This is a genomic window from Enhygromyxa salina, assembly GCF_002994635.1.
Lineage (GTDB): Bacteria > Myxococcota_A > Polyangia > Nannocystales > Nannocystaceae > Plesiocystis > Plesiocystis salina_B.
In genome coordinates this window covers 346029-402917 of the sequence record NZ_PVNL01000135.1, presented here as the reverse complement: position 1 = coordinate 402917, position 56889 = coordinate 346029, and the positions used below count along the sequence as shown (strand labels likewise).

The 56889-nt window shown below is 67.5% G+C and carries 50 protein-coding genes and 1 pseudogene (1 of these 51 cut by a window edge); 29 read left to right on the top strand and 22 right to left on the bottom strand.

Annotation, left to right across the window (positions count from 1 at the left end; translation table 11 throughout):
- Positions 1 to 45: 45 nt before the first annotated feature.
- Entirely contained in the window at positions 46 to 819 is a 774-nt protein-coding gene (locus ENSA7_RS35920; RefSeq protein WP_106093925.1) for a HipA family kinase, read from the top strand.
- Entirely contained in the window at positions 806 to 1213 is a 408-nt protein-coding gene (locus ENSA7_RS35915; RefSeq protein ID WP_106093924.1) for a DUF3037 domain-containing protein, read from the top strand. The genes ENSA7_RS35920 and ENSA7_RS35915 overlap by 14 nt, the downstream gene beginning before the upstream one ends.
- 57 nt (positions 1214 to 1270) lie before the next feature.
- Here the strand turns inward: ENSA7_RS35915 and ENSA7_RS35910 are convergent, their stop codons facing one another.
- Positions 1271 to 2173: an AraC family transcriptional regulator gene (locus ENSA7_RS35910; RefSeq protein ID WP_106093923.1), complete on the bottom strand. Its 903-nt coding sequence runs from the start codon at positions 2171 to 2173 to the stop codon at positions 1271 to 1273.
- A 150-nt stretch (positions 2174 to 2323) separates the two neighbouring features.
- On the opposite strand from ENSA7_RS35910, the gene ENSA7_RS35905 reads away from it, so the two are divergent.
- A complete protein-coding gene (locus ENSA7_RS35905) occupies positions 2324 to 3343 on the top strand; it encodes an aldo/keto reductase (RefSeq protein WP_106093922.1) in 1020 nt (339 codons plus the stop codon).
- Positions 3344 to 3478: 135 nt separating this feature from the next.
- Here the strand turns inward: ENSA7_RS35905 and ENSA7_RS35900 are convergent, their stop codons facing one another.
- Both ENSA7_RS35900 and ENSA7_RS35895 read right to left on the bottom strand, forming a co-directional pair.
- Positions 3479 to 4261, bottom strand: a complete 783-nt coding sequence (locus ENSA7_RS35900; protein ID WP_106093921.1) for an SDR family oxidoreductase — start codon at positions 4259 to 4261, stop codon at positions 3479 to 3481.
- Positions 4258 to 4587: a nuclear transport factor 2 family protein gene (locus tag ENSA7_RS35895; protein ID WP_106093920.1), complete on the bottom strand. Its 330-nt coding sequence runs from the start codon at positions 4585 to 4587 to the stop codon at positions 4258 to 4260. The genes ENSA7_RS35900 and ENSA7_RS35895 overlap by 4 nt, the downstream gene beginning before the upstream one ends.
- Positions 4588 to 4686: 99 nt before the next feature.
- Here ENSA7_RS35895 and ENSA7_RS35890 point away from each other — a divergent pair, with 99 nt between their 5' ends.
- Positions 4687 to 5655, top strand: coding sequence for a LysR family transcriptional regulator (locus tag ENSA7_RS35890; protein WP_106093919.1), 969 nt, complete (start codon positions 4687 to 4689; stop codon positions 5653 to 5655).
- A gap of 154 nt (positions 5656 to 5809) precedes the next feature.
- Here ENSA7_RS35890 and ENSA7_RS35885 read toward each other — a convergent pair whose 3' ends face one another.
- Positions 5810 to 7633: an SBBP repeat-containing protein gene (locus ENSA7_RS35885; RefSeq protein WP_146158533.1), complete on the bottom strand. Its 1824-nt coding sequence runs from the start codon at positions 7631 to 7633 to the stop codon at positions 5810 to 5812.
- A gap of 616 nt (positions 7634 to 8249) precedes the next feature.
- Positions 8250 to 8858 (bottom strand): prolyl hydroxylase family protein, encoded by a 609-nt coding sequence (locus ENSA7_RS35870; RefSeq protein WP_106093915.1) that lies wholly within the window; start codon positions 8856 to 8858, stop codon positions 8250 to 8252.
- 92 nt (positions 8859 to 8950) lie between these two features.
- Here ENSA7_RS35870 and ENSA7_RS35865 point away from each other — a divergent pair, with 92 nt between their 5' ends.
- Entirely contained in the window at positions 8951 to 9685 is a 735-nt protein-coding gene (locus tag ENSA7_RS35865; protein WP_106093914.1) for a type 1 glutamine amidotransferase, read from the top strand.
- An 85-nt stretch (positions 9686 to 9770) separates the two neighbouring features.
- Here the strand turns inward: ENSA7_RS35865 and metK are convergent, their stop codons facing one another.
- Positions 9771 to 10910 carry a methionine adenosyltransferase gene (gene metK / locus ENSA7_RS35860; RefSeq protein ID WP_106093913.1) on the bottom strand — a complete coding sequence of 380 codons (1140 nt, stop codon included), beginning with the start codon at positions 10908 to 10910 and terminating at the stop codon, positions 9771 to 9773.
- 111 nt (positions 10911 to 11021) lie between these two features.
- Complete coding sequence (locus ENSA7_RS35855) at positions 11022 to 12191, bottom strand: hypothetical protein (protein ID WP_146158532.1); 1170 nt, start codon at positions 12189 to 12191, stop codon at positions 11022 to 11024.
- A gap of 74 nt (positions 12192 to 12265) precedes the next feature.
- Between ENSA7_RS35855 and ENSA7_RS35850 the strand changes: the two genes are divergently transcribed.
- Both ENSA7_RS35850 and ENSA7_RS35845 read left to right on the top strand, forming a co-directional pair.
- Positions 12266 to 13705: a monooxygenase gene (locus tag ENSA7_RS35850; RefSeq protein ID WP_106093911.1), complete on the top strand. Its 1440-nt coding sequence runs from the start codon at positions 12266 to 12268 to the stop codon at positions 13703 to 13705.
- Positions 13706 to 13737: 32 nt separating this feature from the next.
- Positions 13738 to 14925: a glycosyltransferase family 4 protein gene (locus ENSA7_RS35845; RefSeq protein WP_181234438.1), complete on the top strand. Its 1188-nt coding sequence runs from the start codon at positions 13738 to 13740 to the stop codon at positions 14923 to 14925.
- Here ENSA7_RS35845 and ENSA7_RS35840 read toward each other — a convergent pair.
- A complete protein-coding gene (locus ENSA7_RS35840; protein ID WP_106093909.1) occupies positions 14909 to 15487 on the bottom strand; it encodes a hypothetical protein in 579 nt (192 codons plus the stop codon). The genes ENSA7_RS35845 and ENSA7_RS35840 overlap by 17 nt on opposite strands.
- Positions 15488 to 15614: 127 nt before the next feature.
- Positions 15615 to 17978, bottom strand: a complete 2364-nt coding sequence (locus tag ENSA7_RS35835; RefSeq protein ID WP_106093908.1) for an O-antigen ligase family protein — start codon at positions 17976 to 17978, stop codon at positions 15615 to 15617.
- A 432-nt stretch (positions 17979 to 18410) separates the two neighbouring features.
- Here ENSA7_RS35835 and ENSA7_RS35830 point away from each other — a divergent pair, with 432 nt between their 5' ends.
- Both ENSA7_RS35830 and ENSA7_RS35825 read left to right on the top strand, forming a co-directional pair.
- Positions 18411 to 19763 (top strand): hypothetical protein, encoded by a 1353-nt coding sequence (locus ENSA7_RS35830; RefSeq protein ID WP_146158531.1) that lies wholly within the window; start codon positions 18411 to 18413, stop codon positions 19761 to 19763.
- The gene (locus ENSA7_RS35825) at positions 19706 to 21493 is read left to right on the top strand and encodes a tetratricopeptide repeat protein (protein ID WP_146158530.1); all 1788 of its coding nucleotides are present in this window, start codon (positions 19706 to 19708) and stop codon (positions 21491 to 21493) included. Before ENSA7_RS35830 ends, ENSA7_RS35825 begins: the two co-directional genes overlap by 58 nt.
- 109 nt (positions 21494 to 21602) lie before the next feature.
- Here the strand turns inward: ENSA7_RS35825 and ENSA7_RS35820 are convergent, their stop codons facing one another.
- Both ENSA7_RS35820 and ENSA7_RS35815 read right to left on the bottom strand, forming a co-directional pair.
- Positions 21603 to 23387 (bottom strand): phosphoenolpyruvate carboxykinase (ATP), encoded by a 1785-nt coding sequence (locus tag ENSA7_RS35820; RefSeq protein WP_181234437.1) that lies wholly within the window; start codon positions 23385 to 23387, stop codon positions 21603 to 21605.
- 139 nt (positions 23388 to 23526) lie between these two features.
- Positions 23527 to 23880 carry a VOC family protein gene (locus tag ENSA7_RS35815; protein WP_106093904.1) on the bottom strand — a complete coding sequence of 118 codons (354 nt, stop codon included), beginning with the start codon at positions 23878 to 23880 and terminating at the stop codon, positions 23527 to 23529.
- Positions 23881 to 24027: 147 nt separating this feature from the next.
- Here ENSA7_RS35815 and ENSA7_RS35810 point away from each other — a divergent pair, with 147 nt between their 5' ends.
- Positions 24028 to 24870, top strand: a complete 843-nt coding sequence (locus tag ENSA7_RS35810; protein WP_106093903.1) for a hypothetical protein — start codon at positions 24028 to 24030, stop codon at positions 24868 to 24870.
- A gap of 8 nt (positions 24871 to 24878) precedes the next feature.
- On the opposite strand, the gene ENSA7_RS35805 is transcribed toward ENSA7_RS35810, so the two are convergent.
- Positions 24879 to 25958 (bottom strand): S1C family serine protease, encoded by a 1080-nt coding sequence (locus tag ENSA7_RS35805; protein WP_146158529.1) that lies wholly within the window; start codon positions 25956 to 25958, stop codon positions 24879 to 24881.
- A 63-nt stretch (positions 25959 to 26021) separates the two neighbouring features.
- Complete coding sequence (locus tag ENSA7_RS35800) at positions 26022 to 26591, bottom strand: hypothetical protein (RefSeq protein ID WP_106093901.1); 570 nt, start codon at positions 26589 to 26591, stop codon at positions 26022 to 26024.
- Between the two features lie 234 nt (positions 26592 to 26825).
- Between ENSA7_RS35800 and ENSA7_RS35795 the strand changes: the two genes are divergently transcribed.
- The 9 genes from ENSA7_RS35795 (at position 26826) to ENSA7_RS35755 (ending at position 36586) form a co-directional block, all read left to right on the top strand.
- Positions 26826 to 27830: an AAA family ATPase gene (locus tag ENSA7_RS35795; RefSeq protein WP_106093900.1), complete on the top strand. Its 1005-nt coding sequence runs from the start codon at positions 26826 to 26828 to the stop codon at positions 27828 to 27830.
- A gap of 17 nt (positions 27831 to 27847) precedes the next feature.
- Positions 27848 to 28837 carry a DUF58 domain-containing protein gene (locus tag ENSA7_RS35790; RefSeq protein WP_244924021.1) on the top strand — a complete coding sequence of 330 codons (990 nt, stop codon included), beginning with the start codon at positions 27848 to 27850 and terminating at the stop codon, positions 28835 to 28837.
- 85 nt (positions 28838 to 28922) lie between these two features.
- Positions 28923 to 30188 carry a hypothetical protein gene (locus ENSA7_RS35785; RefSeq protein ID WP_106093898.1) on the top strand — a complete coding sequence of 422 codons (1266 nt, stop codon included), beginning with the start codon at positions 28923 to 28925 and terminating at the stop codon, positions 30186 to 30188.
- Positions 30185 to 31216, top strand: coding sequence for a VWA domain-containing protein (locus ENSA7_RS35780; protein WP_106093897.1), 1032 nt, complete (start codon positions 30185 to 30187; stop codon positions 31214 to 31216). The genes ENSA7_RS35785 and ENSA7_RS35780 overlap by 4 nt, the downstream gene beginning before the upstream one ends.
- Positions 31213 to 32448, top strand: coding sequence for a vWA domain-containing protein (locus ENSA7_RS35775; RefSeq protein ID WP_106093896.1), 1236 nt, complete (start codon positions 31213 to 31215; stop codon positions 32446 to 32448). The genes ENSA7_RS35780 and ENSA7_RS35775 overlap by 4 nt, the downstream gene beginning before the upstream one ends.
- Positions 32445 to 33320, top strand: coding sequence for a tetratricopeptide repeat protein (locus ENSA7_RS35770; protein ID WP_106093895.1), 876 nt, complete (start codon positions 32445 to 32447; stop codon positions 33318 to 33320). The genes ENSA7_RS35775 and ENSA7_RS35770 overlap by 4 nt, the downstream gene beginning before the upstream one ends.
- Complete coding sequence (locus ENSA7_RS35765; RefSeq protein ID WP_146158528.1) at positions 33317 to 35173, top strand: BatD family protein; 1857 nt, start codon at positions 33317 to 33319, stop codon at positions 35171 to 35173. Before ENSA7_RS35770 ends, ENSA7_RS35765 begins: the two co-directional genes overlap by 4 nt.
- On the top strand, positions 35170 to 36099 hold the full coding sequence (locus tag ENSA7_RS35760; RefSeq protein WP_146158527.1) for an SH3 domain-containing protein: 930 nt from the start codon (positions 35170 to 35172) through the stop codon (positions 36097 to 36099). The genes ENSA7_RS35765 and ENSA7_RS35760 overlap by 4 nt, the downstream gene beginning before the upstream one ends.
- A gap of 217 nt (positions 36100 to 36316) precedes the next feature.
- Positions 36317 to 36586, top strand: coding sequence for a hypothetical protein (locus ENSA7_RS35755; protein WP_146158526.1), 270 nt, complete (start codon positions 36317 to 36319; stop codon positions 36584 to 36586).
- Between the two features lie 22 nt (positions 36587 to 36608).
- Here the strand turns inward: ENSA7_RS35755 and ENSA7_RS42780 are convergent, their stop codons facing one another.
- Positions 36609 to 37637, bottom strand: coding sequence for a hypothetical protein (locus tag ENSA7_RS42780; protein WP_146158525.1), 1029 nt, complete (start codon positions 37635 to 37637; stop codon positions 36609 to 36611).
- Positions 37638 to 37685: 48 nt separating this feature from the next.
- On the opposite strand from ENSA7_RS42780, the gene ENSA7_RS35740 reads away from it, so the two are divergent.
- The 5 genes and pseudogenes from ENSA7_RS35740 to ENSA7_RS35715 form a co-directional block, all read left to right on the top strand.
- Positions 37686 to 38957 (top strand): class I SAM-dependent rRNA methyltransferase, encoded by a 1272-nt coding sequence (locus ENSA7_RS35740; protein ID WP_106093890.1) that lies wholly within the window; start codon positions 37686 to 37688, stop codon positions 38955 to 38957.
- Positions 38958 to 38984: 27 nt separating this feature from the next.
- Positions 38985 to 39845 (top strand): tetratricopeptide repeat protein, encoded by an 861-nt coding sequence (locus ENSA7_RS35735; RefSeq protein WP_106093889.1) that lies wholly within the window; start codon positions 38985 to 38987, stop codon positions 39843 to 39845.
- A gap of 11 nt (positions 39846 to 39856) precedes the next feature.
- On the top strand, positions 39857 to 40819 hold the full coding sequence (locus ENSA7_RS35730; protein WP_106093888.1) for a hypothetical protein: 963 nt from the start codon (positions 39857 to 39859) through the stop codon (positions 40817 to 40819).
- Between the two features lie 457 nt (positions 40820 to 41276).
- The gene (locus ENSA7_RS35720) at positions 41277 to 42662 is read left to right on the top strand and encodes an FG-GAP-like repeat-containing protein (protein ID WP_181234436.1); all 1386 of its coding nucleotides are present in this window, start codon (positions 41277 to 41279) and stop codon (positions 42660 to 42662) included.
- 78 nt (positions 42663 to 42740) lie between these two features.
- Positions 42741 to 43025: pseudogene (locus tag ENSA7_RS35715) on the top strand (formylglycine-generating enzyme family protein); the annotation flags it as partial.
- Positions 43026 to 43108: 83 nt separating this feature from the next.
- Here the strand turns inward: ENSA7_RS35715 and ENSA7_RS35710 are convergent.
- The 3 genes from ENSA7_RS35710 to ENSA7_RS35700 form a co-directional block, all read right to left on the bottom strand.
- Complete coding sequence (locus ENSA7_RS35710) at positions 43109 to 44026, bottom strand: helix-turn-helix domain-containing protein (protein WP_106093884.1); 918 nt, start codon at positions 44024 to 44026, stop codon at positions 43109 to 43111.
- Between the two features lie 9 nt (positions 44027 to 44035).
- Positions 44036 to 44998: an NAD(P)-dependent alcohol dehydrogenase gene (locus ENSA7_RS35705; RefSeq protein WP_106093883.1), complete on the bottom strand. Its 963-nt coding sequence runs from the start codon at positions 44996 to 44998 to the stop codon at positions 44036 to 44038.
- 209 nt (positions 44999 to 45207) lie between these two features.
- The gene (locus tag ENSA7_RS35700; RefSeq protein ID WP_181234434.1) at positions 45208 to 45648 is read right to left on the bottom strand and encodes an SRPBCC family protein; all 441 of its coding nucleotides are present in this window, start codon (positions 45646 to 45648) and stop codon (positions 45208 to 45210) included.
- 164 nt (positions 45649 to 45812) lie between these two features.
- Here ENSA7_RS35700 and ENSA7_RS35695 point away from each other — a divergent pair, with 164 nt between their 5' ends.
- From ENSA7_RS35695 to ENSA7_RS35685, 3 genes are read left to right on the top strand one after another with little or no spacing between them, the layout of a single operon-like run.
- Positions 45813 to 46877 (top strand): hypothetical protein, encoded by a 1065-nt coding sequence (locus ENSA7_RS35695; protein ID WP_146158524.1) that lies wholly within the window; start codon positions 45813 to 45815, stop codon positions 46875 to 46877.
- Positions 46878 to 46885: 8 nt separating this feature from the next.
- The gene (locus tag ENSA7_RS35690; RefSeq protein WP_106093880.1) at positions 46886 to 48004 is read left to right on the top strand and encodes an MYXO-CTERM sorting domain-containing protein; all 1119 of its coding nucleotides are present in this window, start codon (positions 46886 to 46888) and stop codon (positions 48002 to 48004) included.
- A 58-nt stretch (positions 48005 to 48062) separates the two neighbouring features.
- Complete coding sequence (locus ENSA7_RS35685) at positions 48063 to 48341, top strand: hypothetical protein (RefSeq protein WP_106093879.1); 279 nt, start codon at positions 48063 to 48065, stop codon at positions 48339 to 48341.
- 42 nt (positions 48342 to 48383) lie between these two features.
- Here the strand turns inward: ENSA7_RS35685 and ENSA7_RS35680 are convergent, their stop codons facing one another.
- Both ENSA7_RS35680 and ENSA7_RS35675 read right to left on the bottom strand, forming a co-directional pair.
- On the bottom strand, positions 48384 to 48788 hold the full coding sequence (locus ENSA7_RS35680; protein WP_146158523.1) for a hypothetical protein: 405 nt from the start codon (positions 48786 to 48788) through the stop codon (positions 48384 to 48386).
- A 91-nt stretch (positions 48789 to 48879) separates the two neighbouring features.
- Positions 48880 to 49248 carry a VOC family protein gene (locus ENSA7_RS35675; RefSeq protein ID WP_106093877.1) on the bottom strand — a complete coding sequence of 123 codons (369 nt, stop codon included), beginning with the start codon at positions 49246 to 49248 and terminating at the stop codon, positions 48880 to 48882.
- Positions 49249 to 49408: 160 nt separating this feature from the next.
- Here ENSA7_RS35675 and ENSA7_RS35670 point away from each other — a divergent pair, with 160 nt between their 5' ends.
- Positions 49409 to 50752: a vWA domain-containing protein gene (locus ENSA7_RS35670; protein ID WP_181234433.1), complete on the top strand. Its 1344-nt coding sequence runs from the start codon at positions 49409 to 49411 to the stop codon at positions 50750 to 50752.
- Positions 50753 to 50877: 125 nt separating this feature from the next.
- Here the strand turns inward: ENSA7_RS35670 and ENSA7_RS35665 are convergent, their stop codons facing one another.
- From ENSA7_RS35665 to ENSA7_RS45565, 3 genes are all read right to left on the bottom strand, one after another.
- The gene (locus ENSA7_RS35665) at positions 50878 to 52953 is read right to left on the bottom strand and encodes a beta-propeller domain-containing protein (RefSeq protein ID WP_181234432.1); all 2076 of its coding nucleotides are present in this window, start codon (positions 52951 to 52953) and stop codon (positions 50878 to 50880) included.
- 52 nt (positions 52954 to 53005) lie between these two features.
- Positions 53006 to 54700, bottom strand: a complete 1695-nt coding sequence (locus ENSA7_RS35660; RefSeq protein WP_146158522.1) for a glycoside hydrolase family protein — start codon at positions 54698 to 54700, stop codon at positions 53006 to 53008.
- A gap of 448 nt (positions 54701 to 55148) precedes the next feature.
- Complete coding sequence (locus ENSA7_RS45565; RefSeq protein ID WP_244924020.1) at positions 55149 to 56489, bottom strand: rhodanese-like domain-containing protein; 1341 nt, start codon at positions 56487 to 56489, stop codon at positions 55149 to 55151.
- A 374-nt stretch (positions 56490 to 56863) separates the two neighbouring features.
- On the opposite strand from ENSA7_RS45565, the gene ENSA7_RS35650 reads away from it, so the two are divergent.
- On the top strand, positions 56864 to 56889 hold the 5' portion of the coding sequence (locus ENSA7_RS35650) for an outer membrane protein assembly factor BamB family protein (protein WP_106093872.1). Its footprint extends 1333 nt past the window's final position; only the first 26 of its 1359 coding nucleotides appear in the window; the start codon lies at positions 56864 to 56866; the stop codon falls past the right edge of the window.

Genomic DNA, 56889 nt, shown 5'->3' with positions numbered 1-56889 from the left:
GCTCGACCCGAGGCGGCCACGCAGGCGCGGTATCCCGAAGGCCAGATGACGCTCCCGCTCCGCACTGCCACCCGCTACGTCACGCCGCTGCGCGAGGGCGGCTCGATGCCCGCCGTGGTCGAGGCCGACGACGATGGCCTGTATGTCCTCAAGTTTCGCGGCGCCGGCCAGGGACCGAAGGCGCTGGTGGCCGAACTGATCGCCGGCGGCCTGGCGAAGGCGCTGCAGCTGCCGATGCCGGACCTGGCGCTGATCGAACTGGATGCCGAGCTCGCCCGCACCGAAGGCGACCCGGAGATCCAGGACCTGATCAAGGCCAGCGCCGGGCTCAACCTGGCGATGGACTACCTGCCTGGCTCGGTGAACTTCGACCCGGTGGCGGAACAGCCGGATGCCGACCTCGCTTCGCGCATCGTCTGGTTCGACGCCTTCATCAGCAACGTCGACCGCACCGCGCGCAACACCAATCTGCTGATGTGGCACCGCCGCCTGTACCTGATCGACCACGGTGCATCGCTGTACTTCCACCATGGGTGGGATGGCGACACCGCCGGTGCCGCAAAGCCGTTCCCGCTGATTCGCGACCACGTGCTGCTGCGCTGGGCCACGCGCCTGGCCGACGTCGATGCAGAACTGGCGTCGCGCCTGTCCGACGACGTGATCGCCGGCATCGTGGCGGACGTGCCCGATGCCTGGCTGCAGGGGCCGGACGCGTTTGGGGATCCGGCGAACCAGCGCGCGGCCTATGTGGCCCATCTGACGCGGCGCGTGACCCAGCGCGGAGCGTTCGTGCAGGAGGCGGTCCGTGCACGGGCATGACACCTACGACTACGCGGTGATCCGCGTGGTGCCGCGCGTGGAGCGGGAGGAATTCGTCAACGTCGGCATCATCCTGTCGTGCGAGCGCGCGGGCTTTTTGGAGGCGCGCATCGAGCTCGACGAGACGCGCCTGCGCGCGCTCGACCCCACGCTGGACATCGAGTCGCTGAGTCGCCACCTGGAGACGATCCCGGCGATCTGCCGCGGTGGCGAATCCGCCGCGCCGATCGGATTGCTGGAGCCCCGTGCGCGCTTCCACTGGCTGACGGCCAAGCGCAGCTCGATCATCCAGACCTCAGCCGTGCACATGGGTCGCTGCAATGACCTGCCCGCCACGCTGGAGCACCTGATGGATCGCATGGTGCGGCCACCAAAGGCCACCGCACCGCGATGAGCGCGGTCGTCGCTGGGCGCACCAAGGGCCAAGCGAGGTGGCGCAGTCTGGACTTCATCAAGAGCCCGCCCGCGCCTCGGGGGGGCTGGCCTGCATCTCCCGCACGACCTGGGTCGGCGTCGCGCCGAACAGGCGCTTGAACTCTCGACCGAATTGCGACTGGCTCTGATAGCCGACACGGAAGGCGGCCTCACCAGCGCTGAGTCCAGCGCTCAGCATCAGCACGCGGGCCCGGTGCAGGCGAATCGTCTTGAGGTATTGGATCGGCGTCAGGGCGGTCACGTCCTTGAAGCTGCGATGGAGGGTCGAGGTGCTCATGCCGACCATGCGGGCGAGGCTCTCCACGTCGGTCGGCTGGTCGAAGTGATCTTGCAGGTGGCGCACCGCTCGAGCGACGCCACGACCGGCGCCAGCGTTCAGGGCGAGCTGGCGCAGCTGCTCGCCCTGGTCGCCCCGCAGCATGTGGAACAGAACCTCGCGCATCGCCCCGGGACCGAGGACACGCGCGCGTGTCCGGTCGATCGACGCCTTGGTCAGGCGGGTGATCGCGTCCGCCAGCTCCGGGTGGATCGGCGAGACGTAGATGCCCGGCTGCGCGTGGCGTCCGATCTGGGCGTCGGCCTCCTCCATCTCGAGCAGCAGCTGCCCGACCTCCGCCACGTCGACCTGAAGTACGAGCCCCAGGAGTGGTTTCTCGGGCGTGGCCTCGGGGATCTCCACTTCCACGGGGAGTGGCAGCGAGACCACCAGGTAGTTCATCGGGTCGTAGCGGTAGGTCACGCCGCCCACGTGGGCCCACTTGGCACCCTGGGCGACGAAGCAGATGCTGGAGCTGTAGATCATCGAGCTTCGCGCGCTCGGCTCGCTCCTGCGGAACAGCGTCAAGCCGGGCCAGTGCGTCTCGGTTAATCCCTCGACCGGGGTGTGGGCGTTCAGAAACTCGACGAAGTCCGTCGCCATTGCCAGAATCTGACCAGGTTCCGACCAAAAAAGCCACCGTGCCCGTGCCCACTGACAGGATTAGGCAAACCCTCGCCAGGATCTTCGGTGGCAGTCCCGCGGGCTGCGACCTAGGGTTCGAGCAGCCGCTATCACAAACAGGAGGACGGCATGAAGTATCGATTCTTGGGTAACACCGGTCTACGCGTCTCCGAGCTGTGCCTCGGGTGCATGACCTTTGGTCAGGGTTTCTACGGCATCGGCCAGGTCGAGCAGGACGGGGCCACCGCGCTGGTGAAGCGCGCCCTCGATGGGGGCATCAACTTCTTCGACACCGCCGACATCTACAGTCGTGGGCAGTCGGAGACGCTGCTCGGCGGGGCCCTGAAGGAACTCGGCGTGAGCCGTGACGCCGTGGTGATCGCCACCAAGGTCCGCGGGGCCATGAGCGACGACGCGGAAACGGGCACCGGCGACATGAACAACGTCGGCCTGTCCCGCAAGCACATCATCGCCGGCTGTGAAGCGAGCCTGCGACGTCTCGGCACCGACCACATCGACCTCTACCAGATCCACGGTCCCGACGACTTCACCCCGCTCGAGGAGACCATGCACGCCCTCGAGGATCTCGTGCAGCAGGGCAAGGTCCGCTACGTCGGGTGCTCCAACCTCACGGCGTGGCAGGTGGTCAAGGCCAACGACCTCGCACGATCGAGCGCCCGCTTCGTCTCGCTGCAGGCCTACTACTCGCTCCTCGGTCGCGAGCTCGAGCTCGACCTCGTGCCAATGTGCGAGGACCAGGGCCTCGGCATCATGGTCTGGTCGCCGCTGGCGGGTGGCTTCATCACGGGCAAGTACCGCCGCGACCACGCGAACCCCGAGGGCTCCCGCCGCACGATTCTCGACTTCCCGCCCATCGACAAGGAGAAGGGCTACGATCTCGTCGAGAAGCTCGACGCGCTGGCGAAGGCGAAGGACTCGACGATTCCACGGCTGGCGCTCTCGTGGGTGCTGCGGCAGCGTGGGATCTCCTCGGTGATCGTGGGGGCGAAGCGGGTCGAGCAGCTCGAGGATAACCTCGGTGCGATCGACATCGAGTGGACGGCGGAGGAGCTCGCGGGCCTCGCCGAGCTCACGGCGCCGCCGAGTCTGTATCCGTATTGGATGCAGGCGCGTCTCGCTCGGAGGTGATGCTGCTCGGGTGAGCAAGATTGCGCTCGCCGAGGGGAGGCTACCCCTCGGCGAGCGTTGAGCCGCACGTCGTGCGACCCATGCGTCGATGGATTCGTCGGACTCGCGCAGCAAGACGATCGCGCGCTCGGCCTGCTAGACCGTCGGAATTGTGCCTCCGTCGATCACGTGCTCAGAGCCCGATATCGAGCCAGCCCGCGGTGATACCAAAAACGTGATCAGGTCGGCGACCTCTTGCGGCTTGGCGGGCCGTCCGAGGGGGATGCCGCCCAGCGATCGCATGATGATCTGCTTGCCGCCCTCGTAGTCCGTGCCCGCCTGAGTGGCTACGCGCTCGGCCAGCGCGATGGCGGCGTCGGTCTCGATCCAGCCGGGCGAAACGCGCAGGACGCGAACACCTCGTGGCGTGACCTCTTTCGACAGAGCCTTGCTGTAAGTGGACAAGGCCGCCTTGGCCGCTGCGTAGGCGGTGGTCGACTCCGGCAGCGGCAGCAGGCGCTGAATGGAGCTGACGTGGATGATGACGCCCGAGCCTCGCGCCAGCATGGCGGGCAGCAACGCCCGGTCGAGGCGTACGGCAGGCATCAGATTCTGGTTCAGCTCGCGGTACCACTGCGCGTCGTCTAGCGCCGCAAAGCCCCCGCCCGGTGCGCTGGATCCGCCAACCACGTTGACCAGGATGTCCACGCCGCCCCAGCGCTCGAGCACCGCTTGCGCGACATCTGCTGCGCCCGCTGCGGTAGCGAGATCCGCAGCGACAAAGGACACGCCTTCGGTCGGCGTGGAAGGTGCCGAGCGCGCTGTGGCCATCACCTGCGCACCGGCCTCATGCAGACGTTGCACGACCGCGAAGCCCACGCCTTTGGTGCCGCCGGTGACCAGCGCCCGCAGGCCCTGCAGCTGAAGATCGAAGCTCATACGACGATCTCCAGCGATGCGATCAGCCCGCGCTCGAGGCGAAAGTAGTAGCGAAGATCGACGGGGCTGCCGGGGAAATTGCCCGCCACCCGACTGGTGACGATGTGGCAGCCATCGGTCTGCTCGAGGGCCAACGGCTCATTCGTGTAGGTGTACTTGGCCGATGCCGCCGCCTTCCACGCTCGGATGGCGTCGCGGCCGACGTGGCTGTGGCCCTCATCCGTTACGGTGGCCCGTGCGGTGAAGCACTGGGCAAGCGCTTCGGCGTTTTGTTTGTCGGCCGCAAAGTAAGCGGCGATCGGATCGGGGAGCGTCAGAGTGGTCATGTGATGGGTTCCTTGGTGGCTGAGGTGGTCAGGATGCGCCCGGAAATAAATTAGAAAATGGCCTAGAATCTTGATGGGTTATGAAGCAAACAGTACAGAATGCGCGGATCGGAATTCGCCGAACTGAAGGCCTTTGCCGCGGTGGTCGAGCGGGCGAGCTTTGCCCGCGCAGCCGAGCATCTGGGGCTCTCTCCTTCAGCGCTGAGCCAGACCATTCGCCAGCTCGAAGCCCGGCTTGGCGCGCGGCTGTTGAACCGCACCACCCGAAGCGTGGCCCCCACGGCGACCGGGGAGCAGCTCTACGGGCGCATCGCACCGCTGTTTCGGGACATCGCCGACGCGGTGTCCGAGGCCAGCGCGTCAGCGGGCCGGATGAGCGGAACACTGCGCATCAACACGCTGGGCATGGCTGCCCGACAGGTCATCGCGCCGCGGCTGGGCCGGTTTCATCATGCGCACCCGGATGTGGTGCTGGACATCGTGATCGACGACGGGTTGAGCGACATCGTCGCGGGCCGCTTTGATGCGGGCATCCGAGTGGGGGGGCGGCTGGAGAAGGACATGATCGCCGTGCGCTTGACTCCAGACGTGAAGATGATCGCCGTGGCGTCGCCCGACTACTTGGCGCGGCGCGGCACGCCGCAGTCACCCGCGGACCTGCACGACCACGCCTGCATCAACTGGCGGCTTCAGGCAGACGGCCGTGCCTATCGCTGGGAGTTCGAGAAGAAGGGCAAGCGGGTGGAGGTGGCAGCGGATGGCCCGCTGGTCACCAACAACTCGGACATCGGCGTCGCCGCGGCCCTGCAAGGGTTGGGCATCGCCTATGCGTTCGACCGTGAGCGCGTGGATGAGCATCTAAACCAGGGCCGGTTGGTACAGATCCTCTCCGACTGGTCGGTCGCGCGGCCCGGCCTCTTTCTTTATTACGCGAACCGGCGCCACCCATCACCGGCATTGAGCGGCTTCATCGACTGCATGTTGGACCGTGACCTGGCCCCACCCAAGGCCGGTTCACAACGCCCTTCGAAGCGGGCGGTCGCGGCCCGGAAACCACCACGTCGGTGACGCGCCCGGCGACCCGCCCGTTCGCCCGTCGGCGGCGCCCGTGTCGTTGGTCAGCCTCGAGCTGACCCCGGCCGAGACCAGGGTCCTCGAATGTCTGGCCGAGACGGCGACCAGTGGCGACGCTGCGGCCAGCGGATCGCGAGCCGCATGAGCCTCACGGCAGCAGGCTAGCGACGAACACGTCCGAGCCGCCGGCCGAGCTGAGGGTCGTATCTGCGACCGGTAGCGTCGAAGCAAACGTGCCCACCATCGCAACCGACCCCGAGGGCGCAACCGAGAGATCGTAGCCCTCTTCGGTCGCCGCGGTTCCGAACCGGGTGGACCAGCGGTGGGCCCCGTCATTCGCGGAATAGCTGGCGAGGAATACGTCGTATCCGCCAGCGCCGGTCAGCGCCGCACCACCAAAGTCGGCCGCAGTGCCAAAGAATGATCCGGTTGCGACCACCTCGTAGTCGTTGTCAATGGTGATCCCGCGGCCGTAGTCGAGGCCGCCGCCGCCGACCCGCCGGGACCACAGCAGGATGCCCGTCGGGCCGTAGCCGGCGAGCAGCACCTCGCTGCTGCCGGCCGCCGTGCGTGGGCCGTCGCCGAGGTTCACGGTGCCTGCGAAGGTGCCGATCATGTACGTCCTGCCCTGCGCGTCGAGGGCGACGTCCTGGGCGATGTCGATTGACGTGCTTCCGTACCTGCGCGCCCAGTCGGTGGAGCCGTTGGGCTGGAGTCGGACCGTCGCGCCATCCGAGGAGCCGGCGCTGATCATCACGCCGGTGCCAAAATCGACCGAGCCCGAGAAGTGACCAGTGATCACGGCGCCGCCGCTCGAGTCCACGGCGACGCCCGTTCCCGCGTCGGAACCGGTTCCCCCGAGCGCCCGAGACCAGCGGTGGACACCGGCGTTGTCGAGCGCCAGCACGAACATGTCGGTGGAGCCTGCGTCGGTCAGCACGGATCCGCCCAGGCTGACCGAGCCGTCGAGCCGGCCGACCACGACCAAGTTGCCCGCCGCGTCGACGGCGAGGTCTCCCGCGAGCAACGACGTAGCAGCGGCGCCATGACGTTGCGACCAGCGGTGGGTACCGGTCGAGGTGTAGCTCCCCACAAACAGGTCGCGCGTGCCTGCGCTCGCCGGCAGCGAGCCGCCGCCGAGATCGAGCGTGCCTTCGGACTCGCCCGTCACGTAGACGTTTCCGGACCCGTCGACCCCGACGCCCCGCCCGTAGTCCCAGCTATCGCCGCCGATACGTCGCGACCAGCGGTAGGAGCCGTCGGCCGCGAAGCTCACCAAGAACACGTCACTGTAGCCCTGGCGCGCCTGCGGCCCGCCGCCGAGATCGATGGTGGCGCTGTAGAACGTGCCCAGTACGTAGACATTGCCGCTCGCGTCGGTCGCCACGGCGCCGCTCGGCTCGACCGTCTCGGACTGGCTGTCGCCGATGCCTACGGCCCATCCCATGGCACAGCTGCCGCAGCCGAGCGACTCGACCTCGTTCGTGCACGTGGCGTCCCAGGCTGTCGTGCAGCAGTACGAATCCACCGCGCACACGCACGACTCGACCGACGGCAATACGCAGCCGGGGGTGGTCTCGGCGGCGCAGCAATACGCCGTATCGCACGAACCGCAGCCGAGCGATTCGACCTCGCTCACACACAGCGCGTCCCAGGCCGTCGTGCAGCAGTACGAATCGGCCGCGCACACGCACGCCTCGACGCTGGCGTCGACGCACCCGGGCGAGCTATCAGTCGTGCAGCAATCGCCGCCCGCGACCGGCGTGGGCTCGGGGCCGGCATAGGAAGCTGACTCTGGATCGGAGCCCTCGGCGGGCGCATCGAGGTCCTCGGCGGGCGCATCGAAGTCCTCGGCGGGAGCATCGAGATCCTCGGCGGGCGCATCGAAGTCCTCTGTGTCGCAGGCGAATGCGAGGCCCGCGAGGCAGATGACTAGAGATGCTGTGCTAAACGAAATTGCTTGGTTTGTCATGACCGTTCTCCGATGTGGTTGCATGTCGTTTATCACGACTATGTTGGTCACGGTCCCACCAAAATGTGCGAAATCCAGCTACTGCCGGCCTCGCGGTGGGGTGTCAACCCAACTCGACGTGTGCAACGCCAACCTCGAGACCCGGCCGCGAGTTTTCGAAGTCAATCACGAAATCACACGAGAACGCGCCCTTGGCCGCGATCGGCGCCCCGGACGCGGTGATTGGCGGTGGATGATGGCGGAACGCCTCGGGCTCTTGCCCACCATCGCACGCTCCGAGCAAAAGGAGGATCATGGCGATGAAGCCGGTTGTCACGGGTATGAACGGTGTATTCGCATGTTGCACTCGGCTCTTTCTTCTCTTCGAACATCGACGCAATCCAACTTACAGGGCTGAATGTATCAGTCGAAACCCCACAAATGGGTATCCGCGCCAGATAAATTGGCGCACATTCACCCCTAGTGGGGCACACGCCGATGGGGGTGGCGGAAGTCAAAGTCGTCGAGCGGGCCAGGACTTCATCGCAAGCGTGGCGGAATTCGAGCAGCGCGTCCGCAGCTCACGTCGCACGTGCTGTCCATGTGCTGCGGGCCTGACGAGCATCCTGCACCCAGCTCAGCCCCGACGAGGCATCGCGTACATCACGTCGGTCCGCAGCACATACTTCAGCCCACGCTCGACAATCCCCCCCTCATGATACATCCCATGCGGAAACACCAGCACCCGCCCGGTCCGGGGCACGGCGCGATCCAGCTCGCTCGTCCCGGCGCCAAAGAACAAAGTCTGACCACCCTCAAAGTCCTCGTTGAGATAGACGAGCAAGCTCAGCCGCGAGCGCTCGCTGCCGTCGGGTCGGGTGTAGTGGCCATCACGGTGAAGCGCGAACCGCTGACCGGGGGCATAGCGATAAAAGCGAAGCCGCTCGTTGAGCCCAGTCAGCGGGAACGCCTTGCCGTACATCTCCGTGTCCGGTGGCAAGACCGGCTCGAGACGCTCGAACAGCGCGGCCGCGGCCCCAGGGTCGTCGAGCATGGTGCGATCGTTGTTGCGGATCTCCGGCACGCGAAGCTCGCCACGCCCCGTGTTGATCGGAGCGTCACCAAACCCGAGCGCCTCGGCGCGGGCGATCCAGCGGGCGCACTCGTCCGCGTCAAACAGGCCGTCGACCGTGAAGCAGTGGGCGTCTCCGGCCAGCACTTGGATCTTCGGCCCATCCAATTCCATCCGCAGAGCCTAGCCGATTGAGACCTCGATCACGCACGCCAACCCACCAAGATCAACCCTACTCAGACCCCGCGTCGTGGTACATCGCTCCGGTGAGGACCGACCTACGGTTTTGCCTGCTCCAGATCCGCAACCCCGCCGACATGGTGCGAGGCCACGAGGTCGAGTGCTTCGTGGACCGGCTCGCGGTCGAGACCGAGCAGGTCCACGCCCTCGACGTGCTCAACGATCACCTCGACGCCAGCATCTACGAGCGCTTTGACGCGGTCCTGATCGGTGGGTCGGGCGAGTACTCGGTGCTCGACGATGTGGCCCCGATCCGCGCGATGCTCGACTTCCTCGGGGAGACGGCGACGCGCGGGTTCCCGGTGTTTGGGTCCTGCTTTGGGTTTCAGGCGCTCTCGCTCGCGCTTGGCGGCGAGGTCGTGCACGACGCGGGGCGGGCCGAGGTCGGCACCTACGAGGTGCAGCTCACCCCGGCTGCGAGCAGCGACGAGCTGTTCGGGCACCTGTCCAACCGGTTCGCGGCCCAGCAGGGCCACAAGGATCATGTCACGCGCCTGCCCACCTGCGCGCGGCATCTCGCGGGCAGCGAGCGCAGCCCGTTCCAGGCCGCGCGGTTTGGCGACGCCCCGGTCTGGGCGACCCAGTTTCACCCCGAGCTGACCGAGGCCGACAACCGCAAGCGCGTGCTGCACTACCGCGACCGCTACGCGAGCGAGCTCGACGCGGTCCTGGACATCCTGCGGCCGTCGGTCGAGACCCACGACTTGCTGGCCCGCTTCGCTGATGTCCTGGCTGCGCAGCCACGCCGTGTAGCCATGTAGCCCAAGTAGCCCAAGTAGCCCAAGTAAATCGGCGCTCACGGACGAGTCCGCGAGCGCCGATCGACGCGTCAGCCGCGTGAGGGATCTAGATGGATCCCTCGAGCGCCTCGACCTTACCGGTGCCTTCCCACGAGAAGCCCTCGCGGCCGAAGTGGCCGTATGCGGCGGTCTGCTTGAAGATCGGCTTGAGCAGATCCAGCTCGGCGATCAGCTTGGCCGGTCGCGCGTCGAAGTTGGCCCGGACGATCTGCGCGAGCTTCTCGTCCGACACCTTGCCGGTTCCGAAGCTCTCGACGCGAATGCTGACCGGCTCGGCCACGCCGATCGCGTAGGCGAGCTGGACCTCGCAGCGCTCGCACAGCTTGGCCGCGACGAGGTTCTTGGCGATGAAGCGCGCGTAGTAGGCCGCGCTGCGATCGACCTTGGACGGGTCCTTGCCCGAGAACGCGCCGCCGCCGTGCCGGCCCATGCCGCCGTAGGTGTCGACGATGATCTTGCGCCCGGTCAGGCCGGCGTCGCCCATTGGCCCGCCGATCACGAACCGACCCGTGGGGTTGATGTGATAGGTGGGCTTGATCAGCAGCTCGGCCGGCAGCACCGGCTTGACGACCTCTTCGATCACGAACTCGGTCAGGCGCTCGTGCGAGACCGACTCGGAGTGCTGGGTCGAGATCACCACGGTGTCGATCGCGACGGGCTTGTCGCCGTCGTACACGACCGAGACCTGGCTCTTGCCGTCGGGCCGCAAGAACGAGCTGGCGTCCTGCTTGCGGACCTGGCTGAGCCGCTCGGTCAGCTTGTGCGCCAGGTAGATCGGCAGCGGCATCAAGACCTCGGTCTCGCGGCAGGCGTAGCCGAACATCATGCCCTGGTCGCCAGCGCCCTGATCACCCTCGCTGCGATCCACACCCTGGTTGATGTCGGGGCTCTGGGCCTCGATCGCGACCAGGACGCCGCACGAGTGCCCGTCGAAGCCCATGTCCGAGCTGACGTAGCCGATCTCGGTCACGGTCTCGCGGACGATCTTGGGGATGTTGACGTAGGTCGAGGTCGTGATCTCGCCGCCGACGACGACGAAGCCAGTCTTCACCATGGTCTCGCAGGCGACCCGACAGGTTGGATCGTCCGCAATGATCGCGTCGAGGATCGCGTCGCTGACCTTGTCGCAGATCTTATCGGGGTGTCCTTCGGTGACGGACTCGCTGGTGAATAGGCTTCGTGACATGTGAAACTGCGTGCTCCTGGGGTCGATCACCGCGGATTCGGCGGTCGAGAGTGGCGCAGGATAGGGGCGGGTCGAACGGGTCGTCAACCGCCGCCCGAACGGCCAATGGGACTAGTTTGAGGCGATCTCCACGCTGACCATGATCGGGTCGATCGGGTCGATCGGGTCCGTCGCGGTGTCCAGGCGCGGGAGCTCGATGAACAGCAGCGGTGCCTGGCCGGCCTCGGCCATCGCGGAGAGCTCGCCATCGCCGCCCCACTGAAGCAGGGTCTGCGCGGCGCCAGGCTGCGCGGGTGAGCAAACCAGCTCGAGCTCGGGCAGGCAGCTGGGGTCGCGCAGCGCGAGGCCAACCCGCGGATCATCGGCGCGAACCACCAGCGTCGCGTCGACGGGCAGCACCGCGGGGAGCAGGAGCTGCTCGACGCGATCGGGTCGACGCCAGCCCGTGCAGGAGTGCTCGTGGGCGTCGCTGTGAGCTTCGTCGGGGTCGATCATGATCGTGACCCCGGCGCCGGGGTCGGGGCCCGGGTCGGGGATCGCTAGCTGCCCCGGCTCGACGCAGCTGTCGGCGGGCGGTCGGTGGCAGCGCTCGACCTCGAAGCCACCATCATCGCTGGCGAGGCACACGGTCCCCGCCTCGCAGCGGCCCTGGCCCGACCCGCAGGCTTGGCCCTCACCGAGCACCGCGCGAAGATCGAAGTCGAGCTCGAAGTCGAGTGGATCGGGCTCGCCAGGTTCGGCCGCGGCCAGCTCGAGCGCCGGGTCGTCGGCCGAGATCCCAACCGTGACCAGCAGCTCGGCGCCGGGCCCCAGATCCATGAAGGTCTGCGGGACCGGACCGTCGACGCAGCCAAGCAGGCGGTCGGGGTCGTCCTGCGCGGACACACAGCCAGGCAGCTGCACGGCGACCCGCGGCGTGTAGGCGCGACCGCGGGCGTGGATCGTGAGATCGACCCGAGCCTCGATCTCCAACCGCAGGTACACGACCGGACCACTCGCGCCGCAGCTCGACCCGAATTCGGAGCCGAGGCTCGAGACGGTCGCATCGCGCAAGCTGGAGGTGACGGTGGTCGGGGCCTTGACCAGCACGGCCGCGTCGCAGGTGTCGCCGGGCGCCACCGCGGACTCGCCGGTCTCGGCTTCGGCTTCGTCGTCGGCCTCGCTGGTGCTGGCTTCCGCAGCCTCGCCATCGGTGTCATCCCCGCCGTCGCCGCCACAGCCAGACCCACACAGCAATGTGAGGGCCGTGAGCAGGCTCGCGCGTGGGGCTCGGCGTCGCACCGGTTCGCAGTGTAGTCCACGCAGTCGCCGGCTCGGGTGACACAGTCACCGAGCTGCGGTGTTCGAGCCCCCACATGCAATCCAACACCGAATCCCGACGCGCGCCGACGCCTGCCATGTGCGGGTTGCTGGCGCTGACCCTGTGTGGCGGACCGCTGGCGGCCTGCAAGGACGACCCCGGGCTCGACGACGGGGCTGACACCGAGACCGGGCACGGCCACGGTGACGGTGACGGTGACGGTGATCCCGGTGACGGTGACGGCGATCCCGCCGCAGCCACCTACTGGCAGGAGGTCGCCCCGATCTACTACGACAGCTGCGTCAGCTGTCACCGCGAGGGCGGGATCGGCCCGTTCGAGCTCGACAACTACGCCTCCGCCGCCGCGTGGGCGCAGGCGTCGGCGATCGCCGTCGAGAACCGGGTGATGCCGCCGTGGCTGGTCACCGACGACGGCACTTGCAATAGCTGGCAGCACTCGCGCGCGCTCTCGCAGACGGAGATCGACACGATCGTCGCGTGGGTCGACGCGGGCGCGCCCGAGGGGGAGCCGCGCGATGACCTCGAGGTCCCAGCGCTGCCCGGGCTCGATGGCGCGACCGCGTTCGTGACCCCCGAGTTCACCCCCGAGCCCGAAGGTGGGTTCTTGTCCGAATTCGACGAGTACCGCTGCTTCTTGATCGATCCCGAGCTCGACCACGACCAGTTCATCACGGCCTACGAGGTGCTCCCCGGCAACGAGGCGCTGGTCCACCACGTGCTCGCGATTCCGGTCGATCCCACGCTCGACGTCGGCGGCGGCATGACCAACCTCGATGTGATCGAGGCGCTCGACGCCGAGTCGCCGGATCGTCTGGGTTGGTCCTGCTTTGGCGCCGCGGGCGACGGGGTCGAGATCGACAGCCTGCCAGTGACCTGGGCGCCGGGGCAGGGCGTCGTCGAGTTCCCGGCGGAGTCTGGCACTCGCGTGAATGCAGGGGATCTGCTCGTGGTTCAGGTCCACTACAACATGGTCGACCCCGAGTTGATCGGCCAGAGCGACAGCACCACGGTCAAGATCCGATTGGAGGACGAGGTCGCGCACGAGGGGCTGTTCGACGTGCCCGACGCGCTGCTCGGCAGCCTGTTCGAGGGCGACCCCTACATGATCCCGCCCGGCGAGGAGGCCCATGAGTTCACGTGGAGCTTCCCGGCTGACTGGTACGTCGGCTGGAACGGGTCCGAGAGTCTCGAGCTGTGGGGCTTCTTCCCGCACATGCACGCGTTCGGCACCAAGATGCGGGTCCGCGTGCTCGACGAGCAGGGCCAGGAGCTCGGGTGCGTCGGCGACGTGCAGCGCTGGGACTTCAACTGGCAGCTCTACTACTTCATGCAGCAGCCGATCGTGCTCGAGTCCGGCCACCAGATCGAGGTGACCTGCACCTACGACACGACCGACGTCGACGAGCCGATCTTGCCCGGCTGGGGCACCTACAACGAGATGTGCCTCGCGGGCGTGTACCTGGTCGCGCCGTAGTCGATCGGCTTGCGGCGTGCGAACATCGGGCCGTGAAGCCCGAGCGAGATCCGGCGGCTGGCCCACGTCGTCGCGTCGCGTTCGTGATCACCCGCAGCGACTCGATCGGGGGGGCCCAGCTGCACGTGCTCGAGCTCGCGCGGGCGCTGGGGCAGGCTGGGCATGCCGTCGCGGTGTTCGTGGGCGGCGATGGCCCGTTCATCTCGCGCCTGCGTGAAGCTGGCGTGAGCGTCTGGCCGATCGCGGATCTGGTCCGCGAGATCGATCCCGCGGCCGAGCTGCGCGCGCTGGCTCAGCTGCGCACGGCCATGCGTGCGTTCAACCCGGATCTGATCACCGCGCACAGCACCAAGGCTGGCTGGCTGGCCCGCGTGATCGGCTCGGCCATGCGGATCCCCGTGCTGTTCACGGTCCACGGCTGGCTGTTCACCTCGGGCAAGCTCAGCGCGCGGCAGCAGGTCGCGCGGCTGGCCGAGCTCGGCACCGGACCGCTCGCGGATCGGCTCATGGCCGTGTCGGAGCACGACAAACAGATCGGGGTCGAGCACGGGATCGCCCAGGCCAGCGGGTTCTCGGTGGTCCACAATTCGTTGCCCGACAACCCCGACACGCTGCGCGCGGATCCGAGTCGATCACCGCCGCGCCTGGTCATGGTCGCGCGCTTCGACTACCCCAAGGATCCGATCACGCTGATCCACGCGCTCGCGCAGCTGCGTGAGCTGGCCTGGACTTGCGAGCTGATCGGTGACGGCCCCGATCGTCCCCAGGTCGAAGCTGCGCTGCGCGAGACCGGGCTCGAGTCGCGGATCGAGCTGCTCGGGACCCGCGACGACGTGCCCGAGCGGCTCGCCGCCGCCCAGGTGTTCCTGCTGTCGAGCATGCGCGAGGGGTTTCCGATCTCGATCCTCGAGGCCATGCGCGCGGGCTTGCCGGTCGTCGCCAGCGACGTCGGGGGGATCGCCGAGGCGGTGCTCGACGGCGAGACGGGCAAGCTGGTGGCCCCGGCCGCGGTGCCGGAGCTCGCCGCTGCCCTCGCGCCGCTGCTTGGGGATTCCGAGCTGCGCCGGCGCTGGGGCCAGGCGGGGCGGCGCCGGTTCGTCTCCGAGTTCGGGTTCGAGACCCATGTTCGCCGCGCGTGGGCGGTCTACGCCGAGGTCATCGAGCGAGGCTCGAAGTCGCTGCCGGCCAAGCTGTGGTCGCGGCTCAGCGCTCGAAGCTGAGGTTGCGGATCCAGTCGGCCAGGACCTCGGCCTCACGTCGGGTCACGTTGGCTGGGAGCGCCACGCTGACTCGGAAATCTGGACGCAGCACGTAGGTGTGCTCGATCTGCTCGCGGGTCGCGTGCTCGGTCGTGGGGGGCTGGGGCAGCTCCAGGGGTAGATCCAGGGGCAACTCCAACTCGGGCGCGGGCTCGGGCGCGCCGATGACCTCGAGCGAGTCGGGTGCATGCGGCTCCGGCTCCGGCTGCTGCGGTTGTTCGGCGGTCGGCTGGTCTGGCAGCTCCCCGCTGACCACCCGCCTCGCGATCTCACGGGGGTCGCCGACCCACACCAACCTGCTGGGGTGTCCCTTGCGGCCGACCTTGAACTCGCCGCAGCCAGCTTCCTCGAGCTCGCGCAGCAGCGTGATCGCCTGGCGCCGAGTCGCGGAGCTCGCTTCGATCAGCTGATCGACGGTGGTGCGCCCCTGGTCGACGCCGACCTGTATGATCGAACCGAACAGCTCACGGGCGGTCGGTCGCAATGTGTAGAGCTTGTGGAGCATGTCATAATTGATCGGCATGAGCGCGACCGACGGGCACCCGCCGAGAGGCAGACGCTAACGCAAGCAGCGGCCCAGGAGCCAGGCCAATACGGTGTTTGCGGGCTCCGCGCTGAGGCCAAAATTGGGACGCTTATGCTCACACTAATCAGGGCGCTATCGCCCCAGTTGTGCCTTTGGCCCGGGCGGTCTGGACCCGCTCGGCCAGGGCCTTGCGTCGTCGCCGGGCGTCGGGCTTGGCCCGGCGGGCGAGCAGTCCATCGAGCAGCGACTCGGCGCGGTTGAGCGAGGTGTCGTCGGCCAGGCGCAGCAGACCCAGGATCAGCAGCTCGTCGATGACCCCCAGATCGTTGACCCGCCCACCCGCGTGGGCGAGCTCGAGCTCGGCGACCGCCGCCTCGTCTTGCGAGCGGGTGTTGTGGGCGAACCGAGCGTTGGCGCGGAGTCGATGGGCGGACTCCTCGTGTGGCTGCAGCTGCACGAGCAACCGGGCGTGGTGCAGCGCGAGCCCGGGGTTGTTGGCCTCGAGCGCGAGCGCAGCCTGAAGCCGGAGCGGCTCGGGGTCCTCGGGGTGGGTGCGCGCGCGTGCGGTCGCGAGCGCGCGCGCGTGGGCGGGAGACTGGGTCGCGACCGCCCGGGCCAGCGCGACCCAAGCCTCGCCATCTTCGGGCGCGACGTTGGGCAGCTGCTCGGGAGCTGGAACGCCCACGATCAGCCAGTCGACCAGCGCCTCGGGGACCGGCTCGCGCAGACCCTCGAGGCCTTGCTTCACGTGCGCGATCGAGTCGAGCGGGGCGCCGAGCTCAGCCGCGATCTTGGCCGCGAGCAGGTGGGCGTCGAGCGAGGCGGGGCGCAGGCGGATCGCAACCTCGGCCCGCTGCAGCGCCGGCTCCCACTCACCCGCGCCCGCGAGCTCGCGCGCCATCGCCAGGTGCAGCCAGCCATCGAGCGGGGTCTGGCGCAGGGCTGACGCGACCGGGAGCTCGCCCGCCAGCACCGCGCGGTCTCGCGGGCGTCGCTGCGACCAGCTCGCGGGGATCGATGTGATCGCCACGAACTGCGCGAGCACGAGGCCGACGATCGTCGTGATCATGGCCGCGCGACGCGGCAACACCCGCCCGCTCGCCGAGGCCCCCAGCGCGCCCGCCAGCGCCACCGCTGGCCCCGCGACCCCCAAGTAGTCCAGCGAGAAGTCGGCGCAGCTCTGGATCCCCAGCGCGAGCAGCCCACACAGGGCCAGCCGCCGGCCCAGGCTCTGGTTCGCGCGAAAGCTCCGAACCCACCACCAGCCCAGCCCCAGCACGATCACGGCGCCCGGCACCGGGCCCCACTCGACCAGGAACGCGATCGGCGTCGACTCGAGGTGGGTGAACTGGATCGGCCCCGGCCGGCTGTCGACCAGCGGGAACAGATCCACGAACGCGCCACGACCGATCCCCAGCACTGGCGAGAGTGAGATCAGCTGCAGGCCCTCGCGCGCGATCCGAAATTTCTCCGTGAACGTGGTGGGGTCGCGCAAGCTGGCTAGCTGTTGCCACGCGCCCTGGGTCAGCGCGAGCGCCAGCATGCCGACCACGACGACCGTCAGGCCGACCCGCCGACGGCGGCCGTGCTCGGGCTCGAGCCCGCCGGTCCTCGCCTGGCGCAGCGCCAACACCAGGACCAGCGGACCGACCAGCGCCAAGCTAGCGAGCGCGCCGCGGGACATCGAGAGCACCAGCGCGGTCGTCTGGATCGCGACAGCGCCCGCGGCCAAGTACGCGCGGTCAGCCAGGCGCTCGCTCGGCTGACGACCGCGGGTCTGTTTGGCCCGGGCGTGCAGATCCACCGCCATCGAGGCGGCCGCGAACAGCCCGACCAGCAGCAAGCCCGACTGGTGATTGGGGTTGATGAAGCTGGTCAGCAGCGGGGAGCCCAGCGCCTGCCCGAGCCCGGCGAGCTGCTGGCGGGGCACGTACAACCCGTAGATCGCCGTGGCGCCAGTCAGCTTTTGGGTCAGCCCGATGATCGCCACCAGGGTCCCGGTCAGGCTCACGTAGGACGCGACCATCCGCCAGCTCAGCTGCGCCGCGGCCACGAACAGCCCGGCCAGGCCCAGGACCCGCGCGAACTCCAGGCCGGTCTGACCTGGGTGGATCGACAGCCGGTTCCAGCCGTCGAGACCCGTGCCCGCGAGCATCTCGGTGATGGTTTGGGTCAGCTCGGGCGCGAGGAGCCGCAGCAGCGCGGGCGGCAGCGGCATCCACTGGATCAGGCACAGGGTCGCAGCCAGCAGGCCCAGCCACCAACCGGCCGGGACCCGCAGCGGGGTCTCGCTTCGCAGGCAGCGGCGGATCAGCAGCCCGGCCACGAGCAGCACGAACGCGGGTATCACCCACGGCTTGACGCCGCCGAGCCACAGCGCAGGGCCGGCGACGGCCAACAGCAGCAGCGCGCGGGACCACGGGACCCGGCCGCTGTGGATCGATGATCCACCCCGATCCTCGTCGGGATCAGTGGGCTGCTCGCGCATGCGCTCATGGTAGCCGGGCTACCCGGCATTGTCGTGGTCGATTGGTGAAGTGCTGTACTCTCCGTCCCCGGTGTCTGCCGACACGCCAGTGCTCGAGTCCCTCGTCCTCCTGCGCCTGACTTTCCAGCTGTCCGCCGACGAATGCGGTCTGCTCGTCGTGAAGCTGCGAGCGAACACGGAGGTTCGAAGTCGGTGACATCGGCGAGCTTCTTTGTCGCGCCGTCAGCAGCAAGAAATTGGACGATGACAGGCCCGACAAGGCGCGCGAGATCACCACGTCGATCGAGGGCACACTCGACGACGATCAGCAGCGTTGCGAGGCGCGACTGGCGACGCCGCCGCCGACACGGTCGCGGTCGGGCGTCGACTCGCCAGAGTAGCCGCCAGTAAACTGTTGGGCCACGCGTGCGGCCGGGTGTGTACACTGTCGCCGTGACCGAGCAAACCCGCGAGCAGAAGATCTGGGCGACGGTCTACGAGCGCTTCGACCCAGAGAAGCCCGCGGACAAGCCTTGGCGGGTGGAGCGTAAGTACAGCCCTGCCAAGGAGATCGTCCGCGAACTCGCGCGGCCCATGGGCGGACACAAGCGTTTCATGATCCTCGGTGGGCTTGGCAGCGGCAAGTCGACTGAGCTCATGGGCATCGCCGAGGCACGCAGCGAGAGCGGACCCGTGGTGTTCCTCGATTTGGTCGAACACTTCGAGCAGCGGCTCGGTGATATCGCCGCGTTGGATCGGGTTCAGCCCTGGGAGGTCGTACTGCTCGTCGGGCTGGGCGTCTTCGCGGCGGCGGAGGAGCGATTCGGCCACAAATGGGACAAGCAGCTGCGGCAGGGTCTCGAGGCGGCAGGTCGGAACTTTGCCGAGGACAAGGGAAACAAGGGCGAGTTTGATCTCGCCAAGCTGGCGTCGTCGGTCGCGGCGCTCGCCGGTGGTGCGCTCACGGTCGGTACCAGTGGTACGGGGGCGCTCGTCGGTGCGGGCTTGGTTGCAGTCAGCGAGGTGGCCAAGTCGTTTCAGTTCAAGATAGGCATCCCCGGCCGCACGCCGCGAAGCGATCAGGACCAAGCCGTCCGCCAGCTGCTCGAGGCTGTCAATGCCCTTATTGGAGATCTACAGAGTCGTCACGCGACTCGTTTGACCGTGTTTGTCGACGGACTCGACCGCGTCAAGAAGCGAGCGCAGACCGAGGCGATGTTCGTTGACTCGTCGCTGCTCGGCAGCCTCGAGTGCGACGTGGTGTTGACAGGTCCCATGGCCCTGCACTGGGGCTCGTTGCGTAAGCAAGTACGGCAATTCACGACCAAGATCCTGACCAACGCGCCGGTCATCGATCGCGACGATCCGCGGAGCTGGGAGCCTGGGGGCAGGGGGATCGATCTGTGCGTGGAGGTCTTTCGTCGGCGGACCGACGATCTCGGCGGAATGGTCGCAGAGCCGCTGTTGCGCAAGCTGGCGTACTACTCGGGCGGGCGCATGCGCGAGTTCGTGCGGCTGATCCGCGAGCTCTCGGGTCCGGCCTGGGACGACGGCTTGGAACAGGTCAACGAGGCGATCGTCGATCGAGCCCTCGACAATCTCCGCGAGGAAACTGAGGCGGGCCTGACGCAGAAGCACCTCGACGTTCTCCGGCGACTGCTCGACAACCCCGACGTGCTCCCCGATGACGGAGTTGTCGCCGAGATGTTGGATCTGTGCCTGATTCTCCCCTATCCCAACGAGAGCGAATGGTTCTTCCCACATCCCCTCCTGCTGAAGATCAAGCTGCCGAAGGCGAGTGGCTGAGGGCGCTGCGGCGCTGGCTTCACCTCGGGCGCAAGGGGGTCATCGTGATGATCCGCGACGCTCAGCCCGCGCGGCTGCGAGCGTTGCTGGGAGTACTGCGAGAGATCGACGGCGACGCGAGGGTCACGGCTGACGCCGCAGACCTCATGGACTGCGAGCCAGGCGCGCTTGTGCTGTTGCTCGTGCTGCCGATCGATCTCGACTGGTTGAACATCAACCGACCGATCATCGCGCAGCGCTCGCTGCGTCTGGTGCTCTGGACGGAGGCGGCGGTGAGCGACCGGCTCAAATTCGAGAGCCCTGATCTGCATGATTGGGTCTCCCACTTCATCAAGTGCCCACCGGGGGTGCCGCAGTTCGCAGCTGAGGGTCTGCGTATCGGGGCACGTTGGTGGCCGGGCGTAGCCTGGCGCGGCGGGGGCCTCGAGTTGGCGCTGGCCGAGCTGGACATCGAAGTTGAGACGCTGGAGCCCGACTCGGCGTTCGCCGGACTGGTGGAGACGCTGAGGGCGAACCCTGCCAAGTCGGTATGCTGGGTAGGCGTCGACTCGCTGCGCGAGCTCTGGCGAGTGCGCTGGGCCGTCGCCGAGGCCCGGCATTGCGGGTTTTGTGTGCTGGACAACCCGCGGGTGAGCGCGCCCGGATGGTTCCCCGTGGATAGTCGGCAGTATGACCTCGCGTCGGCGTTGACTCAGCACGACGGGATGCTAGAGGCGGGGATCGAGGCTGAGTTCGAGCCGGAGGACAGCGCTGGCGAAGAGGTCTTGCGCGATGTGGGTCTGCTGCTGCACCCAGGTCTGCGCTTGCGAAGCTTGCATGAGTCGGCGGATGTCGTCGCGTGGCGGCGAAAACTGGTCGCTGCGATTCGCAAGCAGCCAAACCATGCATGGTCGCGTCATGAGCTGGCCATTTTTGCGTCGCTGGAGCGCGATCGGAGGGGCTGGCCCTCGTTGACAAATGGAGAATCTCAGCAGCGTCATTTTGTAGAATGGAGCCTGCGACATGAACCAAGCAAGGATCGCCGATTAGGATGGATGACGGCGGCACGACTCGCGGATATCGAGCTGAGCACACATTGGACTGCGGGCGACACGGCCTGGGTCGACGTCGATGTCGTGCAATTCGGGAACGAAATTTGGAGCCCGCCGAGTCGTGAGCAGTGGTCGAAAAAGTGGGACTGGGACTCACTCCCGCAATTTTGTCAGGGCGTTGGTTGGGATGCACCTTTTTGTATTCGTGCTGCATCGATCGTTCTTTCAAACCACATCGATGATTCAACGAGTCTTGCTCAGATCACTCCGGACCTGCAAGCCGCCGTTGAAGGCGAACTCGGGCAAGATGATGCGGTCCGTGTGCAATATGTGTACATGATAAACATCTCCAGGGCGCTCGCGGGCGATCCCTGGAGCGCCCGCGACGAGATCGAGACGCTCACTGAGCACGCCGTTCAACATCCGGCGTATGCACTCCCGGTCTACGCCGCAATTCGTGTTCTCTGCGGCGATTATCAGGCCTCCGCCGAGTTCTTGCGAAAACTGTCTCTCGAGGACCCGCTGCAAATCCGACTTTATCTCGAGGCCCTGCTCGCCGCCGGTCAGCCCAAGCGAGCCAAGGCCGAGCTCCAGCGCCTGCTCGCCATCGACGCCGAGCCCCGCGAGTACCTGGGCCCGGAGTCCAACGCGAAGGATCTCGCTCGCGAACTACTGCTCGCTCAACTTCAGGCCTACTGAGCCCGCAGTAGCCACAATTCTGTGGCGCGCTGACACCGTCTTCACGCGCGGGAGCACGGCACGGACGCGATCATTGCCCCCGCGTCCTCAGGCTCGGCGCCCTCGCCCTTCAAGCCCCGCGCGCGACCGCGTCGATGATCGCGGGCGCCACGTCATACTTCTCCAGAAACGCCTTGCGCTCAGCCTTCATGCGCGCGACCCAATCCGTGTACTCGTCCATCCGCCCCGACTCCTCGAAGAACCGCCGCGGTTGCAAGATCTGCCCAGGCACACGCTCGAGCAGCGCAGCGTTGGCGGGCGCGTCCACGTCGACGATCTCGTAGCCAAAATCAGGGTCGGTCGCCCACACGATCTCACCGCCGAGCATCGCCTCGAGCATCGCGGACGAGTGCCGGATCTTCACCTTCAGCGCCTCGCCCCGCTCCTCGCCCCTGGCGTCGCCGCCGATGTACCCGGTGTTCATCAGCCACATCGAGGTCGCCCCAAACGTGGCGGCGAGCTCTGAGAACCGCTGGGCCTGAAGACTGTGCGCGAGCGGGAAGAACGGCTGCGTGAACGGCGAGCGGGTCTTGCCGCGCTCCTTGCCGGCCGCCGAGGTCTTGCTGGTCTCGCCGAGCATCAGATAGCCGGCCGCCTGCTCGGGGCTGGTGAAGCGAACCAGGCCGGGTGTCGCGGCGTCGGGGCCCTCGTCGCGGTTGAGGATCCCGAGCGAGTGCAAGTCCTCGAGCTCCTCGAGCACGGCGGCGTCCTCGACCGCGCTCATGGGGATGATCGAGCGGCCGTTCTCTGTCCACATGACGAAGTCCCAGCCGTCCTTGGGGATCCCGTCGTCGACGACGTCGGCGAATTTCACCTCGCCAGCGATGTAGGCGTCGACGTTGTTGGCCGCCGCGCCCGTGCCGATCAGGGTGTCGCGGAGGCGCTCGACGTCGGCGGGCGAGAGGTCGCGCTTGAAGAAGTCGGGGTTGCCGTCTGCGTCGAGGTAGACGTTCTCGATCCACGCCTCGGACGAGATCGTGCCGCGATAGATCACCGGCTCGGTGTCCTCGGCGAGGCCCCAGGTCTTGGCGAAGCAGCCGTTCTCGGTCACCGAGATCTCGCCGCCTGGCCACAGCGTGATCATGTCGTCTTGCACGGGCTTGGTCGCGTCGCCCTGCTTGGAGAAGGTCGTGGTGGTCTTTCCGGTGCCCGAGAGCCCGAGGATGCCCATCGTCACGCGCCCGTCGCCGTCGATGATCTCTTTGGCGCCCGCGTGCATGACGAGCCCGCCGTTGCGGTACATCAGGGCGGCGAGCATCCGCAGCGCGCCCTTCTTGCTCTCGCCGAAGTAGTCGGCGCCCATGATGTACGTGACGTAGTTGTCGAGGTCGACGATGATCGCCTGCTTGCCCGGCATCTCGGGCACGAACTCGGGCGTGTAGACCAGCCTGAACGCGGGCGTGAACGCTCGGGTCGCGGCGTCTGGCCCTTCAACCCGCTCGCGCGGGAACGCCAAGACCTGCTGCATCGCGGCGATGTTGGCGGCCTCGAGCGTGTAGCACCACTGGACCGGGACCGCGCGCGGGCCCACGCCGACGTAGCCCTCGACCACGATCAGCTGGCCCTGGTCACGCACGTAGGCCGCCTGTTGATCGATCAGCTGCTGCGCTTGCTCGGCGCCGATCGTGGCGTGCGAGTAGGCCTCGGGCTTGCCCGCGCGGTCGATGATGTACGTGTACTGGGCCATCCGCGCCTTGTTGCGGGCGACCTTGTTGATGCTCCCGTGCACGGTCTGCACGCAGTACGGCGTGTGCTTCAGCGCGAGCTCGCGCAGCGTGGCCTGGCTGGGGTTGACCAGCGTCTGCACGGCGAAGGGGAGGGCAGGCTGCTGGGGCAGTTCGAGTCGGCGCGTCATCACGTCAGTCCACGGGCTGGACCGCTGCGATATCATTTTGAGCGCAGGCTGACCACCGATCGAGATGCCGCCGTAGGGCTCGCGCTGCCTGCAAAATCTAGCCGCTGCGCATGTGGTCGAGTGCTCGACGTGCCAGCGCTCACGCGGTGTGCGGAGTCCAAACTGCGAGGACATTTCCGCTGGGATCAGAGAAGTGAAAGCGTCGGCCTCCGGGAAATTCGAAGGGTGGCACGACGACCCGTCCACCCGCGCGCTCGACCGCCGTGACGCTCGCGTCCAGCGCGTTGGAGTAGAGCACGACCAAGGGTCCGCCCGCCGTGACCTCGTCGGCCTGCGCGAGCCCGCCGACCTCTCGCTCGGGACCCTGGATGCCAGCATACGTCGGGCCGTAGTCATTGAACGCCCAGCCAAACGCGTCCGTGTAGAAGCGCTTGGCCTCGGCGAGATCAGTCACTGACAGCTCGATGTAGTCGATGGCGTGGTGCGTGTGCATGATCGCCGCGGACCATACCCCACTCGCCACCGATCGCGGGCCATGAGCGCAGCAAGGTTCGCGGTGCGGACGCGAGGTCGAGCGCGAGCGCAGCGCCCCAGCAAAGAAAGTGACAAGGCTCGCGATCCCGGCGTAAATTCCTCGCGCATGTCCACGGCCCGAGACGTCTTCCTCGCGCACGTCGCCGCGAGCGCGGATGACGAACGGTACGCCGTCGTCACCGAGGCCCGTGGCTCGCTGACCAAGGCCAAGCTCGAGGCGCTCGATCAGGTCGAAGGGCTCGACGAGGGCGGGTTGCGCCTGGTCATGCCGGGGCTGTACCAGCAGATCGTCGGCACCACGATCCAGATCGCCGCGCGGGTTGGCGTCGCGGTCGGGCTCGCGCTCGAGGCCGTCGACGAGCTGCGCAGCGAGGCCGCGATCGGCAGCTTCTCGCGACCTGTTCGCGATCAGATGACCGAGACCGGCGTCGCCATGAAGCGCCGGCACTCGAGCCGGATCGCCAAGCTGGTCGCCGAGGTCGAGGCCCAGCGCCTGGCGTGGCGACACAACCACGAGTTCATGTCGTGGCTGGGGTTTCGCCGCGACGACGAGCGCTACCCGGCCGCAGACCGCCGCGCGCGGCTCGAGGCGTTCAAGATCGTCGACCGTCTGCTGCGCAGCCGCGAGGCGATCTCGGCGTTGCTCGGCCACCCGCTCGCGGTCGCGCTCGAGGCCCACGATCGCTTCATGCTCGGCAACCGCTGGCGCCTGGATCCCCGGGTCCCCGAGCACGCCGTCGAGAGCTTCATCTGGCCGCTGCTCGGATTTCAGACCGCCGAGGTGACGCAGATCGAGCTCGCGCGCTACCACTATGACGCGCTGGTGGCCGCCGGGGCCGACGACGCGACCCGCGTGCAAAAGCGCGGCGAGCTGCTGACGCTGTTCGCCAAGCAGCTCGCCAACGCGCTCGAGCACGTGCCCGAGGGCATCGGGACCGGCGTGGTCTGATCCTCGCTCTAGCTCGCCATTTCAGGAATGATGATGACCTGCTCGGTCCGCTGATCTATCGCCCGCCGGACCGTGAGCGTGACCTCGGCGCCGACGCCCGCGAGCTGACTCAGGTAGGCGACCTCGGACACCCGCGTGATCGGCCGGCCATTGATGCTCAAGATGACATCGTCGACCGCGAGCGAGGCGCGATCCCCAGGGCCGTCGGGGTCGACGCGGGTGACCCGGACAGCGGTGGGGAGCCCGTCGACCTCGTTGTCATTGCGGGCCTGAATGCCCAGCCGAGCGTGGCGCATGCGTCGGTAGGTGCGAACCTCGTCGATGAACTGCAGCGCCATGGCCGAGGGGATCGCAAACGCGAGACCCTGGCCGTCCTGGCGCACGGCGGTGGTGATGCCCAGCACCCGTCCGTCGAGGTCGACGAGCGGGCCGCCGGAGTTGCCGATGTTGATCGACGCGTCGGTCTGGATGAACGACCAGATCCCCTCGGGGTCGAGATCTGGGGGGCGGCCGAGGTCGGCGTGGTCGCGCCCGAGCCCCGAGATCACGCCGACGGTCACCGTGTCGCCGAGCCCGAACGGCTGACCGATCGCCATGATCCACTCGCCGGGTGTGGGCGGTCGCTCGGGGGCGCGAAACCGGACCGGCTGCAAGGTGGAGAAGGTCCCGCGCAGCTGCAGGACCGCGAGGTCGAACAGCGGATCGGCGACCACGATGTCGGCGTCGACCTGGGTGTGATCCGACAGCTGAACCTTGATCGACGCGGCGTCGCGCACGACGTGCTCGTTGGTCAGGATCTCACCCTGAACGGAGACCACCATGCCCGAGCCGATGCCGCGCATCCGCGAGCTGCCGACGTCGACCGTGGAGATCACACCGACCACCGAAGGCCCGACGACCTGCGCGACCCGAGCGAAGTCCGGCAGCGTCATCTGGGCGCGGACGGGCTCGCTGTCGACCTGCAGCTGACTCGGCTCGGCGGGACCCGGGATCTCTTGGTTGGGCGCGGGGGCTTCGATCTCGCGACAGCCAAGGCCCAACAGCGCCGCGACCCCGAAGACTTGTAAGCTGACTCGAAGGCGCGGCACCGCGGCTACTTTAGACCCCCGCTAGCCAGTTTCGCACTGGACATGTGACGAGGGATCGCGGGATCAGGCGTCGGGGAGCGAGCCCGAGGGGGGCTCGTCGGCGGTCTGGCTGGCGATGCTGCCGCCGACGGGGCTGTCGACGATCGGCGCGGCGACGTTCACCGGGCTCGGCGGGCTGACGGGCTCGGCCTGGCTGACGGGCTCGGCCTGGCTGGCGGGCGCGGCCTGGCTGACGGGCGCGGCCTGGCTGACGGGCGCGGCCTGGCTGACGGGCGCGGCGACGACGGAGACGGCCGGGACGCTGGGCGCGTCGTCGTCGTCGTCCTCATCGTCGTCGTAGTCATCATCATCATCGTCGTCGTCGTCGTCTTCGTCGTCGTCGTCGTAGGCCACGCGGGTGGGCATGGTCGCCCGCAGGCCGAGCGGACGCGGCTCACTGGATGCCTGGCCCCGCTTGCCACGATTCTCGAAGCCGTCGTCATCGCCACCCTCGTCGTTGGGCTTGACGTTGTCCGCCAGGTCCGGCAACGCGTCGAGGTACGCCTGATAGTCTGCCTCTGACGCGTGCCCACGCTTGAGGTGTCGCTTGATCGTTCGGCTATCGAAGTAGCGCTCGGGGTCGCGAATCGCCATGGTCGCGCCTTTTAGTCTCCGGCGCAGCTGATGTCAAAGTGCGCCCGCGTGTCCGGCGCATGGCTGTTCAGCGGGCATCCAGGGAAGTGTGCGGGACCCGGAATATGCCCTCGCGACTTGGGTTCGCGGCCGCCCGGCATATACTCCGGCCCCGACCGCCTGCGATGGGCTCTGGAGTGAGCACCGAGCAGGCGGCTCCGCGAACGGCGGGTCGACACCCCCCACACCGAGATCATGACTTCGGCATACGACATCCGCGTAAAAAACGAGCTGGTCGAGCGCGAAAGCGAGTTCGTCGACCGGCTCTTCTCAGAGGTCCAAAAGGTCATCGTTGGCCAGCGGGACATGGTGGAACGCGTGTTCATGGGCCTGATCTGCGGCGGCCACGTGCTGCTGGAGGGCGCCCCGGGTCTGGCCAAGACGCTGACCGTGAACACCCTCGCCCGCTGCATGCAGCTCGACTTCAAGCGGGTCCAGTTCACCCCCGACTTGCTGCCCTCCGACGTGCTCGGGACCGTCATCTACAACCACCAAAAGGGCGAGTTCACCAACAAGCAGGGCCCGATCTTCACCAACCTGCTGCTGGCCGACGAGATCAACCGCGCGCCGGCCAAGGTCCAGAGCGCGCTGCTGGAGGCCATGGCCGAGCGCAACGTGACGATCGGCGACACCACCTACCCGCTGGGCCGTCCGTTCTTGGTCCTGGCCACGCAAAACCCGATCGAGCAGGAGGGCACCTACAACCTGCCCGAAGCCCAGCTCGATCGCTTCATGTTCAAGATCCGGGTCAGCTACCCGAACCCCGAGGAGGAGCTGTCGATCATCGATCGCATGGCGGTCCCCGGTGAGGTGCGGATCCCCAACGTCGAGTCGATCATCACGGCCGAAGACATCGCCAACGTCGGGCGCGTGCTCGAGCAGATCATCGTCGAGCGTCCGGTCCGCGAGTACATCGTCTCGGTCGTGGGGGCCACGCGCGAGCCAGCTGGCGCGCAGCTGCCCGGCCTGACCCCCTTCATCGACTTTGGCGCGTCACCGCGGGCCTCGATCGCGCTGTTCCAGGCTGCGCGCGCCCACGCGTTCTTGCGCCGCCGCGGCTATGTCTCGCCCGAGGACGTCAAGGCGGTCGCCCCCGACGTGCTTCGCCACCGGGTGATCCTGTCCTACGAGGCCGAGGCCGAGGGCAAGACGGTCGAAGAGATCGTCCGCGTGATCCTCGAGCACGTCCACGTGCCCTGACCTGAGGAGAACTCACCGTGACAGCTCCCGGTCCGACCCAAGCCGAGGCACGCGAAGCCACGATGGCGCTGCTGCGCGAGGTTCGGCGCATCGAGATCCAGACCTCGCGGCTCGTCGATCAGCACCTCTCGGGCTCGTATCAGTCGCTGTTCAAGGGCCGCGGCGTCGCGTTCTCGGAGGTCCGCGCCTACGAGGCCGGCGACGACATCCGCTCGATCGACTGGAACGTCACGGCCCGCACGGGCGAGGCCCACGTCAAGCTGTTCACGGAGGAGCGCGAGCTCACGGTCATGCTGCTGGTCGACATGTCCGCGAGCTTGGACCTGGGCTCGACCAACGCGGACAAGCGCAACCTGGTCGCCCGGCTCGCGGCGACCTTTGCGTTCTCGGCGATCCGCAACAACGACCGGGTCGGGCTGATCGGGTTTAGCGATCGCGTCGAGGTGTTCGTGCCGCCCCGCAGCGGTCGCAAGCACGTGCTCGCGGTCGTCCAGCACATCCTCACGCACCCGCCCGCAAGCCGCCGGACCGACCTCACCGTCGGGCTCGAGACCATGGCCCGGCTGGGCCGCCGCCACGCTGTCGTGATCCTGATCTCGGACTTCATAGACGCCGGGCTCGGGGACGCCGGGCTCGGGGGCGCCGGGCCCGGGCAGGCGGGGTCGGGCAACCGGGCGGCCGCGTTCGAGCGCGCGCTCAAGCTCGTGCGCCGACGCAACGACATGATCCCGGTCCGCGTCGAAGATCCGATCGAGCTCGACCTGCCCAACCTCGGGCTCGTCTCCGTCGAAGATCTCGAGCTGCTCGAGCTGGGCGGCATCAGCGTCATCGACCTCGGCGGGCGTCGGGCCAAGCGCTACCGCGAGCAGGTCGCCCGCGAGCGCGAAGGGTTTGACAAGCTCATGAACCGCCTGCGGCTCGAGGCCATGACGATCCGCTGCGGCGAGAACTGGGAGAAGCCGATGGTCCGGTTCTTCGAGCGGCGCGCAAGGAGGATGCGGAAGTGACCTTGTCCCTCACAGGCTGTCTGCACGTCCTGCACGTCGCCACGGTCGGCCGCTTCGCGTCCGCTCGGTCGCAAGGGGGCCGGTCGTGATCGGCGAGGCCCTGCTGGCGCTGGCGCTGGTGTTTGCGTCGCCACCCGTGGATCCCGGGACCTCGGGCGGCGCCGAGACCGGTGAGCCCGAGCTCGCGGCGCCTGCCCCAGCTGCCCCGCCGGTCGCGCCGCGCAAGCAGCCAGCGAGCAGCGCGGACGCGCCGATCACCGTGACCACCCGGCTGACGCCGGATCCCTCGCACATCGGTGATCTCCTGACCCTCGAGGTCATCGTCGCCTACCCGCGGGACCACGCGATCAACCTGCCCAACGGCCTCGACTTTGCCCCGCTCGAGCTGGTCTCGATCGTCGAGGGCGAGGTCGAGTCGACCGGCAACGATCTGCGCCAGCGGTTCACGATCACCTTGCAGCACTTCGACGTCGGAGCCGCCGAGGTCCCCAGCTTCCCGGTCACCTGGATCGACCCCGACGACGCGGTCCACACCTACGCCGTCCCGCCCCACGTGTTCGTGGTCGAGAGCCTGCTGGTCAACGAGGCCGAGCCGCAGCTGCGCGGCGAGGACCCGATGATCTCGCTCGAGTACCCCAACGTGAGCTTGGCGGTGATCATCTACTCGGTGCTGGCGGGCGTGCTGCTGGCGAGCGTGCTCGCTGCGCTGTTCGTGATGTGGCGTCGCCGCGAGCGGCCGGTCGTGCTGCCGCCGCCGGTCCCCCCGCACGAGCGCGCGCTGGCTGATCTGGTGACCCTGGCCGGGCAGCGCGAGGCGCTGATCGAGAACGGCGCCTACCAGGACTACTACTTGCGGCTGACCGAGATCGCCAAGCGCTACGTTGGCGGGCGGTTTGGGTTCGAGGCCCTGGATCGCACCACCGAAGAGATCCAGGATGCGCTGCGGCGGGGCCAGCTGCGGGTCGAGCCGCTGGATCCCAAGCAGGTGATGACGTTCTTGCAGGACTGCGATCTGGTCAAGTTTGCCCGCTTGTCGCCCTCGAACGACGAGGCACGCGAGGCGCTGGAGGTCGTGCGCGAGATGGTCGATCGCAGCAAGCCGGTCGAGGGCCAAGTCGAGGGCCAAGTCGAGGACCCAGACGAGGGCCAGGACAAGGTCGCGGGCGAGCCGGGCGCTGCTCAGGACGCCGCGGCCGACCGCGAGCGCGCCCGCGCGAGGCGGCCCGCGGATCCGCAGCCGGTCGCCAAGCAAGCGCCGCCTGCAGACCCGAGCGACGCCGAACCGCCGGCGCCATCGCCCGAAGCCGACACCCACCAAGCCGAAGACCGCGCGCCGGGGGACTCACCGTGAGCTGGTACCTGCGCACGCTCGGATTTGGGGTCGTGGCCGCGGCGATCAGCCTGGGCCTGATCGCGGCGCGGCTCGGCGACGGGGTCCGCCACGTGATCTTCGGGCAGCCGTTGTGGCTGTTGTTGCTGCCGATCCCGCTCGCGGCCATGGGCCTGCGGGCCTGGCTGGCGCCGCGGCCCGCGACCATGCACTTCACCCGCAAGCGCAGCCTGGATCGGATCGGCGGCGGGTTTGCGACCTACCTGGCCGACCTCCCCGACGGCCTGCGCCTGGGCGCCGTGTTGGTGCTGATCGTCGCCTGCGCGCGGCCGCAGTCGACCCGGCTGAGTGAGCGGATCGAGCACGAGGGCATCGACATTGCGATCGCGCTGGATCTGTCGGAGTCGATGAAGAACGACGACCTGCGCCCCGATCGCCTGACCGCGGCCAAGCTGGTCATCGACGACTTCGTGGCCCGCCGCCACGACGACCGGGTCGCGCTCGTCGTGTTTGGCACCAACGCCTCGACGATCGCCCCGCTGACCATGGATCACGGCGTGCTGCGCAACCTGATCGCGCAGCTGCGACTCGGCGTGATCGACGGGACCCAGACGGCGATCGGGGCGGGCCTCGGGGTCGCGCTCAACCGCCTGGAAGACTCACCCGCGGCGAGCAAGATCATCGTGCTGCTGACCGACGGGGTCCACAACGCCGACGGGGTCGACCCGGACTCGGTCGCGCAGAAGGCCGCCGAGCGCGGGGTGATCATCTACACGGTGCTGATGGGTCGGCAGGCGAGCGGGGCGGCCAGCATTGATCCGGGCCAGCTCGAGCGGCTCGCCAGCGCGACCGGGGGCTACGCCTACCTGGCCGAGGACGTCGGCGAGCTGCAGACCAGCTTTCAAGATCTGCTCAACAAGCTCGAGCGGTCCGAGATCGAGGGCGAGCAGATCCGCGCCGAGCTGTTTGGGTGGTTGCTGTGGCCGGTGCTGCTGCTGCTCATGCTCGATATTGGTCTGCGAACTACTCGGCTGCGGAGGTTCCCATGAGTTGGTGGCAGCAGCCCCTGGCCCACGCGTGGGTCGAGGTCGAGTCCGGGGCCAACCTCGCGGAGCTGGTGTTCGCCAAGCTCGGGTATGCGTGGCTGGGCCTGTTGGTCCCGCTCGCGGTCGCGGCGTACCTGTGGGCCGCCCGCCAGCGTCGCGCGGCGGTCGAGCGCCTGGGCAACCCGATCTTGCTCGCGCGCCTGCTGGCCACGGTGGATCCCGGCAAGCGCTTGATCCGTGCGCTGCTGACCGTGCTGGCGCTCGCGGCGGTCGTGCTCGGCATGATGCGGCTGCAGTATGGCGGCAAGGCCAAGGTGCTGCCGACCCGCGGCCTCGATATCGTGCTGGCGGTCGACTACAGCAAGTCGATGCTGGCCCAGGACGTGTACCCCAGCCGCAGTGAGCGGCTCGAGGCCGAGCTGACCCGGTTCCTCGACGAGTCGGGCCGTCGGGGCGATCGCGTGGGCGTCGTCGTGTTCGCGGGCGCGACCCGGGCGTTCCCGCTGACCAGCGACATGGGCGTGCTCTCGCTGTTCTTGAGCCACGCGGATCCCCGGTTCGAGAACCCCGGCGGGACCGCGATCGGCAAGGCGCTCGACAAGTCGATCGAGCTGTTGGTCGCGGTCCGGCGTGACGGTGGCAACGACGAGTCGGAGATCGACGCTGGGCTGCTGCCCGGTGCGGACGACGACGACGCGGCGGTCGCCGAGCGGGCCGACCAGATCATCATCTTGCTGACCGACGGCGAGGACACCTTGGGGCGCCCGCTCGAGCTGGCCCAGAAGGCTGCGCAGCTGGGCATCCGGATCTACCCGGTTGGAATCGGCTCGACCTCGGGCGAGCCGATCATGCGCTACGACGAGAACGGCGAGCCGACCGGCTACGCGACCGACGCCGAGGGCAAGCCGCAGATGACCCGGCTCGACGCCGAGACGCTGCAGAGCCTGGCCAAGGCGACCAAGGGCGAGTACGTCCACGTCGACGCCGATCAGTTTGGTCTCGACGAGGTCCGCGGGCTGGTCGAGGGTCTCGCCGCCGCCCAGCGCGAGCACTCGATCGAGATCCACCGCGAGGAGGGCTTCTTGTTCTTCTTGATCCCCGCGGTGCTGCTGCTGTGCGGGGCGCTTGCGATCGGTGATCGCCGCCGGCCACCAGCGGCCCAGGGACGCGACGCCCACCTCGTGGGTGCCAGCGCCAAGCCCACCAACCCCAAGCTTCAGGAGCCGCAGTCATGAGGGCCAACGCGCTGATCTTGCTCGCTGCTGTCGGACTGTTTGGGATCGGCAATCAGGACGAGCCGGGGTGGCTGTCGACGGCGCTGGCGAGCACGGATCCCGACGTCGAGGCGGCGATCCAGGCGTACGAAGCCGGCGAGTTCGACACCGCGGCCGAGCGCCTCGACGCCGCGGTCGCGCGGCGGGGTGAGCGAGCGGAGCTGTACTACGACCGCGGTCTGGTGTTGCTCGCGCAGGGCGACCACGACGCCGCGCGGGCGGCCTTCGAGCACGGCACCGAGTCGAGCGACGTCCAGGTCCGGGCGTCCTCGCACTACGAGCTGGGCAACCTGGCGATGGCGGCCGAAGACTGGCAAGCGGCGATCGAGGCCTACATCGAGTGCCTGCGCGCCCAGCCGGATCACGAGAACGCCAAGTGGAACCTCGAGCTCGCGCTGCAGCGCAAGCAAGAGCAAGAGGAAAAAGACAAGCAAGAGCAGGAAGAGCAAGAAGAGCAGGACAAGCAGGACGGCGAGGACGGCGAGCAGGGGGAAGAGGGCGAAGACGGCGAGCAGGACGAGCAGGACGAGCAGGACGGCGAGCAAGAGCAGGACCAAGAGCAGGACCAACAAGACGGCGAGGACGGCGAGCAGGACCAGCAAGAGCAAGACAAGCCGGACGAGCAACCCGGCGAGGACGGCGAGCAGGACCAGCAAGAGCAAGAGCAAGAGCAACAGCAGCCCGAGCCCGAGCCCGGTGAGCAGCAAGAGGCTCAGCCTCAGCCGATCGAGTCAGGCGATCTCGACTCCGCGCTCGATGAGCTCGATCGTCGAGACGCGTTCATGTTCGGCCGGCCGCGCGGGTCGAACCGCGAAGTGGAGAAGGACTGGTGACGCGCGCCAGCTCACCGGCTCCACGGGCGATGCCCCGGCGTCGGTTCGTGGCGACGGCGATCACAGGCGTCGCCGCGCTGGCCGTGGCTGGGCTCCCGTCGCTCGCCCGCGCCGCTGAGGTCCAGGTCCACGCCACGCTCGGGCGCGCGCAGATCGACGTTGGCCAGTCCGTGTACCTCCAGGTCGAGGTCTCGACCGAGGGCCAGTCGATCCCGTCGCCGCGCTTCGTTGGCCTCGACGAGGTCGCGGTCAGCTCGCGCGGGACCTCGTCGGGCATGTCGGTCGAGTACAGCAACGGCCGCTCGGTCCGGCGCTCGACCAAGACCTTCACCTACGTGCTGACCCCCCGGGCCGCGGGCGAGCACCCGATCAAAGTCGAGGTCGAGATCGCCGGTCAGGTCTACCGCCCCGCGACCACGCCCACGCTGCTCGCCACTGGCGAGGACTACGAGCCCGAACTCGAGCACGACAAGGCCAGCGACGCGCCGACCAGCCCCGACGCCGAGGTCATCGTGTGGCCGGTCGTCGACAAGGCCACCGCGTACGTCGGCGAGCAGATCATCTACGAGCTCGAGATCTACGAGCGGGCTCGCGGCAACCTCACGATCGCCGCGGCGCCGACCTTCAAGGACTTCTGGTCCGAGGATCTGCAGACCGCCCAGCAGCAACAGCAGCAGCGTCGCAACACCGAGCAGCGGCTGGTCGGCGGCGTGCCCTATCGCGTCCACGAGACCATGCGCCGGGCCCTGTTCCCGCAAAAGGCCGGGACGCTGACGATCGGCGGTCCCGAGGTCCAGCTGCAGGAGCTCACCGGGCCGTTCTTCGGGGGCAGCGGACCGCCGCAGACCTTCATGGGTCGCGGCCTGGCGATCGAGGTCCAGCCGCTCCCGACCGAGGGCCGGCCCAAGGGGTTTCGAGCCAACAGCGTCGGGCAGTTTCGGATCACCGCCGAGGTCGATCGCGCCCAGCTGACCCAGGGTGAAGCCGTGCGGCTGTCGCTGCGGATCTCGGGGACCGGCAACATCGCCCTGATCGAGCTGCCCGAGCCGCCGTCGCTCGCGGGGCTGCGCAGCTACGAGCCCAAGCCCGAGACCCCCAAGTTCGAGCTCGGCAAGGCCAAGCTGCAGGGCTCGCGGGTGTACACGATGCTGGTGATCTCCGACGAAGCCGGCGAGCTCGAGATCCCCGCGTTCGAGCTGCCCTACTTCGATCCCGACGCGGGCGAGTACAAAGTCGCCCAATCCAAGCCGATCAAGCTGGTGGTCGAGGCCAACCCCGACGCGGCCCCGGCTCCCGAGCCCACGAGCAAGCGCGACGACGGGGGGGAGCGCGGTGACGACGAGCTGCTCGCGCCAGCGATCGCGAGCGACACCCTGCCCCGGGTCACGCCGCGCGAGCGCAGGCTGACCTCCAAGCGCTGGTGGGTGGGCAGCCTCGCCGCCCCCGCCGTGCTGGGTCTGGGCTGGCTCGGCGCCAAGCTGCGCGAGCGCTTCGGCCCCGATGACGACGCGCGGGCCCGCAACCAGGAGCTGGCACGCCGCCGCGCGCTGCTCAACGAAGCCAACGCCGCGGTCGACAGCGGGGAGGGCTTTTATCCGAACCTCGCCGCGCTGCTGCAGGCGGCCGCGGTTCAGCGGGCTGGGTCCGAGGGTGTCGGGCTCACGCGCGAGCGCCTGATGAAGCTGCTCGACAAGCGCGGGGTCGCAGCCGAGGAGGTCACGCAGCTGCGCGAGCTGCTCGACGCCTGCGACGCCGCGCGGTTTGGGGCCGGGAGCGGCGACGTCGCCCAGCGGCGCGAGCACCTCGAGCGTGCGCGGGCGCTGCTCGGGCGTCGCACCTGGAGGCGGGCATGAGCGCTGAGGTTTACGGATGTGGGCAGGCAGTCGGGCGCCAGCGCGGGTGTGGGCGTGGGCGTGGGGTGGCACGTGGGCTCGCGCTGGCACTCGCGCTCGGGCTCGGCTGGTCGAGCCAAGCCCGCGCGGACGTGGTCGACGACGCCTACGCCGCGGGCAGCGAAGCGGCCGCCGCCAACGACTGGGCCGGGGCGATCGAGCACTGGCAGCGGGCGCTCGAGCTGCTGCCGGGCCGCTCCGCTCAGCTCGACTACGACCTGGGCACTGCGTACGCGCAGCTGGGCGAGCTCGGCCGGGCGACCTATCACTTCGAGCGCGCGCTGCAGCCGGAGGCGCGGCCCAGCGTCGAGGTCGCCGAGGCGGCGCGCCGCAACCGTGGCATCGTCCGCCGTCAGGCCGAGGTTCAGGCCGAGGTCAACGACGCGAGGATCTCCCGCCCGCCGACCTGGTGGGATCTCGTCGTCGGCGTGCTCGCCGGGCAGGCGCTGGCGTGGATCAGCCTGATCAGCGCGTGGCTCTTGGTCGGCACCGTGGCCGTGCGTCGCTGGCGTGCGCGCATGGGCACGGCGGGCGAGTCCCGCGGGATCGGCCGCGCGCTGGTGCTGGTGTTCGCGCTGGCGTTTGGCCTCGGCGGAGGTCTGCACGCGCTGGCGATCACCGCCGACGCGGATCACCCAGACGCAGTCGTGCTCGACACGGTCGTCGAGGTTCGTGAGGGACCCGGCGCACATCTTCCCGTGGCATTCACGATGCAAGGCGGCTCCCGCGTTCGTGTGCTGGACCAGCGTTCCGGCTGGCTGCGCGTGCGGCTTCCTGGTGGGCTCGAGGGCTGGGTCGCCGTCGACTCGATCGCGCGCCTGTATCAGCCACCGAAGCGCGCTCGCACGAACGCGAGCGGAGCCGCGCCGGCCGCCAAGCCGATCTAGAGCGAGCCACGATTCACGCGGTGGCAGATTTCGCGGCTCGAGCTCGCGGAGGTACCGCCCACCCGTCCCACATCGGTGCACATGCCATTTAGACCATTCCAGCGCGTGCTGGTGCCGTTGGCCGCGCGCGAGTGCAAGCCCACCGCGCAGGATCGAGCCCCAAAAATGCCGTGGCGCCCTTGCGGCCTCGGCGATACTCTACGAGACGGTGCTGTCGGTGGTCGCAACGAAGATCCGAACTGCCCGGGATGGTTCGCTGAACACGTCCACGGTCGGCCGGATCTACGAAGGCTACCTGCTGTCCACCCCGGTCGTCGGTCGGGGCATGGTGCTGTTTCGCGATCCAAATGGTCGGCGCATGGTGACGACGTCGGTCCGTCGGGTGTTGACGACCTCCGACGACGCGGTCCTCTACGTCGAGACCGAAAATAGCGTGTATCGCCTGCGGATCCGATCCAGTCAGCCCGCAGCCGCGATTGCGGGCTGAGGCCTGTCAAGACCAGATTGCCTCAAAACCAAATTTGATAGCCGAGCAGGATCTCGAGCCAGGTCCCAAACGGACGGGTCGTCGCGGGCTCGGCCGCCTGGGGATCGATCACGACCTCGCGCGGCGAGAAGATGTGATGCACGCCCGCGCCGATCGTCAGGCCGTGTCGATTGAGCACAGGCACGCCAAGGCTCACACCGCCGCGCAGCATGAAGTTGCTCGTGCTCACGGTCTCGTCGTCGCTGGAGTCGGCGGAGTGGGGGCGAAACAGGGTCGAGAGCGCCACGCCACCGCTGCCGCCAAACTGCAAAAACAGCGGCCCAAGCGGGATCTGCAGCGACGGGCCCGCGCTGAAGTCGGTGTCGGTCAGCAGCGTGATTCGCTTGATCGCGGTGCCCCCGTCGACGCCCTCGTACTGGTTGCTCTGGGTGAAGCGGGTGTGGCCGGCGTGGACTTCGACGCCGAACCGCGACTTGAGCACGCCAACGAAGTGGATGCGCAGCTGCGCCGCGAACCCGTAGCCGAATGGCTGGACGACCTCGGCACCGCCGGTCAGCAAGGTCCCGAACCGACCCGAGGCCGCGATCGAGTAGACCGGCCGCGAGAACGGGCGAACCAGCACGTCGTTGTTGCGCTGCACCGCCGACTTGCGAGCCGCTGTCGCGCCGTAGGGGAGCTCGTCGAGGTCGCGCTCGGGGTACTCGTACTCGGCGGGCGACGGCGGGTACTGGCTCTGGCTCTGGCTCTGGCTCTGGCTCTGGCTCTGGCTCTGGCTCTGGGTTGGCGTGCCCCACGGTGATCCGCCCGCGCTGTTGCGCGAGTTGGGAGGGATCGATCCGGCTGGGTTGGCGTCGGGGTCGGAGGTCAGCGAGGGCGGTGGAGCGTCGGGCGGCGGAGCGTCGGGCGGTGGAGCGTCGGGGGCCGGACCCTCGACCTTCGGCGGCGGTGCAGGTGGGCCCTCAGGCGCGGGCGCGGGCGCGGGCGCGGGCGCCGGGCTGTCCGCGATCGACGGCGCAGCGAGCAGCAGCACGAGCGAGAGCAGGTTCGACACTCCAGCGAACATAGCCCCCATCGGGTCCCACGGGTAGCATCCCGCGGGATGGTCGTACGCATCGAGCTGCGTCGGGACGCGGGCCGGATCGATCCGGGTCGCGTCCGATGGATCCGCGAGCGCCAGGTCGCGCGTGTGCTTGGGCCCCCCGATCCAACGGCGATCGCCGAGCTCGTCGATCATCGCGGTCAGGTGGTGGCGCACGGCCTGTACTCGCCCGAGTCACGGATCCTGCTGCGGGTGCTCAGCGCAGGCCCGCAGCCGCCCGCAGCGGACTGGCTCGAGCGACGTCTGGCCGCCGCGCTGGGCGGACGTGAGGCGCTGGGTTTGGCAGCGAAGGCCACCCGCGAAGTCACGACCGGATATCGTGAGGTCAACAGCGAGGGCGACGGTCTCCCGGGTGTGGTCGTCGACCGATTTGGCGACTGGCGCGTCGTGCAGATCACGACGGCGCCGATGGCCGCTCGGCGCCACGCGATCTTGGCGTGGCTGAGCGCGCGCGCGCCGGTGCCAGGCGGACAGATCCTGCTGATGGCCCAGTCGGCGGCCGCGCGCGAGGGGTTTGTTCCCGGGCTCGAGATTCACGCGCGCGACGGGACCAGCAACGGACCGCCCGCGCTCGAGTGGCTCGAGCACGGCCTGACGTTCACGGCCCCGTTTCGGGCGCCGAGCGGGCAGGGCGAGGCCGAGCCGTCAGCGGCCCCGGCGATGCAGAAGACCGGGGCCTACCACGATCAACGCGACAACCGTCGGCGCTTCGCCGAGCTCGTGGCCGCCCGGTCGATCGACGCGCCGCGGGTGCTGGACCTCGGCTGTCACGTCGGCGGCTTTGCTGTCGCGATGGCGGCCGCGTGTCCGCGCGCGCAGATCGTCGCGGTGGATCAGAGCGCGACCGCGCTCGATCACCTGCGCCACAACGCGGCCGCCAACCACGTCGCGGATCAGATCCAGGCCGTGGCCGCCGACATGTTCGGCGATCTCGCGCAGCTCGACGGTCCGACCGTCGGTGGTCCGTTTCACGCCGCGATCTTCGACCCACCCAAGATCGCCAGCAGCCGGCGAGATCTCCCGCGGGCGATCAAGGCGATGGCCCGCACGCTGTCGCGGGTGCTGCCGCGGCTCGCTGACGCTGGGGTCATCGGCGTGTGTTCGTGCAGTCACCACCTCGGCTGGGATGAGCTCGAGCGCGCGGTGCTCGACGCGGCTGGCTCCACTTCAATGGCCCGAGTCGCGCGGTGGGGGGCGGGCCCCGATCACCCGATCGCGCCAGGCCACGATGAGGGCCAGTACCTGCGCGTGGCTGTCTACCAGCGGCGCTGATATAGTTCGCGCGGGAGATCTGCCGACTTGCACGAACTCAAATACTGCACGCTCGCCGTTGGTGTTTGCCTGGTCACCGCGTCGCTCCCCGATCTAGCGCTCGCGGCCCCGGCCAAGGACGACGCCACGGCCAAGTCCGAGATCGACACCGAGCAGCGGGCCATGAAGGCCTACAACGACGGCAAGGCGGCGTACGACGCGGGCAACTATGGCGAGGCCCTGCAGCTGTTTCTCGACGCCCAGAGCCTCTACCCGTCGCCGGTGTTTCACTACAACGTTGGCCTGTGTCAGGAGGCGCTCGGAAACCTCGCGCAGGCCGTGATCTCCTACGAGGCCTACCTGCGCTCGTACATGAGCGCGTTCGATGAGCAGCCCGCGGACCAGGTCAACACCGAGAACAAGATCCAGCGCATCAACGAGCAGATCGAGCTCGAGAAGGCCAAGCAGGCCGAGCAGGCCGAGCAGCCGCCGATTGTCGAGCCCGAGCCCGAGCCCGAGCCCGAGCCCGAGCCCGAGCGCAACCCAGGTCGTGGCCTGATCATCTCGGGCGGTGTGTTGACCGGTGTCGGGGTGGGCGTCGCTGCAGTCGGTGGTGTGGTCTTTGGCCTGCGCGCCAGCGACTTCTCCAAGTCGCTCGACGACGTCGTCTCTGGTGGCAACCCCGAGCGGGTCACGCTCGAGCAGGCCCGCGGGCTCGACTCGAGCGGCCGCGCAGCGCAGCTCAACCAGGTCCTGACGATCTCGGTCGGTGGCGCCGTCGCGCTCACCGGGGTCGCGTTGCTCGCGGTCGGCCTGGCCAAGCAGAACAAGGCCGCCGGCGCCCACGCTACGCTGGTCCCCAGCCTCGGACCCGGCCACGCCGGCCTGCTACTCCACGGTCGCTTCTAAGGACACCCGCCATGTATCGCTCACTCGCTCTCGTGTTGCCTGCCACGCTCGCGCTCGCTGGCATGGTCGCCTGCTACACCGCCGACTTCGACGAGACCCTGTCGGATGTCTACTACTGCCAGACCAGCACCGAGTGCGGCGAGACCCAGACCTGTTTTCAGTTCCGCTGCGTCGACGACAGCGGCCCCCACGTCCGGGTCACCGGGCCCGAGTCGCTGCAGAACGTGCAGTTCGGGACCGCCACGCTGACCGTGAATTACACCGCCGAGGACTTCACGGTCAGCGACAGCAACGCCAAGACCGAGGGCGAGGGCAAGCTCGTGGTCAGCATCGCAGGCACGGAGATCTCGACCACCTCGATCATCTCGCAGGGCGCCCAGCTCGACATCAGCTCGCTCGCGCCGGGGGCCCATCGGTTGCTCGTTCAGGCCGTCTACGGCGACGGCACGCCCTACACCAACCCAAGCGCCACTGGCTCGGCCGTGTTCTATCTCGAAGCCGAGAACCCATCGCGGCCCCAGGCTGCGCTCGTCTCGCCGCTGCCAGGGTATGTGCACGTGCTCGGTGAGGCGCTCGATGTCACCGTCGCCGCGCGCAACTTCGCCTTCGTCGAGAGCGGCGAAGACTGTCGGGTCGAGGACCCCTGCGATCCCTGGGGCCCCGACGCTGCCATGTGCCTGCCCGCCTGCGCGGTCGTGCCCCAGGGCCACGCGCACGTGTACATGCTGTCGGACTATCCGGCGTGCCTGAACAATGCCATTACCTGTAATGGTGACTATGTGCTGAGCCTGCGCCCCAGCGAGAGTGTGGGGGTCAGCGGGACCACGGCGACTGCGAGGATCCCGGCAGATCGGTTCACGGAGGCGGGCCCTGTGACGTTCTCGATTGGGTTGCAGTATAATGATCACCTGCCGTATCCGAATCAGAGCGTGATCATTTATGATCAGATCACGATCGAGGTGGTGGAGCGGTAGCGCTCGACCCGGCCGAGCGGTTGACAGTCGAAAATCGCGATGGCCGAATGACACTCATGCGACGCGCGCTCGGGATCCTGGCGTGCTCATGGCTGACTGCTTGCGCGACGGCGGAAGTCCCGACCACGAGCGCGCCCGCTGCGACCGCGGAGATCACCGAGACTGAGCTCCCCCCGAGCTGGGTCTCCGGCTTCCGGCCGTCACGGTTGCGTGACTTCGCCTACGCCACCACCCCTACCGCGAGTTGATAGATGTACTCCTCTACGCCTGTGCGCATGGGTGGGCGACGTGTAGGCAAACTGGGCTGTGAATAAATTTGGCGTGGGGGTGCATCCGACGTCGTAATTGAACGTTGGCCGCTGACTCCAGGACAATTGCGGCCATCGTTGCTCAATGGTGGCTGCCAATGCAGCCGATATCAGACGCACTGATATCGCCACTCGGAAGATCGTACCAAATGACCAAGCTCCAACTCTCCGTCAATCTTTTGCTCGCCCTTTCACTCTCCACCGCCTGTGACCCTCAAAACGGTAACGGCAACGGCAACGGCAACGGCACAGGCAACGGCACAGGCAACGGCACGGGCAACGGAAGCGGTGACGGTGACGGCGACCCCGATCCTGGGTGCGACACCGACACCGACACTGACACTGGGACCGACACCGACTCGACCGACACCGATACCGACTCCACTGACACCGACTCCGAGACAGAGACAGAGACCGGCGGCCTGCCGGACATGGGAGAGCCGGAGCCGGAGCCAGGCCTACCCGGCTGTGGAAACGGGCTGCCGTACCCGGGCGACCTGTGCTTCTTGCCGACCGCCGAGTACGCGCTGTCAACTGTCTGGGACGTCGAGATCGCCGAAGTCACGGGCGACGAGCATGTCGATGTGCTCGTGACCGCGAGCAATACCCTGCGCGTGTATGCTGGCGACGGCACGGGCGCGCTCGTGGCCGTCAGCAGCATCGCCGTCCCGAGCGTGCCCGGCGATTTCGCTGTCGGTGATGTGGATGGCGACGGCGACATCGACGCGGTCACCCCATCCGCGAATACCGACCGCGTTCGAATCCACTTCAATGATGGTGCTGGCGCGTTCTCGACCTTTACCGAGTACGTCACGTTCAACTCGCCTCGCGGTGTGCTACTCGCCGACCTCGACCTCGATGGAGACCTCGACCTCGCTCATGGCGACTCGGGCGACCGCAAGGTCTCCGTCCGCCTGAACAACGGCGCGGGCGTGTTCGGGGCCCAGACCGCATACGACATCGAGAGCTCCGGGGGACCCACCAACATCTTCGCCGCAGACATCAACGACGATGGCGCGCCCGAGCTGATCGTGGGTGCGTCCTCCGGTGTGCCCACAATCCTCTACAACTTTGGGAACGGGGAATTCGACGGGGTCAACGAGCAATACCTGCCGATGAGCGCGAACTTGCCCTTCGTGGCTATCGACGACTTTGACCTCGACGGTCACGTGGACCTCGCGGCCGCCCGCTACACCGCCAGCTCGATTCGCGTCGCCTACGGGACCGGTCAGGGCATGTTCCACCCGATGCTGCTCGACTTCCCGACCTCCTTCACGAACCCGACCCCGCTCGTCACCGCTGACTTCGACGCTGACGGCATCCCCGATCTGGCGACCGCGCGGGACGGCAGCCCCGGGAACCTCGGGATCCTGATCGGCGATGGATGGGGCGGCTTCTATGACGCCGTGCTGTTTCACGCCAAGCCCAACGCGATAGCGATGGCTGTCGGCGATCTCAACGCGGACGGCGAGCCTGACCTGGTTGTCGGGAGCGACGGCAGCAACGGCTTGAGCGTGCTGATCTCGAATCCCTGAGCGGGGTTCGAGCGGTGGGCGCTCGGACAGCCGGGTGCGAGCGGCTCACTCGCCAACTACAACCAGAGCAACAACAGCACCCACATCAACGTGTTCGCCCACCCCAACGGCGCCGCGCGTTGGGGCCAGCACGATGTCGCTGGCTCGGTCTGGGAGTGGACGCTGGATTTCCATGATCCCGATTGGTACGCGGGCGCGGGCAACGACTGTCAGGACTGCGGCAACGTCTCGGGCAACGGCGCGAGGGTCCTGCGTGGCGGATCGTGGAACTACAACGTCGTCAGCCTGCGCAATGCCAAGCGCTTCCCGGGCTCCGCTGCTGCGTATTGGCTCGGCGCGGGCATTCGCTGCGCGCGAAACTGAGGCTGCGTGTACTCGCGCAGTGTGGTCAGCTCGGGCCCCGCTTTAGGTCCGCTTGCGGGCGCCAGCGACCTGACACGGACTCGTCAGGCCCGAAACTGCGACGGGCACACGCCGGTCCTGCGCTTGAACAGCGTCGAGAAGTGCTGCGGGTACTCGAACCCCAGCGCGTACGCGACCTCCGCGACAGTCTGCTCGGATCCAAGCAGCAGGTCCTTGGCCTTGTCCACGACCCGGTCGTGGATGTGCTGACGCGCGCTGAGGCCGGTCTCCTGGCGCAGCAGATCGCTGAGGTAGTTGGGGGACAGCCCCAGCTCGCGGGCGCACAGCTGCACGCTGGGCATCCCCTCGTGTGTGAGCCGGTCCGAGTCGACGTAGCGGTGCAGGAGCGCCTCGAACCGGATGACGATGTCCTTGTCGGCGTGGGCCCGGGTGTCGAACTGGCGCGCGTAGAAGCGCTTGCAGTAGCCAAGCAACAGCGCCAGGTTGCCCACGATCAGCTCGCGGCTGTGGCCGTCGGCTCCTCGGCCCTCGCTGCACTCCGCGCGGATGTTGTCGGCGATGTCGCACACGACCCGGCGCTCCTCGTCGTTGACGTGCAGCGCCTCGTGGCTGGCGTAGTCGAAGAATCGATAGCTGCGCTTGTGATCGCTCAGGGCGGTGCCGCGGAGCAGATCGGGGTGAAAGATGAGGGTCCAGCTCGGCTCGTCGGGGCGCGGTTGGTCGGGTTCCGCGATCGGCGTGACGACCTGACCGGGCGCGACGAACATCAGGCTGCCCGCCTGAAAGTCGTAGCTCCGGCGTCCGTAGTTGATCCCACACTCGCTGCCGTTCTTGAGGCTGATCGCGTAGAGGCGCGAGACGATTCGGACGTTCATCACCAGCGGCTCGATCGGCTTGTCGCGGTGGTTGTCGATGAACGTAATCAGCGGATCCACGACCGCGCCCATACCGAGCATCTGGTGGATCTGGGCGACAGACTCGATGGTGATGGGCGGGGGCAAGTGAGGATCTCAGTCGACGGTGATGACCACGTTACCGCGCTTTCGGCCCGTGTCCACGTAGGCGTGCGCGAGCGCCAGATCCTCGAGCGGGTAACGTCGGTCGACGACCGGACGAGCGGCGCCCTCGGCCACGAGCTGCTCGAGCTGCCGCAGCTCGGCGTGCTTGTCGACCGACATCCCAAACACGAACTTCCTTCGGCCGACTCGCCGCGACCACGCCGAGCGGACAAACGCCCCGAGCCCGCCGATCGTCGGCAGGTAGCGGCCGCCGTCGGCGAGCGCTCGCCTGGCGTGTCGGAAGGTCGTCTTGGTCACCGTGTCGAAGATGACATCCCAGGTCCGGCCTGTCTCGGTGAAGTCCTCGCGCGTGTAGTCAATCACATCGTCGGCCCCGAGCGACTCGACGAGCTCCCGATTGCGACCGCTGCACACCCCAGTCACCACGGCGCCCCGGTGCGCGGCGACCTGGACCGCCGCCGATCCGACGCTGCCCGACGCGCCGATGATCAGCACCCGCTCGTCACGCTGGAGCTTCGCCTTGTCGAAGAAGAAGATCGCCGTCGTCACCCCGTCGACCAGCGCGGCCGCGTCCTCGTAGCTCAGCTGATCGGGGATCGTGATGAGCGACGCCGTCTCGCGCAAGCAGCAGTACTCCGCGTAGCCGCCCAGCGAGAACCCGCAGAATCCGAACACCCGCTGACCCTGGGCGAAGCTGCGAACGGATCGTCCGACCGCCTCGACTTCGCCGGCGATCTCGATCCCCATGATCCGAAACCGGCTCCGCGGCCGCAGCAGACCGAGCACGAGCCGGCCCTGCAAGGTCTCGCCCCGGCGCATCAGCGCGTCGGCAGCCGTGGCCGTCGTGGCCCGCACCCGGATCAGCACCTCGTCGGGCTGCGGGGTCGGCTTGGGCACGTTGGTCAGGGTGAGGACCTCTGGTGGCCCGTATCGTCGGTATTCGATCGCCCGCATGTTGGCTCGCGATAGCAGCGAGCTCGGGGCCGGCCCATAACTGGATCCCGGAAGATCGAATACGGATCACTGAACGGCGAGTCGGGCGGACGGTGGGCGCACGACCCGGCCACCGGCATCGATTCGAGTTCGAGTGACACACGCAACCCCGTCGGTCCTCTCGCTGCGGGGTGTCGCTGCGATCGAGCCTACAGACTTTTTGTTCGTTGCTACCGAGCTTCGACGCAGGCCTTGAAGCGGTCGAGCTGCTCGCGGTCGGCCGCGACGACTCGCTTCTCAATGCGCCGACGCCAGAGAACGCCGAGGCCGTCGGACCCGACCGTCACGCGCAGCCGGACGGCAGTGTTGCCGTCATCGAGGCGCCGCAGGGTGTAGCTGTGCACGACCATGACGCTACGCTCGGCCCACACGAGGTCGAGGTGCTCGGGCGGCTTGCAGTTTTGGATCGAGCGCTCCTCCACCTCGCTCCCGAAGTGAAAGCTGACCATGGTGAGGTTGCGGGTGCCGTCCGGCGGCGGCTCGACGCGCTCGATCCCGGAGCGAAACCAGGCGCCCGCTGCCTCCCAGTCGGTCAGCGCCGCCCACACGAAGTCGGGCGGCCGGGCGATCGGGAGCTCGACGTCGATGGCGAACTGCTGTGTGGATCCCATGTCCATGGAGGGTCGCACGTCGTGCCGTACGGGTGTTCGAGCAGCCCGACGCCGAAGCGCTCGCGCGGTTGCCGAGCGTGCGACTCCACCCGCTGGAACAGGCGGTCGACCGAGCTCGTGCGCTCGATCGCCGACCCGAGTCGCGCTGCGTTAGGCTGGTGGCCATGCGCGCCCAGATCATGCCGGGGCTCCCGTTGCTTGGACTCGCGCTGCTCGCGTGCAAGCCCGGGCCCGACCCCAATCGCGTCGATCGACGCGGCGCCGCGGAGGCGCCAGAGCCCGCGATACCGAGCGCGGCGTCGGATCCTGCGACCCCGGCACGGCCGCGCGTGATCGTCGAGGGCGGGCCGGATGTCGAGGGCGGGCCGCGCTATCGGATCGAAGTCCCCGATCCGAGCCACGCGCGTGGAGCCGGGCCGCGCGTCGGCATTGACATCGCCCACAACAACTACGCCATGCCGCACAACTACGACGTGTTCGCCGACGCCCTGCGTGCGGACGGCTTCGTGGTCTCGACGCTCGAGCACTCGCTCGACGCGGACGCGCTGGCCGGGCTCGAGCTGCTGGTGGTCGTCAACCCGCTGCACGACAGCAACCTCGACAACTGGGCGCTGCCGGTCCCCTCGGCGTTTGGCCCGGAGGAGCTCGAGGCAATCGAGGCGTGGGTATCCGGCGGTGGGTCGCTGTGGCTCATCGCCGATCACATGCCGTTTCCCGGGGCGGCCGCCGATCTCGGGGCGCGCTTCGGATTCACGCTCAACAATGGCTTCGCGTTTCGCGAGCCCGAGCCCGGTCGCGTCGATCGCTCGATGATCCAGTTTCGGCGCGAGGACGCGACGATCGTCGCGGGACACCCGATCACGGCGGGGCTCGAGCAGGTGCAGTCGTTCACCGGTGAGGCGTTCGAGGCACCGCCGGAGGCCGCGACGCTGCTGGTCATGCCCGACGACGGCGTGTCGCTGATGCCCGCGGTCGCCTGGGAGTTCGACGCCGACACGCCGAAGCAGGCTGTCGGAGGCTGGCCGGTCGCCGCCGTGCGGGAATTCGAGGGCGGTCGCGTCGCGGTCTTCGGCGAGGCCGCGATGCTCTCGGCCCGGTTCGTCGAGCAGGGCGACGAGTGGATCCCGGTTGGGGTGCATGCTCCCGCGGCGCGCGACAACCTCGCGCTGGTGCTCGCTACCGCACGCTGGCTGATGGCAGACTCGCAAATGGGGGTCATTTCCAAGTAGAGTGCGGCATGACTTGGCCTTCCGTGTGCGCGGGCATCACTGCGCTCTGCGCCCTGTGTCTGACCCCTTCCCTCGCAGGCGCGCTCGGGCCCGAGGAGCAGTCGGACTTCTCGCCCACCTACGAACAGCTGCTGCTCGGCTTCGAGGACGCGGCGGTCGACACCGGGTGGATCCCGGCCAACTCGCCGGTCCAGCTGCGGCTGTTCGCCGACGCGGCAAACTCGGTCACGATCGATCTCCCGGGCACGGCGTACTACGACTGGGAGACCGAGGAGCTCCGCTTCGAGGGCGACCCGATGGCCGGGTTCTTCGAGTACGATGTCGGGCTCGAGCTCGTCGCCAGCGTCAAGGTCGACGTCTCGCTCGCAAAGTGGGAGTCGGACCTGCTCGGGCCCTACGACTGGGGCATCGAGGCCGCCGAGATGTTCACGCCCTACCTGCTCGAGGGCAACCCGGATCGCCCGGTCACGATCACCGACAAGAGCGGCGCCCTCGATCTGGTCTCGATCCCGCTCGTGCCCGACATCGTGATCTTGTCGGGCAACCTCGACATCGCGCTGTTCGTCGACATCGAGGCCTCGCTCGAGTGCAACCGCATCGAAGTCCTCGGGACCGACGGCGAGATCACCTCGTTCACGCTCGAGGGCCAGTCGCAGTGGATCGACCCCGGCGAGGGGCCCGAGGACGTGGTGCTGCCGGCTACCGCGTATTGCCAGCTGCGCACGATGCCAACCTTGATCATCTATCCGCACCTGGTCGTGACCGTGCTGTTTGACGAGTACGACATCGCGGGGATCGAGATCCCCGTGGATCTACCTGTCATCGACGAGGAGATCGCGTTCGACACGATCGATCTGACCCTTCCCTATTGGGAGGGGCCGGAGCCCGGCGATGGCGATGGCGATGGCGATCCGGGGGGCGATGAGGGCGGGGACACCAGCGACGACGGCGGGCGCGACGAGACCGGCGGCGAGACCGGGACCGGCGGCGATGACTTCGGCGGGCTCGACGATGAGGGCTGCAACTGTGCGACCGAGACCACACCGGGCCGGGGGCTCGGGTGGTCGGCCCTCGGAATTCTGGCGCTCGTGGGCTTGCGGCGGCGGCGAGAACGAGACCTGCGTTAGTTGCGTCGCGCTTCGAAGCTTTCTTTGATGCTGGGATGTTCGGTGCTAGCTCTCGGGCATGTCGATATCACGAGTCAAGAAGTTCGCTCTCGCGCTCGCCATCATGGGCGGGGTAGGACTTGCCGGCCTCAACGAGGCAAGCGCGGCCTATTCTTCGTACTGTGGTAACGGTACCCAGTACTGGAACTCGGGAGGCTACGCGTACAAGGCGGTCTACCAATATTCGGGTACTCCCAGTGGCGGTCAGCAGCCCAAGATGTACGACATCTACAAGGCATCCCAAATGTCGGGTTGGTGGAAGATCGCAGACGACGAGCAGCACTCTTGCCCGCTGTAGCGGCTATCTGGTCGAGTGATGCTACCTCCCGCGGGATCCGGTCTAGGTCCTCGGGTGATAGAGATCGTCGACGCCGAGAATGTGACGACGCTCGAGGCGCGAGAGACACGCCTGAATATCTCGATCATTGCCCTGCTCGCGCCACGGCTCTGGGATGTGACCTGTCTCGTACCACAATCCTCGTGTTCCCGGCATCTCGCCATCATGAGTCACGCTGTGATGGATGACGTCACACCACGGCCCGTAGTAGCTGAGCAGACAGTCCCCATCCGGGACCTCGAGGTTCACCATCACCAGGCGCAGATGGGGTTGGGCCTCGCCACCGAGCAGCATGTCGAGGTCTTCGCGCTCGGGCGGACAGTTCCAGGCCCCGCATGAATGCCAGGCCCAGACCGGGGGCGTACCGCTCGCGGTCCCGAGCCCTCGCGCGTCCAGCTGTCGCACCATCCACCGAAATGCCGGCCGCCATAGCTCGTCGACGTGACCCCAAGCGGGATACGCAACGCCTTGACTCATGGCGCGCCGACCATAGCCGAGGTCACGCTGGCGCGTGGGCAGACGGGGCGACGGCGTAGCTGCGCCAGCCCCACGGCTTGAGCGAAGGATCGGACGCTGGCGCTACTGCGCGGGCTTGGACACTCGCGTAGTGCTCGTCAGAGTTCACGACCGGCACACTGTCGATCACGCCGCGGCCCTCGAAGCTCGGCAGCGGGTCTGGCCCGGCGTCTGGTGTCATGAAGCTGATCTCGGGTCCTTCGCGGTCGTCGCTGCGTACCTGCAGGTACTCCGGCGTGTCGCGGGTGGCCGTCCAGCCCAGCTTGTCGACATAGAACGCCTTGGTCTCGCCAAGCTTGGTGGTGATGAACAGGGGCAGCAGCTTGGTGGGGTTCTGAAGCTTCGTGGTCATGGCGACAACCTACGTGAGCACTCCTGACAGCCTGGTGTCAGGAGCGACCGGGCCGCGCTCGCGCTGCTGACAGCGTCATGTCAGGAGTCATTCTTGCTGGCGCTGCACCGCGTCGACGGAGCACCGTTGACCCACCGCCAGCTCGCGCGGATACTGCGTCATGCTCGCATCAGCTTGGTCTCGCTGTTTGACGTCGTTCCTGCTCGCCGCCTCCGTCGTAGGCTGCGGCACTGGCTTCTACGGGGATGGCACCACCAGCTTGGGCCCGACCATTGGCGACGGCGACTTCGGTGATGGCGACGGCGACACCGGTGACAGCGACGGGGGCACAGGCACCACCACCGCCGCGCCCACCCGCAGCGTCGACGTCTTGTTCGTGGTCGACAACTCCGGGAGCATGGGCGAGGAGCAGATTTCGCTCGCGCTCGCGGCGGACGTGCTCATCGCCGAGCTCGAGGCGGCAGACGCCGACTACCGGATCGGCGTCACCACCACCGACAGCGGCAACCCATGGTGTCCCTCCGGAACGACCACGCCCGAGGCCGGCAACCTGGTCCTGAGCTCGTGCAAGTCCCGCCTCGGCGACTTCGTGTTCAACAACGGGGAGGTCGATGTCGGGGATATCGCCTGCAACGACATCTGCTTGCTGGACAACACCGAGCTCCAGATCCAGCCAACGACCACAGATGTCGACCCGGTCGCGTCCCCGCGCCCGTGGGTCCAGAGCATCGACGGTCAGACCAATCTCCCGCCGGGCACCAACGTCGCGGAGGCGCTGCGCTGCTTCTTGCCGCAAGGCATCAACGGCTGCGGCTTCGAGTCACAGCTCGAGTCCATGTACTTGGCGTTGATCCGAGCCCAGAGCGCCGATGAAGCCAGCTATGGCTTCACGCGCCCCGACGCGGTGCTCGCCGTCGTGTTCCTCACCGACGAGGCCGACTGTTCCTACAACACGTCCTTCGCAGAGATCTTCGAGCAGGACGGCAACAAGGTGTTCTGGTCCGACCCCACGGATTCGTTCCCGACCTCGGCGGTGTGCTGGAACGCGGGCGTGCGCTGCACCGGTGACCCCAGTAACTACACCTCGTGCGACCCGATCAACAAAGACGTCAATGGCCAGGAGGGCGTCTCTGATGCGAACGCAGTCCTGCACCCGCTGAGTCGCTACATCGGCCTGCTCGACGGATTCCAGCAAGTCAAGCAGGCGCTGGATCCCAATCGAGAGATCGTGGTCGCGGTGATCGGCGGGGTGCAGAGCGACGGTACGCCCTTCTACGCCGACGTCGGCGGGACGGAGCCACAATTCCAATACACCTTCGGGATCGGGCCCGGCTGCGAGGCCGCCAACCCCAATGATCCAGGGTCTCCGACCCAGGCGGTCCCGCCCGTGCGCATGCGCGAGGTCAGCGACACCTTCAGCCCGGGGAGCCTGTACTCGATCTGCGACTCGAACTACGCATCCCCGATGTCGGAGGTGGCGCAGAAGATCGTCGCTCAGTTCTGACGGTCAGCAACGCGAAGCCGCCCAGATCCTCGGCAGATCCTCGGCAGATCCTCGGCCGATCCTCGGCGTCGAGGACCTGGGCGGCGCGCCTGGTCGTCAGCCTGGCGTCGTTGTGGTCAGGCCACTCAGTCCTCGAGCGGGATACTCGCGACCGGATGATCGAGGTCGGCGATGTGCGCGACGTTGACCAGATCCCGGGCGATCGAGAACACCCAGTCCTCCATGAACACGGAGCGCTTGACCCTGGAGTTGGTCTTGGTCCACCAGTTGTTACACCAGCTACTCCAGGTGTTCGGCAGGTCGGGCTCTGCGTGCTTGACCCCGCCAAGCAGGACGAACCCGTCGTCGACGGTCACGCGATAGACCATGAGCCCGCTGAAGGTCATTTGGTCTCCGTACTGTCCGCCGCCGCCCTCGTCGCAGACGGTCATGGGCACGGCGAGCAGGTCGCGGGCCTTGAAGTAGGTGAATGCCAAGTGATTCGTAGCCGCGTCCGAGGTCGAGCCGCGGGTGCCGATCACCTCTTTGTGCAACAACGCAGGGTTCTCCAGATCGGTCGTGTCGATGACCTGGAGCTGGATCCCCTGGAACCATGCGAAGCTGCCCTGATCGTCGGCGTCGTAGCCCATGGTCAGGAGGTGCCCCGGGTCCATGGGGTGCATGTAAGTCGAGAACCCCGGGATCTTGAGCTCACCCAGCACGCTCGGCGCGACCGGGTCGACGATGTCGAGCACAAACAGGGGGTCGGTCTTCTTGAACGTCACCACGTAGCCCACGTCGTCGGTGAAGCGTACGGAGCGAATGTCCTCGGTTGGGGCGAGGTGATCGATCCGGCCCAGCTCGAGCATCTGCGGGCCGACCTGGCCCATCATCGTGATCGTGCTGTGCACGTCTGGTTGCGGGACGCGCCCGTGGGTTGTCGCAATACGGAACACGCCCTCGTGCTCGTCCATCGCAAACTGATTGAGGACGCGGCCCTTGACCACGCCGCTGGCTGTGTAGTCCGCCGCCGCGCCGCCGGGGTTTAGCGCGAACTTATGCACGACGGTGGCCTCTTTGTCCTCCTCCGCGAGCTCTGGGAACCAGGACTGGTCGTTCGGGTCCCGCCGATTTCGGACTGCGAGATACAGCGAGTTCGCCGTGCCGTATACAGCACCGGGGCGGCTGATGATCGTGCTCGCGGCCACGGGGTCCTCTTCGCCGATCTCGAACGACACCAGCGACAAGAAACCGAAGGCGTCGTTGGTCTGCGGAAGGTAGATCCCTTCGCAGGCCGACAGCGGGCCCTCGGTTGACTGAGTCACGTTCCCTTCACCGTCAAACAGCGTGTCGCGGACCGAGGGCAGGAGTTCGGTCACGTCCGTCTCCTCGATCGTCTCCAGGTTGGCGGCCCGCAGCTCCTCGAACAACTCATACACCTGAGCCACCGTGAAGCCCTGATCCTCCAGCCCGCAAGGCGTGTTTGGCAGCCCCTGCGGCCAGTAGGACAAGCCCTCGACGTTGAACTCGGGGAACGCCACGGCAGTGTGAACATCCATGCCGACGCGCCGAGAGTTCAAGTACGCGCCGTCGAACACCAGCTCGCGTGTGAGCACAGGGTTTGCGCGATCGCTGATGTCCAGGATCGTGATCCGCAGGGGAGCCCCGTCCCCGGTGAAGTCGCAGTCGTAGCCGTACGTACACTGCGAGTCGAGGCCGTTGGGCCAGTAGCCGTCGATCGAGGAGTAGACGACGGCCGTGTCCGCGTGCACGTACATCCGCCGCGGCGTGCCCTCGATCGGAAACGACGAGAGCGCGTGGGCCTGCTCCGCCGGCCAGGCGTCCAGCACCTGGAACCGACCATCGGCGAGCACGTACAGGTACCCGCCGTCATTCTTGACAAAGTCTGCCTCATCGACGTCCTGTTCCTGAACGTTGGTCTCCGAGTATTCGCTGGCTTCCTCTTCTTCCTCTTCCTCTTCCTCCTCTTCCTCTTCCTCTGCCCAATAGTCCTCGCAGGTGTAGGTGGCCGCCATCACGGCGCGATTTATGCTCAGCTCCAGGCGCTGGTCCATCGCCTCCACGAGCCTGAGCTTGAGCTTGACCTCGACGTCCTCACACGAGGCGGCGGGGATGAGCTCGGAGGGTCCGACGTCGACGTCTTCGTACGGGTCTTCCTCCTCCTCGTCGAACAAGCCGCAGCTGAAAAGCGGCATAACCATGATTGTCAGAATTGCTAGTTTGATGGGTCGTATGATCTTCATCACCAGTGTCCTATCGTGAATGGAGCAAAGCGTCGAAAGGGGGCTCGGGCAGCTCGACGAGCACACCGTCTGGGACGTGGTCGATCATGAACACATAGGCGTTCATGGCGTGGCAGACCGAGTCCGTGCGGACGTAGCGTTCGAGCGCATTCCAGAACAGGCCACCGTTGGCCATCTCTGGATTTTGAATTACGAACGAGTTCTCCGGGGTGTAGGTGTGCTGCATCAGCAGTCGAAACAGCATGACGACGGCGCTCCGGTACCGACCGCACTTGTCGGGATCAGTGTCCGGGCAGTCGAGGTAGAGCTCGGACAGGACCTCGGCCAGCCAACCGTTGCCGCTGCTCGACAGCGAGGCGGACCAGCGGCCGTGGCGGTAGACGTCGGTGGGCTCATTGATCTGGCGTTTGAGGAGATCGTCGGCGCACGCATACACGTTTGCGCGAAGCGCTGGATCGTCGCTGGCGCGGGCAAAGTCGAACAAGGAGAGGATCGTCCACGAACTCGAGATCGGGTTGGCCGGGCGAAAGTCGTCGCCGAGGTAGCACCCTTTGGCCTCGACCTTGGCGCTGAGATACGCGGCCGTACGCGAAGCAGCTTCGAGGTAGCGATGGTCGGCCGTGGCCTCGTACAGGCGCGACAGCGCCGAGAGCACCTGGCCGGTGTACAACAAGGACTCCTTCTCGATCACCTTCCAGGTCCCGTCTGCGGTCAGGTGCAGCTCTGCCGACACCCGCCCGTCGAGGCCCTGCATGGTCATCAGCCAGTCCGCACCCAACCGGGCGGCGTCGAGGTACGCCTGGTCTCCGGTCAATTTGTGCAGCTCGATCAGCGTGAAGATGGTCTTGGAGGTGGTGCCAACGACGAAGCGCGGCTCTGGCTGCCGCCGTGTGCGGTCCATCGAGTAGGAGAACCCGCCGTGCCCCGGCTGGCCCGGCGCGACACGCTGCATGGACAGCAAGAACCCGGCGGCGCGATCAATCGGCTCGCGCAGGGTCTCGTCATGATCGTGTTCATACAGCGCGAGTAAAGTATAGATGGTCGACGCGGTGTAGATCGTGTGTAGCCGATCGTCGAAGGTATCGGTGGGCGCGTAGTAGTATTTGTGCACACCCCCGAGGTGGGGATCCATCACTCGCAGGAGATACGCCTTGCCCGCGTCGATGCGCTGGCGCAGCATGGCCTTGTCGAACACCCGCACGGGCACCTGGCCACCGACCAATTCCAGGCCTTCTCCTTCGTACTCGATGATCCCATATTTATGGTGGGTGAGTTCTACGGCGAAGCGGGCCTGCGCGACGCGTTCGGGGGCCAAGCCCGCCGCCGCGACGGCCTGTCGCGTGGCCTGGGTCAGCGCTTCGCACAGATCGTCCTGCGTGGAGATCGCCCGACCGACGAGCTGGCCTGCGGCATGCATGGAGACCACGACGTGCAGCGGTGTCGTGATCGAGGGTAGCGTGCAAGGTACGTACGGGTTACCTGCGGCGACCTGGCGAACGAAGGCGATCACGCCGTCGCGAAAGCCAGCATTGTCGAGGTCGAGGGGTTGCGCTGCGCTCGAGCTCGCGACTGCCGTTGGCTTTGGCTCACTCGCCTCCGAGCTGCAGGCCCCGGCCAGGAGCGCGATCGCGGCCACCCACGTTGCAATCGCAGTTGAGATGACCGGCCGATGGGCCGGATCCTTCATGTATATTGTGTCGATCAAGATCAATTGTCCGGCGACGTGGCGTGCAAATTAACAACGAGCCATAGGCACGATGCATCAGAGCAAATTGCGCTGGTACATGCAAGCGCCGGCCGACCTCGAGCGGCCGCGACAGATGCGCCGTCTTGAAGCGACTTGGAAACACCATATTCGCGCGAAGCGGGCCAGGCTCGGTCGTTGCGACACAAACTAGCGTAGTGCCTGTCACGTACTCACCACCGTGCACCCGGTGACACTGGGCCCGAATCGGTGATTTGTACGACAGCGCGCTATCGCCCCCCAGTGACGGGTCGGCCTCGAGCCCGACCGGCGTCAATCACCTTCACTAGCCTACAGGGGGTCGCGTATCCTTACACATCAAATGCGACGACCCTGAGCCTGCGACGCTGGTCACGGAGCCCGCGCTGGGCTGTGCCCCAGTTCTCACGGCCAGCGATTAAACGCGCGGCTACTCACCCGGCGCCACGATTGGGCAGCCGACTGCCCGGCACGCTTGCATCGAGCCGAGACAGACCATTACCTGCGAGAACCCGGCCCGCTTCAGCACCGTCGCTGCGATGGTTGCACGCCTGCCAGTGCTGCAAAAGGTGACCACTGGGCGGATGTCCGGCACCTCATTGATGCGCCTCCCAAGCTCGCCCACGTAGATATTTGTGGCGCCCGGCAGCACGCCACTCGGGAGCTCGTCCATGCCACGTACGTCGAGCAAGGTGAACTGCACCCCGGTGTTGATCCAGTGGCTGAGATCCGCCGCATGCAGGGTCGGGATACTCTCGTATCGGCGCCCGCTGACCTCCCAGCCATGCAGGCCGCCGCGTAGATAGGCCTCGACCTGCTCGAAACCCAGTCGCCACAGCTGCCGGGTGACGTCGGCCCGAGTCTCGGTGTCGCCGCCGATCAAGCCGATCGGCGTCTGGTAGTCCAGGTACCAGCCAGCGAAGCCCGAGATCATGTCGTGTGGGCTTCCGTAGCTGTCCGGGACCATCGCGCCGATGATCGCCTCGGGGCTGCGCACGTCGACCGCGATCATTCCGGCGGCCATTCGGGCCGCGAAGGCCTCTGGCGAGAGCGGCTTGGGGATCGGCAACTTTGCACCGGGCTGGCCTTGCAGGTTGCGCCGCTCCATCTCCTGGAAATACGGCGGACTGTAGTGATGCTCGGCGAGCTTGCGCGCGATGAATTCCTCGCGGTCGAGCTGTAGCGCCGGGTTGACGAGCCGCTCGTAGCCCAGCGTCGAGAACGAGCGGTCGGCGATGGCACCGCCGCAGATCGAGCCGGGGCCGTGCCCGGGGTGCAGCGTGACCCCGTCACCGAGCGGCAGCAGCTTGTCGAAGATGCTGTCATGGAGGAGGCCGGCGACCTCGCGCGCGCGATCGGGATAGAAGTCCGTGCGTCCGACCTCGCCGAAAAATAGGGTGTCGCCAGTGAACACGGCCAGCGGCTGCTTGGCTGGGTCGGGGCCGCAAAGAACAATCGAGATGCTCTCGTCGGTGTGTCCCGGTGTCTCGAGGATGCTCAGGCGAAGCTCGCCGATGTCAAAGCTGTCGCCCTCGCTGGTCGGGCGGCCATAGGCGAAATTGAGCTTCTCTCCATGATACACCGCCGCGCCCGTCCGCTGCGACAGCACGAACGCACCGGAGATGTAGTCCTCATTTCTGTGGGTCTCGAAGATATGGGTAATTTGCGCGCGATTGTGCGCGGCGACCTGCAGGTAGATGTCCAGATCACGACGCGGGTCGACCACCACCGCCTGCCCGGCGTCACCGAACACATAGGAGTAATGGGCCAACCCTTTGGAGCGAATACGTCGGAAGAACATTGGCTGGTGCGTCTCGTGTGGGGGCGACGCAGGTCGACGCGCCGCGTGGCATCAAGATGAGCCACGCGTGAGGCCTGACAACCATGGCCTCAATTTTGCGCGCTCGGGGGCGGCGATCGATTCAGTTGGCCAAGCCGAGCCCGCTCGCCTCCCGCCCTCACCGCCGCGCGCTTTTCGCCTGCTCCACCGCCGCACACCCGCTCGCAGTCCTCCATGCGTCCAGACTCCGTTTTGGTAGCGAACCTGAGCCGTGAAAATACGAGCGTGCACGTCGGGCCGCGCGCACGCACTATTGAGCGGGTCAGATCATGCGTGCGTCAACGACTGCTTGGAGGGTTTCTGTGATGTTGATAGCGACCGGAGCGCTCGG

What these genes read in the sequence shown, in the direction of transcription:
- ENSA7_RS35695 (WP_146158524.1), top strand. Translation starts at nt 45,813, where the DNA reads ATGCGCGCCCAGATCATGCCGGGGCTCCCGTTGCTTGGACTCGCGCTG.
- ENSA7_RS35910 (WP_106093923.1), bottom strand. Translation starts at nt 2,173, where the DNA reads ATGGCGACGGACTTCGTCGAGTTTCTGAACGCCCACACCCCGGTCGAG.
- ENSA7_RS35720 (WP_181234436.1), top strand. Translation starts at nt 41,277, where the DNA reads ATGACCAAGCTCCAACTCTCCGTCAATCTTTTGCTCGCCCTTTCACTC.
- ENSA7_RS35820 (WP_181234437.1), bottom strand. Translation starts at nt 23,387, where the DNA reads ATGACGCGCCGACTCGAACTGCCCCAGCAGCCTGCCCTCCCCTTCGCC.
- ENSA7_RS35700 (WP_181234434.1), bottom strand. Translation starts at nt 45,648, where the DNA reads ATGGGATCCACACAGCAGTTCGCCATCGACGTCGAGCTCCCGATCGCC.
- ENSA7_RS35775 (WP_106093896.1), top strand. Translation starts at nt 31,213, where the DNA reads ATGAGTTGGTGGCAGCAGCCCCTGGCCCACGCGTGGGTCGAGGTCGAG.
- ENSA7_RS35770 (WP_106093895.1), top strand. Translation starts at nt 32,445, where the DNA reads ATGAGGGCCAACGCGCTGATCTTGCTCGCTGCTGTCGGACTGTTTGGG.
- ENSA7_RS35685 (WP_106093879.1), top strand. Translation starts at nt 48,063, where the DNA reads ATGTCGATATCACGAGTCAAGAAGTTCGCTCTCGCGCTCGCCATCATG.
- ENSA7_RS35825 (WP_146158530.1), top strand. Translation starts at nt 19,706, where the DNA reads ATGGTTCTTCCCACATCCCCTCCTGCTGAAGATCAAGCTGCCGAAGGC.
- ENSA7_RS35850 (WP_106093911.1), top strand. Translation starts at nt 12,266, where the DNA reads ATGCAATCCAACACCGAATCCCGACGCGCGCCGACGCCTGCCATGTGC.
- ENSA7_RS35870 (WP_106093915.1), bottom strand. Translation starts at nt 8,858, where the DNA reads ATGGAATTGGATGGGCCGAAGATCCAAGTGCTGGCCGGAGACGCCCAC.
- ENSA7_RS35905 (WP_106093922.1), top strand. Translation starts at nt 2,324, where the DNA reads ATGAAGTATCGATTCTTGGGTAACACCGGTCTACGCGTCTCCGAGCTG.
- ENSA7_RS35795 (WP_106093900.1), top strand. Translation starts at nt 26,826, where the DNA reads ATGACTTCGGCATACGACATCCGCGTAAAAAACGAGCTGGTCGAGCGC.
- ENSA7_RS35895 (WP_106093920.1), bottom strand. Translation starts at nt 4,587, where the DNA reads ATGACCACTCTGACGCTCCCCGATCCGATCGCCGCTTACTTTGCGGCC.
- ENSA7_RS35705 (WP_106093883.1), bottom strand. Translation starts at nt 44,998, where the DNA reads ATGCGGGCGATCGAATACCGACGATACGGGCCACCAGAGGTCCTCACC.
- ENSA7_RS35690 (WP_106093880.1), top strand. Translation starts at nt 46,886, where the DNA reads ATGACTTGGCCTTCCGTGTGCGCGGGCATCACTGCGCTCTGCGCCCTG.
- ENSA7_RS35920 (WP_106093925.1), top strand. Translation starts at nt 46, where the DNA reads ATGACGCTCCCGCTCCGCACTGCCACCCGCTACGTCACGCCGCTGCGC.
- ENSA7_RS35835 (WP_106093908.1), bottom strand. Translation starts at nt 17,978, where the DNA reads ATGCGCGAGCAGCCCACTGATCCCGACGAGGATCGGGGTGGATCATCG.
- ENSA7_RS35840 (WP_106093909.1), bottom strand. Translation starts at nt 15,487, where the DNA reads ATGCCGATCAATTATGACATGCTCCACAAGCTCTACACATTGCGACCG.
- ENSA7_RS35670 (WP_181234433.1), top strand. Translation starts at nt 49,409, where the DNA reads ATGCTCGCATCAGCTTGGTCTCGCTGTTTGACGTCGTTCCTGCTCGCC.
- ENSA7_RS35815 (WP_106093904.1), bottom strand. Translation starts at nt 23,880, where the DNA reads ATGCACACGCACCACGCCATCGACTACATCGAGCTGTCAGTGACTGAT.
- ENSA7_RS35665 (WP_181234432.1), bottom strand. Translation starts at nt 52,953, where the DNA reads ATGGTTATGCCGCTTTTCAGCTGCGGCTTGTTCGACGAGGAGGAGGAA.
- ENSA7_RS35890 (WP_106093919.1), top strand. Translation starts at nt 4,687, where the DNA reads ATGCGCGGATCGGAATTCGCCGAACTGAAGGCCTTTGCCGCGGTGGTC.
- ENSA7_RS35760 (WP_146158527.1), top strand. Translation starts at nt 35,170, where the DNA reads ATGAGCGCTGAGGTTTACGGATGTGGGCAGGCAGTCGGGCGCCAGCGC.
- ENSA7_RS35740 (WP_106093890.1), top strand. Translation starts at nt 37,686, where the DNA reads ATGGTCGTACGCATCGAGCTGCGTCGGGACGCGGGCCGGATCGATCCG.
- ENSA7_RS35885 (WP_146158533.1), bottom strand. Translation starts at nt 7,633, where the DNA reads ATGACAAACCAAGCAATTTCGTTTAGCACAGCATCTCTAGTCATCTGC.
- ENSA7_RS35680 (WP_146158523.1), bottom strand. Translation starts at nt 48,788, where the DNA reads ATGGTGCGACAGCTGGACGCGCGAGGGCTCGGGACCGCGAGCGGTACG.
- ENSA7_RS35800 (WP_106093901.1), bottom strand. Translation starts at nt 26,591, where the DNA reads ATGGCGATTCGCGACCCCGAGCGCTACTTCGATAGCCGAACGATCAAG.
- ENSA7_RS35675 (WP_106093877.1), bottom strand. Translation starts at nt 49,248, where the DNA reads ATGACCACGAAGCTTCAGAACCCCACCAAGCTGCTGCCCCTGTTCATC.
- ENSA7_RS35810 (WP_106093903.1), top strand. Translation starts at nt 24,028, where the DNA reads ATGTCCACGGCCCGAGACGTCTTCCTCGCGCACGTCGCCGCGAGCGCG.
- ENSA7_RS35900 (WP_106093921.1), bottom strand. Translation starts at nt 4,261, where the DNA reads ATGAGCTTCGATCTTCAGCTGCAGGGCCTGCGGGCGCTGGTCACCGGC.
- metK (WP_106093913.1), bottom strand. Translation starts at nt 10,910, where the DNA reads ATGTCACGAAGCCTATTCACCAGCGAGTCCGTCACCGAAGGACACCCC.
- ENSA7_RS35730 (WP_106093888.1), top strand. Translation starts at nt 39,857, where the DNA reads ATGTATCGCTCACTCGCTCTCGTGTTGCCTGCCACGCTCGCGCTCGCT.